At 57.6% G+C, this 54,096-nt stretch carries 59 protein-coding genes, 2 tRNA genes, 1 other RNA gene and 1 pseudogene (1 of these 63 only partly in view); 35 read left to right on the plus strand and 28 right to left on the minus strand.

Going from position 1 to position 54,096, the window contains the following annotated elements:
- Positions 1-924: hypothetical protein (locus Q0746_RS13850; RefSeq protein ID WP_298261295.1), on the minus strand; the 924-nt coding region annotated here is incomplete at its 3' end.
- Positions 924-1,991, minus strand: coding sequence for a DUF4123 domain-containing protein (locus Q0746_RS13855; RefSeq protein WP_298261297.1), 1,068 nt, complete (start codon positions 1,989-1,991; stop codon positions 924-926). The genes Q0746_RS13850 and Q0746_RS13855, both read right to left, overlap by 1 nt.
- 583 nt (positions 1,992-2,574) lie before the next feature.
- On the opposite strand from Q0746_RS13855, the gene Q0746_RS13860 reads away from it, so the two are divergent.
- The 3 genes and pseudogenes from Q0746_RS13860 to Q0746_RS13870 all read left to right on the plus strand — a co-directional run bounded on the left by Q0746_RS13860 (position 2,575) and on the right by Q0746_RS13870 (position 3,984).
- Positions 2,575-2,865, plus strand: coding sequence for a hypothetical protein (locus Q0746_RS13860; RefSeq protein ID WP_298261299.1), 291 nt, complete (start codon positions 2,575-2,577; stop codon positions 2,863-2,865).
- A gap of 69 nt (positions 2,866-2,934) precedes the next feature.
- Positions 2,935-3,379, plus strand: a pseudogene (locus Q0746_RS13865) (transposase); the annotation flags it as partial.
- A 146-nt stretch (positions 3,380-3,525) separates the two neighbouring features.
- Complete coding sequence (locus Q0746_RS13870) at positions 3,526-3,984, plus strand: hypothetical protein (RefSeq protein WP_298261301.1); 459 nt, start codon at positions 3,526-3,528, stop codon at positions 3,982-3,984.
- On the opposite strand, the gene Q0746_RS13875 is transcribed toward Q0746_RS13870, so the two are convergent.
- A tRNA-Thr gene (locus Q0746_RS13875) sits at positions 3,963-4,037 on the minus strand. The two genes, Q0746_RS13870 and Q0746_RS13875, sit on opposite strands and share 22 nt — an antisense overlap.
- Positions 4,038-4,132: 95 nt before the next feature.
- On the opposite strand from Q0746_RS13875, the gene Q0746_RS13880 reads away from it, so the two are divergent.
- From Q0746_RS13880 to Q0746_RS13930, 11 genes are all read left to right on the plus strand, one after another.
- On the plus strand, positions 4,133-4,303 hold the full coding sequence (locus Q0746_RS13880) for a hypothetical protein (RefSeq protein WP_298261303.1): 171 nt from the start codon (positions 4,133-4,135) through the stop codon (positions 4,301-4,303).
- A gap of 2 nt (positions 4,304-4,305) precedes the next feature.
- Positions 4,306-5,571 carry a UDP-N-acetylglucosamine 1-carboxyvinyltransferase gene (gene murA / locus Q0746_RS13885; protein ID WP_298261305.1) on the plus strand — a complete coding sequence of 422 codons (1,266 nt, stop codon included), beginning with the start codon at positions 4,306-4,308 and terminating at the stop codon, positions 5,569-5,571.
- Complete coding sequence (locus Q0746_RS13890) at positions 5,568-6,047, plus strand: DUF2948 family protein (protein ID WP_298261307.1); 480 nt, start codon at positions 5,568-5,570, stop codon at positions 6,045-6,047. The genes murA and Q0746_RS13890 overlap by 4 nt, the downstream gene beginning before the upstream one ends.
- A gap of 220 nt (positions 6,048-6,267) precedes the next feature.
- Positions 6,268-7,572 (plus strand): histidinol dehydrogenase, encoded by a 1,305-nt coding sequence (gene hisD / locus Q0746_RS13895; protein ID WP_298261309.1) that lies wholly within the window; start codon positions 6,268-6,270, stop codon positions 7,570-7,572.
- Entirely contained in the window at positions 7,569-8,039 is a 471-nt protein-coding gene (locus Q0746_RS13900; RefSeq protein WP_298261311.1) for a UPF0262 family protein, read from the plus strand. Before hisD ends, Q0746_RS13900 begins: the two co-directional genes overlap by 4 nt.
- 3 nt (positions 8,040-8,042) lie before the next feature.
- Complete coding sequence (locus Q0746_RS13905) at positions 8,043-8,501, plus strand: low molecular weight phosphatase family protein (protein ID WP_298261313.1); 459 nt, start codon at positions 8,043-8,045, stop codon at positions 8,499-8,501.
- A gap of 138 nt (positions 8,502-8,639) precedes the next feature.
- Positions 8,640-8,858: a translation initiation factor IF-1 gene (gene infA, locus Q0746_RS13910; RefSeq protein WP_008186030.1), complete on the plus strand. Its 219-nt coding sequence runs from the start codon at positions 8,640-8,642 to the stop codon at positions 8,856-8,858.
- A gap of 23 nt (positions 8,859-8,881) precedes the next feature.
- Positions 8,882-9,451: a Maf family protein gene (locus Q0746_RS13915; RefSeq protein WP_298261315.1), complete on the plus strand. Its 570-nt coding sequence runs from the start codon at positions 8,882-8,884 to the stop codon at positions 9,449-9,451.
- Positions 9,448-10,476, plus strand: a complete 1,029-nt coding sequence (locus Q0746_RS13920) for a ribonuclease E/G (RefSeq protein WP_298261317.1) — start codon at positions 9,448-9,450, stop codon at positions 10,474-10,476. Before Q0746_RS13915 ends, Q0746_RS13920 begins: the two co-directional genes overlap by 4 nt.
- Positions 10,473-10,691, plus strand: a complete 219-nt coding sequence (yacG, locus tag Q0746_RS13925; RefSeq protein WP_298261319.1) for a DNA gyrase inhibitor YacG — start codon at positions 10,473-10,475, stop codon at positions 10,689-10,691. The genes Q0746_RS13920 and yacG overlap by 4 nt, the downstream gene beginning before the upstream one ends.
- 112 nt (positions 10,692-10,803) lie before the next feature.
- Positions 10,804-10,878 (plus strand) — tRNA-Phe (locus Q0746_RS13930).
- Between the two features lie 29 nt (positions 10,879-10,907).
- Here the strand turns inward: Q0746_RS13930 and Q0746_RS13935 are convergent.
- Complete coding sequence (locus Q0746_RS13935) at positions 10,908-11,519, minus strand: hypothetical protein (protein WP_298261321.1); 612 nt, start codon at positions 11,517-11,519, stop codon at positions 10,908-10,910.
- 111 nt (positions 11,520-11,630) lie between these two features.
- A complete protein-coding gene (locus Q0746_RS13940) occupies positions 11,631-12,017 on the minus strand; it encodes a WYL domain-containing protein (protein WP_298261323.1) in 387 nt (128 codons plus the stop codon).
- Between the two features lie 209 nt (positions 12,018-12,226).
- Here Q0746_RS13940 and Q0746_RS13945 point away from each other — a divergent pair, with 209 nt between their 5' ends.
- Together Q0746_RS13945 and Q0746_RS13950 are read left to right on the plus strand one after the other, a co-directional pair.
- On the plus strand, positions 12,227-13,231 hold the full coding sequence (locus Q0746_RS13945; protein ID WP_298261325.1) for a TAXI family TRAP transporter solute-binding subunit: 1,005 nt from the start codon (positions 12,227-12,229) through the stop codon (positions 13,229-13,231).
- Positions 13,232-13,313: 82 nt separating this feature from the next.
- Complete coding sequence (locus tag Q0746_RS13950; protein WP_298261327.1) at positions 13,314-15,341, plus strand: TRAP transporter fused permease subunit; 2,028 nt, start codon at positions 13,314-13,316, stop codon at positions 15,339-15,341.
- Between the two features lie 57 nt (positions 15,342-15,398).
- Here Q0746_RS13950 and Q0746_RS13955 read toward each other — a convergent pair whose 3' ends face one another.
- Entirely contained in the window at positions 15,399-16,658 is a 1,260-nt protein-coding gene (locus Q0746_RS13955) for an Hsp70 family protein (protein WP_298261329.1), read from the minus strand.
- Positions 16,659-16,910: 252 nt separating this feature from the next.
- Here Q0746_RS13955 and Q0746_RS13960 point away from each other — a divergent pair, with 252 nt between their 5' ends.
- Both Q0746_RS13960 and Q0746_RS13965 read left to right on the plus strand, forming a co-directional pair.
- Positions 16,911-17,324, plus strand: coding sequence for an NUDIX hydrolase (locus Q0746_RS13960; RefSeq protein ID WP_298262141.1), 414 nt, complete (start codon positions 16,911-16,913; stop codon positions 17,322-17,324).
- Positions 17,325-17,420: 96 nt separating this feature from the next.
- Positions 17,421-18,908 carry an inorganic phosphate transporter gene (locus tag Q0746_RS13965; RefSeq protein ID WP_298261331.1) on the plus strand — a complete coding sequence of 496 codons (1,488 nt, stop codon included), beginning with the start codon at positions 17,421-17,423 and terminating at the stop codon, positions 18,906-18,908.
- Positions 18,909-18,966: 58 nt separating this feature from the next.
- Here Q0746_RS13965 and Q0746_RS13970 read toward each other — a convergent pair whose 3' ends face one another.
- From Q0746_RS13970 to Q0746_RS14025, 12 genes are all read right to left on the minus strand, one after another.
- Complete coding sequence (locus Q0746_RS13970) at positions 18,967-19,980, minus strand: biotin-dependent carboxyltransferase family protein (RefSeq protein ID WP_298261333.1); 1,014 nt, start codon at positions 19,978-19,980, stop codon at positions 18,967-18,969.
- Positions 19,977-20,636 (minus strand): allophanate hydrolase subunit 1, encoded by a 660-nt coding sequence (locus tag Q0746_RS13975; RefSeq protein ID WP_298261335.1) that lies wholly within the window; start codon positions 20,634-20,636, stop codon positions 19,977-19,979. The genes Q0746_RS13970 and Q0746_RS13975 overlap by 4 nt, the downstream gene beginning before the upstream one ends.
- Positions 20,636-21,403, minus strand: coding sequence for a 5-oxoprolinase subunit PxpA (locus Q0746_RS13980; protein WP_298261337.1), 768 nt, complete (start codon positions 21,401-21,403; stop codon positions 20,636-20,638). The genes Q0746_RS13975 and Q0746_RS13980 overlap by 1 nt, the downstream gene beginning before the upstream one ends.
- A 4-nt stretch (positions 21,404-21,407) precedes the next feature.
- Positions 21,408-23,060 (minus strand): AMP-binding protein, encoded by a 1,653-nt coding sequence (locus Q0746_RS13985; RefSeq protein ID WP_298261339.1) that lies wholly within the window; start codon positions 23,058-23,060, stop codon positions 21,408-21,410.
- Between the two features lie 55 nt (positions 23,061-23,115).
- Complete coding sequence (gene dtd / locus Q0746_RS13990; protein ID WP_298261341.1) at positions 23,116-23,559, minus strand: D-aminoacyl-tRNA deacylase; 444 nt, start codon at positions 23,557-23,559, stop codon at positions 23,116-23,118.
- The gene (locus Q0746_RS13995; protein WP_298262142.1) at positions 23,556-24,476 is read right to left on the minus strand and encodes a carbohydrate kinase; all 921 of its coding nucleotides are present in this window, start codon (positions 24,474-24,476) and stop codon (positions 23,556-23,558) included. Before Q0746_RS13995 ends, dtd begins: the two co-directional genes overlap by 4 nt.
- Positions 24,477-24,492: 16 nt before the next feature.
- A complete protein-coding gene (locus Q0746_RS14000) occupies positions 24,493-25,602 on the minus strand; it encodes a TFIIB-type zinc finger domain-containing protein (protein ID WP_298261344.1) in 1,110 nt (369 codons plus the stop codon).
- A gap of 73 nt (positions 25,603-25,675) precedes the next feature.
- The gene (locus Q0746_RS14005; protein ID WP_298261346.1) at positions 25,676-26,803 is read right to left on the minus strand and encodes an SPFH domain-containing protein; all 1,128 of its coding nucleotides are present in this window, start codon (positions 26,801-26,803) and stop codon (positions 25,676-25,678) included.
- Positions 26,804-26,829: 26 nt separating this feature from the next.
- Positions 26,830-27,780, minus strand: coding sequence for a DUF2927 domain-containing protein (locus Q0746_RS14010; protein ID WP_298261348.1), 951 nt, complete (start codon positions 27,778-27,780; stop codon positions 26,830-26,832).
- Positions 27,781-27,783: 3 nt separating this feature from the next.
- Positions 27,784-28,971 carry a toxic anion resistance protein gene (locus Q0746_RS14015; protein ID WP_298261350.1) on the minus strand — a complete coding sequence of 396 codons (1,188 nt, stop codon included), beginning with the start codon at positions 28,969-28,971 and terminating at the stop codon, positions 27,784-27,786.
- Positions 28,972-28,973: 2 nt separating this feature from the next.
- Entirely contained in the window at positions 28,974-29,867 is an 894-nt protein-coding gene (locus Q0746_RS14020) for a 5-bromo-4-chloroindolyl phosphate hydrolysis family protein (protein ID WP_298261352.1), read from the minus strand.
- A gap of 152 nt (positions 29,868-30,019) precedes the next feature.
- The gene (locus Q0746_RS14025; protein ID WP_298261354.1) at positions 30,020-30,844 is read right to left on the minus strand and encodes a TerC family protein; all 825 of its coding nucleotides are present in this window, start codon (positions 30,842-30,844) and stop codon (positions 30,020-30,022) included.
- 234 nt (positions 30,845-31,078) lie between these two features.
- Between Q0746_RS14025 and Q0746_RS14030 the strand changes: the two genes are divergently transcribed.
- Positions 31,079-31,678, plus strand: coding sequence for a ferric reductase-like transmembrane domain-containing protein (locus Q0746_RS14030; protein ID WP_298261355.1), 600 nt, complete (start codon positions 31,079-31,081; stop codon positions 31,676-31,678).
- Here the strand turns inward: Q0746_RS14030 and Q0746_RS14035 are convergent.
- The gene (locus tag Q0746_RS14035; RefSeq protein WP_298261357.1) at positions 31,675-32,463 is read right to left on the minus strand and encodes a pseudouridine synthase; all 789 of its coding nucleotides are present in this window, start codon (positions 32,461-32,463) and stop codon (positions 31,675-31,677) included. The genes Q0746_RS14030 and Q0746_RS14035 overlap by 4 nt on opposite strands.
- Positions 32,464-32,515: 52 nt before the next feature.
- Here Q0746_RS14035 and Q0746_RS14040 point away from each other — a divergent pair, with 52 nt between their 5' ends.
- The gene (locus Q0746_RS14040; RefSeq protein WP_298261359.1) at positions 32,516-32,965 is read left to right on the plus strand and encodes a nucleoside deaminase; all 450 of its coding nucleotides are present in this window, start codon (positions 32,516-32,518) and stop codon (positions 32,963-32,965) included.
- Between the two features lie 18 nt (positions 32,966-32,983).
- On the opposite strand, the gene Q0746_RS14045 is transcribed toward Q0746_RS14040, so the two are convergent.
- Positions 32,984-33,379: a GFA family protein gene (locus Q0746_RS14045; protein ID WP_298261361.1), complete on the minus strand. Its 396-nt coding sequence runs from the start codon at positions 33,377-33,379 to the stop codon at positions 32,984-32,986.
- A gap of 226 nt (positions 33,380-33,605) precedes the next feature.
- Here Q0746_RS14045 and gatC point away from each other — a divergent pair, with 226 nt between their 5' ends.
- The 5 genes from gatC to rnpB all read left to right on the plus strand — a co-directional run bounded on the left by gatC (position 33,606) and on the right by rnpB (position 37,198).
- Positions 33,606-33,893 carry an Asp-tRNA(Asn)/Glu-tRNA(Gln) amidotransferase subunit GatC gene (gatC, locus tag Q0746_RS14050; protein ID WP_298261363.1) on the plus strand — a complete coding sequence of 96 codons (288 nt, stop codon included), beginning with the start codon at positions 33,606-33,608 and terminating at the stop codon, positions 33,891-33,893.
- Positions 33,893-35,374, plus strand: coding sequence for an Asp-tRNA(Asn)/Glu-tRNA(Gln) amidotransferase subunit GatA (gene gatA, locus Q0746_RS14055; RefSeq protein ID WP_298261366.1), 1,482 nt, complete (start codon positions 33,893-33,895; stop codon positions 35,372-35,374). Before gatC ends, gatA begins: the two co-directional genes overlap by 1 nt.
- Positions 35,375-35,408: 34 nt before the next feature.
- Positions 35,409-36,116 carry a hypothetical protein gene (locus tag Q0746_RS14060; RefSeq protein ID WP_298261368.1) on the plus strand — a complete coding sequence of 236 codons (708 nt, stop codon included), beginning with the start codon at positions 35,409-35,411 and terminating at the stop codon, positions 36,114-36,116.
- A gap of 4 nt (positions 36,117-36,120) precedes the next feature.
- Positions 36,121-36,807: an N-acetylmuramoyl-L-alanine amidase gene (locus Q0746_RS14065; protein WP_298261370.1), complete on the plus strand. Its 687-nt coding sequence runs from the start codon at positions 36,121-36,123 to the stop codon at positions 36,805-36,807.
- A gap of 11 nt (positions 36,808-36,818) precedes the next feature.
- Positions 36,819-37,198: RNase P RNA component class A (gene rnpB / locus Q0746_RS14070), an RNA gene on the plus strand.
- 52 nt (positions 37,199-37,250) lie between these two features.
- On the opposite strand, the gene ggt is transcribed toward rnpB, so the two are convergent.
- Entirely contained in the window at positions 37,251-39,014 is a 1,764-nt protein-coding gene (ggt, locus tag Q0746_RS14075) for a gamma-glutamyltransferase (RefSeq protein ID WP_298261372.1), read from the minus strand.
- Positions 39,015-39,190: 176 nt separating this feature from the next.
- On the opposite strand from ggt, the gene rpmG reads away from it, so the two are divergent.
- Both rpmG and Q0746_RS14085 read left to right on the plus strand, forming a co-directional pair.
- Positions 39,191-39,358, plus strand: coding sequence for a 50S ribosomal protein L33 (gene rpmG / locus Q0746_RS14080; RefSeq protein ID WP_011454349.1), 168 nt, complete (start codon positions 39,191-39,193; stop codon positions 39,356-39,358).
- 197 nt (positions 39,359-39,555) lie between these two features.
- The gene (locus Q0746_RS14085) at positions 39,556-40,200 is read left to right on the plus strand and encodes a hypothetical protein (RefSeq protein WP_298261374.1); all 645 of its coding nucleotides are present in this window, start codon (positions 39,556-39,558) and stop codon (positions 40,198-40,200) included.
- Between the two features lie 75 nt (positions 40,201-40,275).
- Here the strand turns inward: Q0746_RS14085 and Q0746_RS14090 are convergent, their stop codons facing one another.
- On the minus strand, positions 40,276-40,998 hold the full coding sequence (locus tag Q0746_RS14090; RefSeq protein ID WP_298261376.1) for a Bax inhibitor-1/YccA family protein: 723 nt from the start codon (positions 40,996-40,998) through the stop codon (positions 40,276-40,278).
- Between the two features lie 134 nt (positions 40,999-41,132).
- The gene (locus tag Q0746_RS14095) at positions 41,133-41,594 is read right to left on the minus strand and encodes an Lrp/AsnC family transcriptional regulator (protein WP_298261377.1); all 462 of its coding nucleotides are present in this window, start codon (positions 41,592-41,594) and stop codon (positions 41,133-41,135) included.
- Positions 41,595-41,699: 105 nt separating this feature from the next.
- Here Q0746_RS14095 and Q0746_RS14100 point away from each other — a divergent pair, with 105 nt between their 5' ends.
- A complete protein-coding gene (locus tag Q0746_RS14100) occupies positions 41,700-41,936 on the plus strand; it encodes a DUF6356 family protein (protein WP_298261379.1) in 237 nt (78 codons plus the stop codon).
- A gap of 1 nt (position 41,937) precedes the next feature.
- A complete protein-coding gene (locus Q0746_RS14105; RefSeq protein WP_298261380.1) occupies positions 41,938-42,708 on the plus strand; it encodes a class II glutamine amidotransferase in 771 nt (256 codons plus the stop codon).
- A 3-nt stretch (positions 42,709-42,711) separates the two neighbouring features.
- Here the strand turns inward: Q0746_RS14105 and Q0746_RS14110 are convergent, their stop codons facing one another.
- Positions 42,712-42,918: a DUF1127 domain-containing protein gene (locus tag Q0746_RS14110; protein ID WP_298261382.1), complete on the minus strand. Its 207-nt coding sequence runs from the start codon at positions 42,916-42,918 to the stop codon at positions 42,712-42,714.
- Positions 42,919-43,041: 123 nt separating this feature from the next.
- Here Q0746_RS14110 and Q0746_RS14115 point away from each other — a divergent pair, with 123 nt between their 5' ends.
- Positions 43,042-43,926 carry a LysR family transcriptional regulator gene (locus tag Q0746_RS14115; RefSeq protein WP_298261384.1) on the plus strand — a complete coding sequence of 295 codons (885 nt, stop codon included), beginning with the start codon at positions 43,042-43,044 and terminating at the stop codon, positions 43,924-43,926.
- On the opposite strand, the gene Q0746_RS14120 is transcribed toward Q0746_RS14115, so the two are convergent.
- Positions 43,916-44,875: an NADPH:quinone oxidoreductase family protein gene (locus Q0746_RS14120; RefSeq protein WP_298261386.1), complete on the minus strand. Its 960-nt coding sequence runs from the start codon at positions 44,873-44,875 to the stop codon at positions 43,916-43,918. The two genes, Q0746_RS14115 and Q0746_RS14120, sit on opposite strands and share 11 nt — an antisense overlap.
- 151 nt (positions 44,876-45,026) lie before the next feature.
- Between Q0746_RS14120 and Q0746_RS14125 the strand changes: the two genes are divergently transcribed.
- The 4 genes from Q0746_RS14125 to Q0746_RS14140 are packed head-to-tail and all read left to right on the plus strand — an operon-like array spanning position 45,027 to position 48,074.
- Positions 45,027-45,383, plus strand: coding sequence for a helix-turn-helix transcriptional regulator (locus Q0746_RS14125; protein WP_298261388.1), 357 nt, complete (start codon positions 45,027-45,029; stop codon positions 45,381-45,383).
- Between the two features lie 57 nt (positions 45,384-45,440).
- On the plus strand, positions 45,441-46,238 hold the full coding sequence (gene hisN, locus Q0746_RS14130) for a histidinol-phosphatase (RefSeq protein WP_298261390.1): 798 nt from the start codon (positions 45,441-45,443) through the stop codon (positions 46,236-46,238).
- Positions 46,231-47,574 carry an 8-oxoguanine deaminase gene (locus tag Q0746_RS14135; protein ID WP_298261392.1) on the plus strand — a complete coding sequence of 448 codons (1,344 nt, stop codon included), beginning with the start codon at positions 46,231-46,233 and terminating at the stop codon, positions 47,572-47,574. Before hisN ends, Q0746_RS14135 begins: the two co-directional genes overlap by 8 nt.
- 17 nt (positions 47,575-47,591) lie before the next feature.
- Complete coding sequence (locus Q0746_RS14140) at positions 47,592-48,074, plus strand: CAP domain-containing protein (RefSeq protein ID WP_298261394.1); 483 nt, start codon at positions 47,592-47,594, stop codon at positions 48,072-48,074.
- A gap of 7 nt (positions 48,075-48,081) precedes the next feature.
- Here Q0746_RS14140 and guaD read toward each other — a convergent pair whose 3' ends face one another.
- Complete coding sequence (guaD, locus tag Q0746_RS14145) at positions 48,082-49,377, minus strand: guanine deaminase (protein ID WP_298261396.1); 1,296 nt, start codon at positions 49,375-49,377, stop codon at positions 48,082-48,084.
- Between the two features lie 118 nt (positions 49,378-49,495).
- Here guaD and mgtE point away from each other — a divergent pair, with 118 nt between their 5' ends.
- Positions 49,496-50,881 (plus strand): magnesium transporter, encoded by a 1,386-nt coding sequence (mgtE, locus tag Q0746_RS14150; RefSeq protein WP_298261398.1) that lies wholly within the window; start codon positions 49,496-49,498, stop codon positions 50,879-50,881.
- 9 nt (positions 50,882-50,890) lie between these two features.
- Here the strand turns inward: mgtE and Q0746_RS14155 are convergent, their stop codons facing one another.
- Positions 50,891-53,431 carry a hypothetical protein gene (locus Q0746_RS14155; RefSeq protein ID WP_298261400.1) on the minus strand — a complete coding sequence of 847 codons (2,541 nt, stop codon included), beginning with the start codon at positions 53,429-53,431 and terminating at the stop codon, positions 50,891-50,893.
- 131 nt (positions 53,432-53,562) lie between these two features.
- A protein-coding gene (locus Q0746_RS14160; protein WP_298261402.1) for an O-acetylhomoserine aminocarboxypropyltransferase/cysteine synthase family protein crosses the window boundary here: on the minus strand, positions 53,563-54,096 show its 3' end. The gene runs 759 nt beyond the window's last position; 534 of the gene's 1,293 nt are visible here — the last part of the coding sequence; the start codon falls outside the window, past its right edge; its stop codon occupies positions 53,563-53,565.

Genomic DNA, 54,096 nt, shown 5'->3' on the forward strand with positions numbered 1-54,096 from the left:
CTCGCTGGCGATGAGCACCATGCGCTCGATCCAGTCTTGGCCGTTGTCGATCAACTGCGCGAAGAGACTGCCCAAATCGCCTGGCAAGTCGCGCAAAGTGTCGAGCGCGGCCTCCATCAGGTCCACGGTGCCAGACGCCAGATTGCGCATCGCGGTCAATATGAGGTCGGTGTAGTTGGATAGATCGCCAATGCCGTCGATCAAGTCGACGACCGCCTCCGCAGCGGTTTCACCTACGGATGTGCCGTAAACGATAAGCGCCCCCACGGGCCCGCCCCATTTCAGCAGGCCTTGTTCAAGCGGAGATTGGTTCGCGACATAGGCGTCATGCCAGTTTTGCGCGCTTTGATAAGCGGAAATCGCCTTGTCGCTGACCCCGCCCCAAAAGCTGGCCTCGCCCTCGTACCAAGACGACAAGCCTTTGCCGATGCCGCGCAACCGTGCCTCTGGGATCGACAGAATGCCTTTGGCCTCCCATTCCACCACATAGGGTTGCAGCTTGCCTAACGCATCATCGCGGAAGCTCGTGAGAGCCGCGCCGAGGTCGACCATGCCGCTGTCGGCTTCGCCCCCACCTTGCGAAATAAGCGACACATCTGCGCCTCCATGCGCGACTTCAATCTCCGGCGTTGTACCAAGTGTCGCCAAAGGTGCCGTTGGGGCGTCTCCGTCTTGCTGACCATGCGCCGCCAATGGCTCAGTGCGGAGCGCGCCATCGACAACCACACCTGTAGAATCCTCAACCTTCACGCAGGCGTCTGTCAGGGGGGTGTTCCATGCGTCGATGTAGCAGGCCTCGACCTTGATCAGCCCTGAACATGGCAAACAACTGCGGTCCATCTCGCCTTGCGATGCAGGTGCCCCCGCCTGTGCTTGGGCTGCAACTGCACTTGGGCTGGGTGAGGCGGGGTTTCCATCAGCCATCAGAAAACGCCTTCACTGTGTAATACATCCATGCGCCGCTGCATCTGCATTAGCTTGGCGTCCTCGCTCAGAGCGGAACGGCAGATGTTATAAAGATCGCCCAATGGGTCACGCCGCTCGAACAGGTCTCCGTAGAACAATTGCCAGCTGGCCAACACATGAATGTTGCGAACTTTACGGATGCCATAAGCCCCCATGCGCAGGGCAACGCGGCCAATGGTTTCGATCAGGACGTCTTTCGGGATATCTTCAGTTTGGTCTGGAAAGCACCGCCGCAACGCCGTAGCGATATCAGCGCGCCGGCGTCGCTCTTCGCCTTGCGTTAAGGCGTTCCCTTGCGCGAGTGTCAGCTTGTAACCTGCCTCAGTGGGGTGTTGTTCACGTTCGGGCGCATAATGCACGGAAGACATATCTTGAGTGCTACAGCAAATAACGGCGTCAGCAATCTTTCCGTTATAGCCATGAAAGAAGGATGGGCTGCCGACGGCATCCGATCCATCCACTCCAAGATAAGTTTGCGCGACATGCGGCTCCCAAAACCGGAAATACACCGACGCGCCTTCATGGTTCTGCACCTTGGTGAACTTCCGAAAATGTTGCCACAGAGTCTCAAGGCTTTGAGACGAACGAAGGTAAATGCCCGCCTCATTGCCCCACAAGTGCCAAGGCGCATCCCCTTGGGTGAAGAGGTTTTTCGTCAGCCTACTTTCTTCCTCAAGGCGAACAATCCACGGGGCAACATCCCCAAGTTGGTCGAAGGTATCACCTTTGTAGAAACAACGGTGTTCTAGATCTGATGTGGCAAGAACTTCGGCAAGCCCTGCCACTTTGGCAGCATCTAGAATTGCATAGGTGTTAGAGGGTAGCGCCTCAGCGGTTGCGTAAAGCTGACCAAAGAGCGGTTCTTTAAGTGCATCAGGAACATAGGCGGTATGGTCTTGCCCGAACTGATCTCCAAGTGGTGTGACGTCAAACTGCTCAATGCGCCCAATTTCTGAGCGCGCACCCGCCTTCATGTCTGGTGCTTCAAGCCCAGCCGTCCACACATCAAAATCATCTATATGCACAAAAAATCGCCGGAAGGTACTATAATTGTTAACGGCAATATGCTCCTAAACAGCTACCCTCAACGGAGGAAAACCTTACCTAAAGTGCGATCTCGTTTGTGACCTAAGCGCTTATCATAGCTCTCGTTCAATATGCGGGGCCGATGAGGTAGGTGTTTTCAACTGCTCTAAATCTCGTCTTTGTCGAAGATACGAGCTTCTGGACTGTGGCTGATATTAATTATGATCCCTTGACGATTGCGGTCATCACAGGGCTGTGCGCAGAGTTGGAAAAAGCTATGGGTGAACGCTCTTGCTGATTATCACTTCAAAGCAGGCATGGCCGGTCTCATCGAGGCGAGTGCATAGGAAAATATACATCAGGGCCTCGTCTGGTTAATTCTACATGAGCTGCATCATTTTAGATGAAGCATTTTGTGTACGCTGGGCGGCGCTGTCTGACCGAGGCACACGCGCCTTCTTCGTTTAGGGATGTTTCAAGAGCGAAGTCACAACCCCGATCAGCACTGGCGAGGATCGACGCGGATGATCTGCCCAAGGTCGGACCTTGACTGGAGGTGCATGTGATTTTGGCGCCATTGAAATGTTGATTGATGCGTATTCGTCAGATGAATGGGAATACCTTCGGGTGCAGACAGCGGCTATCTCGGCAGTGATGATGTTAATCGAGCGCGAAGACGCCAAGAACAACTATGAGCATTTGTCGCATCCAAAGGCTGCAACGCGAATATTTCAACTGCTTGGTCATGTGATTGAGATGCCTATGATCCAAGCGAAAATCGCCCTGCAACATCCTGAATTGAATATTGCCCCCATCATCGGCTTTTGTTGCACAAATGGCATGAGAGTTCATCTCATGATTCCAGCATGGTAGCTGCCACTGATGAGCAGTTAGTCCCCTACGAAGTACAAGACCGGGAACTGGCCTTCGTACAACACGGCGCTGAATCAGCGCGGTTCGTTATCGATCTGGTTTGATCTCGAAATGTCGTGGCACGTGCCGCCGACAGGCAAGCGGGGGTATCAGCCTGAGTTTTGCGATGCGGCGATCCAAACTTGCCGGACAATGAAGGTACTGCTTGGTATGCCTCTTCGACTGACGACAGGCTTTTTCGAAAATCTGCTGCGGCAGGCAAGCCTTGACTGGAAGGTGCCAGACTTCAGTACCCTGTACCGCCGTCAGAAGACACTGAACGTCGCCATCCCTTATCGTGGCGGATCGCGGCCGCTCCATCTGCTGATTGATGCGATCGGGATCAAAGCGAAAGGCGTGGGGAAGTAGAAAGCACGGCGGGCCAAAGAGACGCCTGTGGTGCAAGCATGACCTTTGTTTGGATGAAGAAACACTGGAGATCCGCGCGGTAGGTGTCACGACACGCAACGTAGGTACCAACGCTATGCTTACTATCTGTGCCAATCCAAAGGATGCGATAGCTACGGCAAGTCGATTCCACGCGATAAGCTGGAGGGTGCATTTGGTGATATGGTCAAAACGCTAGAGCCATGCCCGAAGTTGTTTCTGTTGGCAAAGACCATGTTCAAGGATGCTTGGACAGCACCTCTGGGTCAGGCCAAGGACGTCACATGTTCGGTCAAACACCAAATAACCGAAGTTGAAAAGCAAATCGAAGGTTTGCTTGGGCGGATCATGCAGGCATCCAATGATGCTGTGATTGATGCGTATGAAGACAAGATCGGCGAACTTGAAAAGACCAAGGTTAGGCTAACGGATAGTTTGGCATATCAAGCCCCGCCACAGGGGAGGTTTGAAGAGATGCTAGAACTCTCCCTAAAATTCCTACCAAGCCCTTGGAAACTATGGGAAAGTGGTCAACCAGAATTGTGTCGAACACTGCTCAGATTGGCCTTCACAGAAGGATTTTCCTATCATCGAATTGAGGGTGCTATAACTCCAAAAATATCTATGCCATTCAAAGCTTTAGGTGTGCTTGGAGGGGGTGATTTTAGAGATGGTGCTGTGAGGGAGGATTGAACTCCCGACCTCACCCTTACCAAGGGTGTGCTCTACCACTGAGCTACCACAGCATTTTCACCAGCGTGTGGGCGGGGTATTAGGTCGAAAAACTCTTCGGCGCAAGCCTAATCTGGACCCTTTTGTCGCCCTGCGTTAAGACAGTCTCATGAGTGACCAAACATCCCCCAAAGGCACCCCAAAGCCGCAAAGCGCCGCAGCCATGCGCGAAGCGCGATTGAAGGCGGCATTGAAGGCAAATATGGGACGTCGCAAGCAACAGGCACGCGCCAGAAAAACACCCGAAGATACGGGCGAAAACGAGAATAAAGGGCAGTAAACATGGATAAAATCGTCGTCACGGGCAATGGCCCGCTGAACGGGGAGATCACGATCTCCGGGGCAAAGAACACCTGCCTGAAGCTAATGACCGCCGCACTTTTGAGCGACGAGCCGCTGACGCTGACGAATGTACCGCGCTTGTCGGACATCGGCACATTGTCGGAATTGCTGGAGTCCTTGGGCTGCGAAGTTGCCCTTTTGAATGGCGGCAACGTGATGGTTCTGTCTGCCGGAACAATCTCCAACCGCAAAGCGGAGTATGAAATGGTGCGCAAGCTGCGCGCGTCCTTCAATGTGCTTGGCCCATTGGTCGCGCGTGAAGGCGAGGCGACAGTGTCCTTGCCGGGCGGCTGTGCCATTGGCGCGCGCAAGGTGGATTTGCACTTGATGGCGCTCGAAAAGCTGGGGGCTACGATCACCTTGGATGAGGGATATGTGCATTGCGCAGCCCCGAATGGCCTCACTGGAGCAGTGATCGAATTCCCATTCGTCACTGTCGGGGGAACCGAAAACGCAATTACCGCCGCGACATTGGCCAAAGGCACGACCGTTATCAAAAACGCCGCCCGCGAGCCGGACACCGTCGATCTTTGCAAATGCCTCACGGCAATGGGTGCGAAAATTTCGGGTGCTGGAACTTCTGAAATCACCATTGAGGGCGTGGACCGGCTGCATGGTGCCACGCATGAGGTTATTGCTGACCGGATCGAGTTGGGCACCTTCATGATCGCCCCTGCAATTGCGGGTGGCACTGTCGAGCTGATCGGCGGGCGTCGTGATTTGGTCGATGTGTTTTGCAAGAAGTTGGAAGCCACAGGGGTCGTTATCACCGACACAGATCGTGGTCTGAAGGTCTCTCATACCGGCGATCGTTTGCAGGCCATCGACGTAGAAACCGAGCCCTTCCCAGGGTTCCCGACCGATTTGCAGGCGCAAATGATGGCGGCTCTTTGCACAGCCGAAGGCACGTCAAAACTGCATGAAACCATTTTCGAGAATCGCTTCATGCACGCGCCAGAGCTGATCCGTATGGGGGCCAAAATCGACGTCCAAGGCGGTCATGCCACGGTCACCGGTGTGCCAAAACTCAAGGGCGCGCCCGTTATGGCAACCGATTTGCGTGCGTCGGTGTCGTTGATCTTGGCCGGATTGACAGCCGAAGGTGAAACCACTGTCGGTCGCGTCTACCATCTTGATCGCGGCTATGAGCGGATCGAAGAAAAGCTAAGTGGCGTGGGTGCATTGATCAAGCGGGTGCCTGAATGAGCCAAGACGCCAGCTTTGAGGACGGCGAAGAGAAGCCGCTTCGTTTAAAGGGCGAGGCGGCGGAGGATGTCACGGTGATATCCTCACTCGCGCAAGACGCGGTGTTTCCGATGGCAGAGATGTCGTGGAAACCGGCGCAACGTCGTTTTGCCATGCTGTTGAACCGTTTCCGTTGGGAAGATTTGCCCGCAGCCGAGCGCCGCGGTCGGGACTTCGAGCGAGTGCGCGCAGTTTTGGCCTTTGATGATGTGACGAAGGTGTCTTCGAGTGGAATTGATCGCACTGACCCTGAAATGGTGCTGTCTTTGCTGGCTGTCACTTGGCACGCGGGTGAAGACGGGGCAGGGCGCTTTGAGCTGACCCTCGCGGGGGACGGCGCAATCGCGCTAGAGGCCGAATGCGTGAACATCACCTTCCAAGATGTAACGCGCCCCTATATTGCGCCGTCTCGCAAATCCCCAAACCATCCAGAGTGATATTTGGCTCAGGTGTGGGTGATCACGCCTCAGGGGACTGCAATTCGCGCGGGTGGCCGAATCGTCTGAGCAGCGGGCAATCCGCCTTTGCCTATGGATAGGATACGCCTCATGTGAGGGGGCAATTGACCTGATCCCCCATAAGGCAGCCGCAAGGATTTGTTGAGGATGCGGCCTTTGGATCGTTGAGCCTGCTGCATCTGCACTGTATGGAAACTGTATGACTATGTTTCTCAACAGCGCCGACGCTGACTTCGACACTCAATTTGCCCAGCTTTTGACCATGAAGCGTGAAGATAGCCCCGATGTGGATGCTGTCGTCGCGGGTATTATTGCCGATGTGCAAACGCGCGGCGATGAGGCGATTATTGAGCTGACCGCAAAATTTGACCGCATGGATCTGACCGCCGAAACGATGGCGTTTTCCAAAGCGGAAATGGATGCGGCTATCGCGCAGGTGCCAGCGGTTGAACGCGACGCGCTGGAACTTGCCGCAGAGCGCATCCGCGCCTACCACGACCGTCAACTCCCGCAAGATGAGACTTGGCAAGGCCCGCACGGCGAGATGCTTGGCTGGCGCTGGACGGCTGTCGAAGCTGCCGGACTATATGTGCCAGGCGGGTTGGCCAGCTATCCGTCGTCGGTGTTGATGAACGCTATCCCCGCCCAAGTGGCAGGGGTGGAACGCTTGGTGATCTGCGCCCCGACGCCGGATGGGGTGGCCAACCCGCTTGTGCTGCTGGCAGCGCGCTTGTCCGGTGTTGAAACCGTGTACCGCATTGGCGGTGCCCAAGCGATTGCGGCTTTGGCATTTGGCACTGACACGATTGCGCCGGTGGACAAGATCACCGGCCCCGGAAACGCCTTTGTCGCCGCAGCCAAGCGCCGCGTGTTCGGACGCGTGGGGATCGATATGATCGCAGGCCCGTCCGAAATTCTGGTGATCGCCGACAAAAACAATGATCCCGATTGGGTGGCCGTGGATTTGTTGTCGCAAGCAGAGCATGACGAAAGTGCGCAAAGCCTGCTGATCACAGATGATGCGGAGTTTGGTGCAGCGGTGGCGCAGGCCGTGGAGGACCGGTTGCAAACACTGGAGCGCCGCGACATTGCGCGGGCTAGCTGGCGCGATTTCGGCGCCGTGATTGTCGTGAAAAACATGGAAGAGGCGCTGATCTTGTCAGATAGGATAGCGCCTGAACATCTTGAAATTGCGTGTGAAAACGCCGACGATATAGCCGCGCGTGTCCGGCATGCGGGGGCCATATTTATCGGCGCCTACACGCCTGAAGCAATAGGGGACTACATCGGCGGGCCGAACCATGTGTTGCCGACCGCGCGCTCTGCTCGATTCTCGTCCGGACTGTCCGTTATGGATTTTGTAAAACGCACCACATTGGCGCGCATGACCCCTGAGGCGCTGAAAGCCATCGGCCCCGCGGCAGAGACATTGGCGAAAGCCGAGGGGCTTGAAGCTCATGGATTGTCTGTCCGCGCGCGATTGAATAGGTTGAACGAAGAATGAGTAAACTTTGCGAAGTCACCATCGACGACAGCGGCCTGCCGACCCCCACTCCGGAGATCGAGCAAGAGCGCAAAGTCGCAATCTTTGACCTGCTGGAAGACAACGAGTTTTCCTTGCCTCAAGCGAATGCGCCACAGGGGCCATATAAGCTGGATCTGTCCATTCGTGAGCGTCGGTTGGTCTTCGACCTTCATACCGAATCCGGCGACAAAGCTGCAGAATTTCACCTGTCTCTGGGGCCGTTTCGCCAGGTGGTAAAAGACTACTTCCAGATTTGCGAAAGCTACTTTGATGCGGTCAAAAAGCTGCCCCCCAGCCAGATAGAAACCATCGATATGGCGCGGCGCGGCATACACAACGAGGGCGCGCGCGTTCTCGAAGAACGGCTGGACGGAAAGGCAAACGTTGATACGGATACTGCCCGCCGCCTGTTCACCCTCATTTGTGTTTTGCACTTCGGAGGCTGAGAGATGAGCGCAGAGCAACCACAATCGGTCTTGTTTTGCTGCGATCACAACGCTGTGCGCTCTCCGATGGCCGAGGGGTTGATGAAGAAATTTTACGGCACAGACATCTATGTGCAGTCTGCTGGTGTGAAAAACGACCTTGATATCGACGGGTTCTCGGTCGCGGTATGTCAGGAGATGGAGGTGGAGCTGTCACGCCACCGCACGCGGTCTTTTGAAGAGATGCAGGAATGGGGGGATGACCTGTCAGGATTTGACCTGATCGTGGCGCTAAGCCCCGTGTCCCAGCGTCAAGCGCTTGAGTTAACACGGGTCTATCACCTGTCGGTCGAATACTGGCCCATCCTCGACCCCACCGGCTTGGGGGAAGGGCGCGAAGAGAAGCTCAATTCCTATCGCATGGCCCGTGATCAGATCAAAGACCGGATATTGAAACGCTTCGGTGCGCCAACAAACGACTAATTCGCCCTTCACCGGTGCCTTTCATCAACATTTGTGCCGCCTTGCTGCAGCAAATAGCACAATCCCCTTGAAAACCCTCCACTCTCGGCGCATCTAGTGCCACGCCTACATTTTGGTGGGCACAACAACGGAGTAAACATGGCCAAGGAAGAACTGCTCGAATTCCCCGGCGTCGTGAAGGAACTCCTGCCTAACGCGACATTCCTGGTCGAGCTGGAAAACGGCCATACGATCATCGCGCACACGGCAGGCAAGATGCGCAAGAACCGCATCCGTGTTCTGGCAGGCGACAAAGTGCAGGTCGAGATGACCCCCTATGATCTGACCAAGGGTCGGATCAACTACCGCTTCAAGTGACCGCTGCGACCCGGGGTGCCGGGTTGAAGCTGGTGCTCGGCTCCGGCTCGCCACGGCGGCTGGAGCTTTTGGCGACTCTGGGGATCATCCCCGACGCCATCCGCCCCCCCGATATTAACGAAGATCCGGTTGGCGCTGAAAAGCCGCGCGTGTATTGCCAACGCATTGCCCGCAGCAAGGCCGAGGCGTTGGCGTTGGCGGCGGATGAAGTTGCCCTTTGTGCAGATACGACGGTCGCCTTGGGACGCCGCATCATGGGCAAGCCCGCAGATGCGGATGAGGCGGCGAAGTTTCTTCAATCACTGTCGGGCCGCAGGCACCGTGTGATCACTGCTATGGCGGTGAAACGGGGCGACAAGATTTGGACCGCTGATGTGGTCACTACCGTGAAGATGAAATCCCTGTCGGATGAAGAATTGAACGCCTATCTGGCCACCAACGATTGGCAAGGCAAGGCGGGCGGTTACGCCATTCAAGGGCCTGCTGGGGCGTTCATCCCTTGGATACAAGGCTCCTATACAGGGGTAATGGGGTTGCCCGTCGCCGAAGCGTCGCAACTTTTGAAAACTGCTGGATATGAGGTTTCATCATGAAGGGCGCTTTGATCGTTTTAGGGGAGCTTGGCGGTGTTGAAGCTGTCGCCCGCATGGTGAATGGCGTTTTGGATGACCTGATGCTGGCCCCTGATGACAACGCTCCTCCGGCGCCCGGTGCGATTTATCGCGCGGTGGCGGACCGTCCTTTGAAGGGGCAGGGCGGCATGATGCTATCCCTGCCGGACGGGCAAACTGCGTTGTTTCGCGGCGCGAAAGGGTTGAAGCCGGGGACGCCACTGTTGGTGCAGGTGACCTCCTACGCCGAAGCGCATAAGGCCGTACCCGTCACCGACCGTTTGATTTTTAAGGGCCGCAGTGTGATCGTGACACCTGGGGCGAACGGCCTGAACGTCTCGCGTCAGGTGCGTGATGAAGACGACCGCGAAATGCTGCTGGAAGCATTGCACCGCTCCCGCGCACCCGATGCCGGCCACGGCGTTATCATTCGCACGGGGGCCGTCGGGCTTGATCCTGACGATATTGCCGAAGAGGCCGACAGCCTGCTGGATCTCGCGGATGCGGTGTTGGCCGATGTCGAAGGCCCGCCGGAGCTGCTGGTCGATGCCATCGGGCCGCATGATCTGGCGTTCCGTGATTGGCCGCATGCGGATAAAACCGTCGAGGGCTTTGAGGAACACGGCGTTTTGGATGCGCTCGCCGAGTTGGACCGCGCCGAAATCCCGCTGGGGCAAGGCTCTATGTTCATTGAGCCGACTCGCGCATTGGTGGCGGTTGACGTCAATACTGGCGGCGACTTTTCACCCGCAGCGGGATTAAAGGCAAATCTGGCAGTGGCGAAAGCGCTGCCGCGCATGTTGCGCCTGCGCGGGCTGGGGGGGCAGATAACTCTTGATTTGGCCCCAATGCCGAAGAAGGACCGCAAGCAGTTCGAAGTGGCGCTGCGTAGTGCCTTCCGCGTCGACCCCATCGAGACGTCACTTGTTGGCTGGACCCCGTTGGGACACTATGAATTGCAACGCAAGCGCGAGCGGATGCCCATCGCCCAAGGGTTGGCACAATGAGCTGCCCGATCTGCGATAAAGACAAGGTCGAGGAGTTTCGCCCGTTCTGCTCCAAACGCTGTGCAGACATAGATTTGGGCCGCTGGATGACAGGATCATACGCCATCGCCAGTCAAGACCCTGACGACGATGACGAATTGATGGAAGAGCTGGAGAAAAAGCTGGGAGAGATCGCGGCCGGCGGGCCTACAGGTGACGGTTCCAAGCCACACTGACAAGAAGGTGGTGAGGTTTTTAATTTTTCCTGCACAAGCCTCTGGACACCGCCAAATCGCTGGCCTAAGTAGTCCCACGTTCGCAGGTAAACACCCTATGCGAACACCCGGTGCCCGGGTAGCTCAGGGGTAGAGCAGTGGATTGAAAATCCTCGTGTCGGTGGTTCAAATCCGCCCCTGGGCACCACTTTTATTTCAATACCAGTTGCCCAAAGCTTACCGGTAGCGTGGGTTGGTATTTTGGAAAAAGTCTAAGGTTTGAAAACGAAAATCTTCTGCGTATTTCGACATGAAGAATGAAAGAAATGTGTTGAGGCTGGGTCGCACGCGCGGGTCGTCTATGACCTCTGGGCAGGTCTCATTGAGCGTATCCACCATCAGCTGAGACCACAGTGTGGCACCTGCGTCTGTCATCAATTGCATCGCGTTATGTGTATGGTGAAAATTCAGCCGGAACTCTGCACCATGATAGTAGGGACCTCCGCCCATCACATCGACCCACATGGATGCTTGGGTGTGAATGTGGTGATTGATGCCCCCGACACGCTCAAACACCGATGTGAACCAATCCTCTTGTTCGAATACTCTTTGGTAGAAGTCATGGACTATTCTCACGATCGGCTCTTGCCCAAGAACCGAGTATAATTGCCAAAACTGGATCGGCTTTGCTGGATCATCGGAGGCGGTCAGGGAGAGGATGTCCTCCCTCTCAAGCGCATCATCCGGGAGCACTCCCTTCGCGATCGCGGACGCGATGTAATCGGTACGAATTTTCTTTGTCATGTAGCCGTTTCGCGTCGAGAACTTTGGAAGGACCGCATGTTCCATGATGTGCACTCTCGAAGGTAATTTGCCTCTGGATCGTTTAGCTAAGCGCGCAGCCACAAGTTTCAAGACGCAGGGTACAGATAGAAAACCGGTGCCAAAGCAAAAAGCGCTTTATTCGCAGACGGTTTCTTTGATGAAACAGTTTGAACCGATACACCCGTCCCATCCTTCGGATTTGGCCGCTTGGGATTTTTCACCGAACGCGCCTTCGACAATTTTGGCGGACTGGATTTTGTCAAACCTGAATATCCGTTTGGAGGCATAGTCGCGCCCTTTGGTGCACCCTCGGCTTTGCCAACCGTGCATGTAGACCTTGCCATTGTTGCCAACTGCCACCTGATGAACGTCCACAATGCGTGGCTCGCAGCCCTTTGAGACGTCTTTGTCATAGACGATCTCAACTACACGGCCGGACTTTGCTGCCTCGCATAGCGGCCCTTCAAGGGCGGGCTGAGCGTGAGATGCAGACACCTGCGCAACGACTGCAATCAGTCCCATTTTTAGATGTTTAACTTCCACAAGTTGCCCTTTCAGGTGGTTGAAGTTCCATTTGATGTGGGCGCGAAGCGAAAGTCTAGAAAACTCTTGTGGGGTCCCTTCAAAATGCGTCTGGCAGTTTTGTTTATTCATTTAGCCAAGTCAAAAAACTTAGACTAAGCTCGATAAACGAATCAACAAAAATACCATCGCGTATTTGGGAGAATTACATGATCAAATCACTTAAATCTGCGGCGCTTGCAGCCGCAGCGACGCTTGCATTGGCCGTGCCAACGCAGGCTCAAGAGTTGAACTTCTTTACAATCGGAACCGGCGGCACAGCCTATACTTACTATCCGGTCGGTGGTGTTATTGCGAATGCGATTTCGCGTCCACCTGGGTCGCGTGAATGCGATGGTGGTGGGTCTTGTGGTGTTGAAGGTCTGATTGCATCCGCGGTGTCATCGCGCGGTTCCGTCGACAATGTGAACGCCATTTTGTCCGGTCTGCGGAACTCCGGCTTTGCGCAATCTGACGTGGCATATTGGGCCTATACCGGCACAGGCACCATGGAAGGCAAAGAGCCAGCAACGGACTTGCGCACCATCGCGGCGTTGTTCGAAGAGCACATCCACCTTGTTGCTATGGCCGACAGCGGTATCAATTCCGTAGCCGATCTTAAAGGCAAGCGCGTGTCCCTCGATGAGCCAGGTTCCGGCACATATGTGGATGCAAACCTGATCCTCGAGGCCAACGGTCTGTCCGTTGATATGGTCACCGCAGAGGCCCTCAAAGGGGGGGCTGCGTCCGAAGCTTTGCGCAATGGCAAGATCGACGCGTTCTTTGTGGTTGCGGGCTACCCAACAGGCTCCTTGGTGGAGCTGGCGTCTGCTGCTGACATCAAACTGGTGCCAATCAGCGGTGCCGGAGCGGATGCTCTTGTTGAAAAATACGGCTTCTTCGCGGCGTCTGACATCCCTGAGGGTGCATATGAAGGCGTTGGCACAACTGCGACAGTTGCCGTTGGCGCGCAGTGGTTCACCTCTGCCAAAGAAGATGATGAGTTGGTCTATAACATCACCAAAGCCCTGTGGAACGAACAGTCCCGCAAGCTGTTGGATGTTGGTCACGCCAAAGGCAAAACCATCACAGCTGAATCGGCGTTGAACGGCATTGGTGTGCCTTTGCACGCTGGCGCAGAGCGCTTCTACAAAGAAGCAGGCTTGCTGAAGTAAGCCCGCCAAATCATCACAACTGGCCCGAGCGTAAAAGTGACGCTCGGGCCTTTTCTATATCTACCAGATGGATACTGAACCGATGGTCACCGATACCCAACCCGAGTTAACCCCCGAACAACTGGCTGAAATCGAGCGCAAGTTTGATCCAGAAATGGCCTTCCGCGCGACCGGCAAGCAGTTCGGCTTCTTCATCGCGGCCGTCTTGGTCTGCATGTCGGTCTATCATTTCTATGCGTCTGGATTTGGTTTGATCCGCGAACTCTTGCACCGCGGAATTCACCTCTCCTTTGTCTTGGGTTTGGTGTTTCTTCTTTTTGGCTGGAAACGCGATGACAGCCTAACGCCCCGCACTGGCGGATTGCGCATCCAAGGTGTGCCGGTTCTCGATATCATTTTTTCCATTTTGGCCGTTGGGGCCGCAATTTATCTGCCTCTGCTGCCGCCCGAAGTGGTGGCCGAGCGCGTTGGCAACCCGTCGCAATCCGACGTGCTTATGGGCACGGCGCTTTTGGTGCTGACCTTAGAGGCGACGCGGCGCTCGGTTGGGCCGACTTTGCCGATTATCGGCATTTTGTTTTTGGTATTCGCCTACTTCGGCCCTTGGATGCCGGGTGCGTTGAAGCACGGAGGCGCAAGTTGGTTGGGTATTGTGAACCATCTTTATATGACCAATCAGGGGCTATACGGCGTCGCGATTGGGGTCATGGCGCAATATGTCTTCTTGTTCATTCTGTTTGGCGTTTTGGCCACACGTATCGGGCTTGGCCAATTGTTCATCGATCTCGCGATGGTGATCGCAGGCCGCTACTCTGGTGGCCCTGCTAAGGTGGCGATTTTTTCTTCGGCCTTTATGGGGACGATCTCTGGCTCTTCAATTGCCAATACTGTGACCACAGGGGCGCTGACCATCCCTGCGATGAAGCGTGTTGGCTACCCGCCGCATTTCGCGGCCGCCACCGAAGCCACGGCCTCCACAGGGGGGCAAATTACCCCACCGATCCTAGGGGCTGCGGCCTTTATCATGGTGGAATATCTGGAAATCCCGCTGCGTGATGTCCTCGCGGCGGCTCTTTTTCCGGCTTTGCTGCACTACTTCGGTATTTTCATAATGGTTCATCTGGAGGCCAAGAAACTGGGCCTGCGTGGCCTGCGCGCCGAAGAGTTGCCGAAGGTAGGGCTGGTCTTGAAGGATCACTGGCTGTCGATCATTCCATTGGGCATTCTTGTCTATCTAATCTTGTCGGGTCGAACACCTGACTTTGCCGCAGTTTATGGCATCATTGCCTGTGTGGTTGTCGGCTTCTTGAACCCAACCAACCGGCTGACCATCCCAGATTTGTGGAGTGTTCTGGCGTCAGGGGCGAAGAGCACCCTTGCGGTGGGCGCTGCTGCGGCGACGGTGGGTATCGTGGTGGGCGTGGTTACGCTCACAGGTGTGGGGTTCCGCCTTGGGTATGTCGTGGTGCAAACGGCCACTGACATCGGTGATGTTGTCGGCAGTATTTGGCCCTTGAGCTATTTCTCCGTTGCGCAATGGGCGTTGTTCTTCTCGCTGATTTTGATCGCGTTTGCTTGTATCATCATGGGGGCAGGGATCCCTACGACCGCGACCTACATCATCCTAGTGGCCGTGGCCGCACCGGCCTTGGCGCAACTGCAGGTGGAGCCGATCGTCTCCCACTTCTTCGTGTTCTACTACGGGGTGTTGGCGGATATTACCCCGCCTGTGGCGCTTGCTGCCTATGCGGCGGCGGGGATTGCAGGGTCGAACCCGTTCCAAACGGGCAACACGGCCTTCCGGCTGGGCATCGCCAAGGCACTGGTGCCCTTTGTCTTCGTCTATTCGCCAGCCTTGCTGTTGGTCGCAGACGGGTTCACTTGGTGGGCGTTCACCTACACGCTGGCAGGGGCAATGTTGGGCATTGCTTCGCTGGGGGTCGCCTTCTCTGGGTTCTTGGTTGCGCCGTTGAAGAACTGGGAACGCTGGTACGTCGGCTTGGTGGCATTCTTGTTTATCGCCCCGGGCGTGACGACCATGCTGATTGGGCTGGCAGCCCTTGCGCCGATAGTGGTTTTGCAACTCAGACGTAAGTCGGTTGCGGCCTAAGCCAAGAGGAGGGCGCGGGACTGGTCCTGCGCCCTCTTTTTGTGAAGGAATCAATGCTCACCGTGAGGCAGGGCGTTCCGATGCCAAGGCCAACCCGTCAGTAACCGCAGTGAACACCTCGCTAAAGGAATGCTGCGCGTTCGGGAACTTTGCCTTCATTGCGTCCGAAACCATCGACATTAAGCTAGAGCCGCCGACATAGATCACGCGTTCGACCTTTTCGGCCTCAGTTCCTGCCAGTCGTAGCGTTTCTTCCGCCCCAACTTGCAAGGCCATCGCGTGCGCAGCAAGAGTTTGGGCCAACACGTCAATCGGCAAAGAGGCCGCGAGGCCCCGTTCTATCTGTCCTAAATCGATCATCGAGTGCGCGGCGCCGGAATTGGCCGCGATTTTCCCACGCTCCACTGCGAAGGCCAACTCATGGCCCAATTCATCCTCTAGCACCGTCGCGAGGCGTGCCATTTTTTCCGGCGAATAGGACAGTTTGACCATCTCCTCGACCAAACGCCGGTTCTTGGCAGTGTAAAGAAACGGGATTTTTTCCCAAGTGGCGAGGTCGTTGAAGATCGCATTGGGGACCGGTGTCGCACCGGGACCGATAGTCTTGCGCAATTCAGTGCCCTTGCCCAATAGAGGCATCACGCGGTCGATGTTGATCGAGCGGTCGAAATCGGTGCCCCCGATGCGCACCCCATGATTGGCGAGGATTGTGACACCGCTGTTTCCAGAACGGAACAATGAGAAATCCGATGTCCCCCCGCCGATATCGACAATCAGGCCGATTTCTCCTGAATGCTCCAATGCTCCGCTGGCGATTGCGGCCGCTTCGGGTTCGGGTAAAAACTCCACCCCTTTGAAGCCTGCCGCAAGGTAGCAGGCGCGCAAGTCGGCCTCTGCCTGTGCTTCTCTGGGGTCGCCGGCACCGTGGAACACCACCGGACGCCCCGAAATAGCGTAGTCAAAGACTTGTCCGGACTCTGCTTCTGCGCGGGTTTTGATCTGGTTGAGAAAGCGCGCGATGATGTCGACGAATGTGACGCGTTCATTCAGGATCTGGCGACTTTCATGCATGAGGCTGGAGCCAAGCACGCGTTTTAGCGCGCGCATGAACCGTCCGTCCGCCCCATTTAGCAAAGCTTGGTTCGCAGGCTCTCCGATAAGGGTTTCGCGGGTGTCGAAGTCGAAGAAGAACGTCGTCGGCAAAGTCGTCTGGTTCGGCGCAACCTGCACCAAGCGGGGTTTGCCATCCAACATGTATCCAGCGGCAGAGTTGGAGGTGCCAAAATCTACGCCAAGTGTGCAACCTTGAGATGTCATATCCGATCCTCCAACAACCCTACGGAGGTGCGGTCTTTAGGGTTGGGGGCAGCGGTCGTCAAGCTGCGCCCGCCCAAGGATACGTTCCTTGTGCCGCCCTGTGCGGTATCCGGCATAGGCCACCAATAGCCGCGTAAATTTGCTTTTCATTAACTCGGCGCCTATATTGTTGAAAACAACAAAAAGAATACATTGAGCGGTTCATACATGTTTTTCCATATTCAAAGATTTTGGGATGAATTTTTGTCCCCCATGCTGCAGCGTCCGAAACGCTTGCAAGTGGCGGCCCTGTGCTACCGCGAATGCGATGACGGGCGCGAAGTGCTCTTGGTGACTAGTCGAGATAGCGGTCGCTGGATCCTCCCCAAAGGCTGGCCGATCCGTGGCCTCAGCTCGGCCCAAGCCGCAAAGCAGGAAGCGTGGGAAGAAGCCGGGGTGTCGAAAGGCGCATTGGCCGACACCGCGATTGGCAGCTACACCTACGACAAAACCCTGCGTGGCGGATTACCTGTCCCCGTTGAGACCCATGTTTACCCGCTGGAAGTCACAAACCTCAAAAAGGACTTCCCCGAAGCGCATCAACGCAAACGCAAGTGGGTCAGCACCGCCGACGCCGCTGGTTTAGTGGATGAGTCAGAGCTGAAATCCATTTTGCGCGATTGGTGACATTTTTATCCGATTTGTGGCCTTCGTCACCCAAAGGTTGATTTTTTCCGCCGTTAGGGTGACTACTCACCCCGATAATCTCGGGGGAATGAATCCATGTCTGACCAACCACAAGGTGACCCACGTCACTTAGAAACGCTGGATCGTGATTTAGCGCGATATTCTAACTTAGAAACAGCATCCAGCTATGTGTCGCGACCTTTGATCGGACCAAGCATTGCATTTGTGTTTATCGTTTTGGCCGGTTTGGCCGCTGCGTTGATTTTCGGGCAGGCGAATAACTCGCTCATCGTGATCATTGCGGCCTGTTTTGGTGCTTATATGGCGTTGAACATCGGGGCCAATGACGTCGCGAACAACATGGGGCCTGCGGTTGGCGCAAATGCGCTTTCCATGGGCGGTGCCATTGCAATTGCTGTCGTGTTCGAGAGTGCGGGCGCGTTAATTGCCGGCGGTGATGTGGTGTCGACCATTGCCAAGGGCATCATCGCACCTGAAAGCATGGGCAATGCGCAAACCTTCATGTGGGCGATGCTTGCGGCGCTGCTGTCGGCGGCACTTTGGGTCAATCTGGCCACTTGGGTAGGCGCACCTGTTTCCACCACGCACTCGGTTGTGGGTGGCGTTATGGGGGCGGGGATCGCCTCTGCGGGGCTTGCGGCGGTGAGCTGGTCCACAATGGGCAAAATCGCGGCCAGCTGGGTGATCTCGCCGGTGTTGGGGGGATTGATCGCTGCGGGGTTCTTGTGGTTGATCAAGTCACGCATCATCTATCAAGACGACAAAATCGCAGCCGCACGCAAATGGGTCCCAGTTTTGGTGGGCATCATGGCGGGGGCATTCGCGGCCTATCTGGCATTGAAGGGTCTTAAGAAGATCATCAAGATCGACATTACGACAGCCCTGCTGATCGGTGGTGCATTCGCAGTGGCCACTTGGGCGATCATGATCCCAACGATCCGCAAGCAGTCTGAGGGGCTGGAGAACCGCAACAAGTCGCTAAAGGTATTGTTTGGTATTCCGCTGGTTGTATCTGCGGCCCTGCTAAGCTTTGCCCATGGCGCCAATGACGTGGCCAATGCCGTTGGCCCCTTGGCCGCGATCGTTCAGGCGTCGCAGTCGGGTGACTTCACCGCGGCCATCAACATTCCAATCTGGGTGATGATCATCGGGGCGTTTGGGATTTCCTTCGGCTTGTTCCTGTTTGGGCCAAAGCTGATCCGCATGGTCGGTAGCCAGATCACCAAGCTGAACCCGATGCGGGCGTATTGTGTGGCGCTATCGGCGGCGATTACCGTGATCGTTGCAAGCTGGTTGGGCCTTCCGGTGAGCTCCACTCACATCGCGGTTGGCGGCGTCTTTGGGGTTGGGTTCTTTCGCGAATGGGACGCCGAGCGTCGCATCAAGAAAGCCCGTCTTGCGATGCCAGATCGCCCGAAGATGGCCAAGGAAGAGCGTCGCCGCCGTAAGTTGGTGCGCCGGTCTCACTTTATGACAATCATCGCGGCATGGATCATCACCGTTCCTGCGGCCGCGATTTTGTCGGGAATAATCTTTTTGGGTATCCATACAATTCTGGGCTAACGCCCTGCCAGACAAGGACATTGGGCGCGCGGCAGAAGCCTCGCGCCCTTTTTAGTGTCTAGCGATCAGTTGCGTTGATCACGCCACTGACAAGGTTTTCGCTCAACAGGCGTTCCGTCAGGCTTGTGCGCGGAAGGGATAACTCGTCCATATAGTCGCGCCGACGCGTGGCCTCCGCGCGGGTCAATTGAATGGCTTGCTCTGGGGTGACGGCCACGAATTTCACGCGATCCGAAGCGCGCATTTGGCAAAGGCGGTCCAAATCACACGACACCACAGTGGCAACTTTGGGATAGCCCCCCATGGTTTGGTGATCGGATAGCAAGATCGTCGGAGCCCCGTCACCGGACACTTGGACAGAGCCCCGCACAATGGGTTCCGACGGTATGGAAAGCGCCTCGGACAGTTCTAATATCGGGCCATCAAGGCGCAGGCCCATGCGGTCGAACTTATCGGTTAGCCGATAGGCCGTGTTTAGGAATGTCTCGATGGAGGCCTGCGGAAAATGCTGGTCTTGCGGCCCTACGACGACATGAACAGTCCCATCGGGATGTGCAAACGCGGGGCAGGGCAGATCACCCACCCGATCCGCAAGCACCTTTGCGTCCGTGATTTCAAGGGTCTGGCCGGACTGCAATAGCCCGCCGCCAAACTTGGTCATTGAATGCGTCGCTGTCGACCCCAGCCAATCTTGCGACGACAGGTTTCCGGCGAATGCGACATAGCACCAACTGCCCCAGCTGCCGCCGCGAATGGTGAGCTTTTGCCCTTCGTGAAGCGTGTGCACGCCCCAAGAGGCGGACGCCTTGCCGCCGCAGTTCACCGAGAACGCGCCACCTGCTATGGCGAAGGTAACAGCGCCTTCGCGGCACTCCAGCACTAGCCCGCCTAACGAGACCTCAATGGCTGTCGCGTCTTCTGGATACCCAAGGGCCGCATTGGCAATTGCATGCGCCGCGCGGTCCATCGGGCCGGAGGGCGACACCCCGTAGCGCAATTGGCGAAATCGACCTGCGTCTTGCACAGAGACCAAAGGGCCGGCGTGGGTCACACGAAGATGGGCGCTACTCATAGGGACTCGCGGCGGATGCGGTTAAAGGAAACACTATCCCCAACCTTGAACAAAAACGGCTGCTCGGGGTCTCCGGTGATGATCTTGGCCGAGGTGGCCCCAATGATCGACCACCCCGTTGGCATGATTAAGGTTGTGCATAAGCATTGGGGCCCTGCGATCATCACCCGACCTGCCGGAATGTCGCGCACTGGGGCCGTTTTGCGAGGAACTTGAATGGCTTCGGGAACGCCCGCCAGATAGGCATAACCTGGTGCAAAGCCGTACATTCCAACGCGGTATTGCGCCGCGCAATGCGCCGAGATGACCGCCTCCGTCGACAGGCCACTCGCCTTGGCGACAGCAGCCAAATCGGGGGCGAGTTCGCTATCGTAGCAAACATCAAGAACGTGATGACGAGAGGCGCTTTGCCCAGCTGATTTGATCGGAAGTAGGGCGCGGATTCTTGCCTCAACCTGTGCGTGATCCGTCGTAAGCGGGTCAAAAATCACCAAAAGATTGACCAAGGCAGGGACGACTTCTTGCAAGCCGTCGATCCGCGCCTCAATGATTGCCTTGTCCAAGGCAAGGACGGTGTGATTTGCCTCTTCGCTGATCTCGGTAGACACTTCAACCAAAAGGGAGTGATCCGCCACCGGTTTAAAACAAGGTTGCATCACGGGTCGCAAAAACCGGTGATCGAAACCCCTGCCGCCGAAAGTTTCTGGTGAATCATGCGGGCCATAGCTACGGCACCGTCGCTGTCTCCGTGAACGCAAATGGAATGCGCATCAAGCGGGATCGGGTCCCCGTCGATGACAGGCATGAGCCCCGTTTCTAGAAACTTTAGCAGCCGGTCCGAGGCCTCGTCAGGATCGTGGATCATCGCCCCGTCTTGCCCGCGGGGAACCAATTGGCCGCTAGACAGATAACCGCGATCCGCAAAGATTTCGGAAAACACCGGCAAGCCTGCGTCCCGCGCGGATTGCTCCAGTTGCATGCCAGAGATGGCAAGGACCTTTAACGCGGGATCAACGGTCGCGACCGCCGAGATGATCGCATCTGCGACGTCTCGGTCGACGGAGGCGAGATTGGCCAAGGCGCCATGTGGCTTCACATAGCTCACCTGAGTGCCCGCCATTTTGGACAAAGCCTGAAGCGCGCCGATCTGGGCTGCGACCATGCGGCCAACGTCCTGCGTGGGCATGGGGATGACCCTGCGCCCAAAGCCTTCGCGGTCGTTATATCCCGGATGCGCGCCAATTGTGACGCCGTTCTCATGAGCGAGCTGAAGCGTTTTAAACATGGTTTCAGGGTCGCTGGCATGACCGCCACAAGCGATATTCGCGCTGGAGACAATTGACAGCATTGTTGCGTCATCTCCCATGGACCAAGGCCCAAAGCTTTCCCCTAGGTCGGAGTTCAAATCTATTCGGCGTGTCATAAAACTACCCTTGAGTGCTATCATCCGCGCGCCCAAGATCGGCAAGCATGGCGTCGCGCATGACGAATTTTTGCGGCTTTCCGGTTACCGTCATTGGCAACTCATCCTTAAAGCGAACATGCAGCGGAAGCTTGTAATGTGCAATCTGACCTTTGCAAAAACTGCGAATGTCTTCGTCGGTCAGGCTGCGGCCCTCGTTCAACACCAGCCACGCGCATACAACCTCCCCGTAAGTGGTGTCAGGGATGCCGAAGACCTGCGCCTGCGCCACATCTGGGTGGGTGAACAAGAACTCCTCGATTTCGCGCGGATAGATGTTTTCCCCCCCGCGGCAAATCATGTCCTTTACCCGTCCGGTTATCTTTACGTAGCCCTCATTGTCCATGGTGGCCAAGTCACCGGTGTGCATCCAGCCATCACGGATGGCCTCGGAGGTTTGTGCGTCTTCGCCCCAATACCCCTGCATGACGGAATACCCGCGGGTTAGAAGCTCGCCCTGCGTGCCCACAGGGACCGTCGCGCCATCTTCGGCCACGATCTTCACTTCAACATGCGGGTGAATGCGCCCCACGGTGCCGACCCGTTTGTCCAAGGGATCATCAAGGCCCGATTGGAAGGACACAGGCGAGGTTTCGGTCATGCCATAGGCGATGGTCACGCCCTTCATGTTCATGTCGCGTTGGACCTGAACCATGACTTCTCGCGGGCAGGGGGCGCCCGCCATTATGCCTGTGCGCAGATGAGACAAATCGAAGCTGTCAAACTCGGGCACCGCCAGTTCGGTGATGAACATGGTCGGAACCCCGTAGAGGGCGGTACATTTTTCGTCATGGACCGCTTGCAATGTATCAAGCGGCTCAAATCCCTCGCCTGCAACCACCATCGTCGCCCCATGCGCGACGCAACCCAATGTCCCCATGACCATGCCGAAGCAGTGGTAGAAGGGGACGGGGATGCAAAGGCGATCGGCCTGCGAAAACCCCATGGTCGCGGTGGTGAAATAGGCGTTGTTGACGATATTGCGATGCGTGAGGCAGGTGCCTTTCGGGTGACCTGTGGTGCCGGAGGTATATTGGATGTTTATGACATCATCCGGTTGCAAGGTCGCCGTGATGGCATCCAAGGGGCCAGTGTCATCCGAGAAAATGCCGTCAAAGGACAAAAAGCCCTCGGGCGCGTCGCCCATGGCGATGAGGTGGCGCAAGGGGGCAGGCTTGGGGTCCAAGGCGCGGATCATCGCGACGTAATCCGAGGACTTGAACTTTTGGGCGGTGACCAAGGCAGTGCACCCGACTTTGTCCAAGGCGTAGGCCAGTTCCGATTGGCGATAGGCGGGGTTGATGCAAACCAAAACAGCCCCGATCCGAGCGGTGGCAAACTGCGTCAGAACCCATTCAACGCGGTTGGGAGACCAAATCCCGACGCGGTCCCCTTTGGTAATGCCAAGCTTGAGAAAACCAGCCGCAAGCCGGTCAACCTGCTTGGCAAACTCCGCATAGGTCCACCGGATGTTTTGCTTGGTGAAAACGCAGGCTTCGTGATCTGGCAGTCGCTGTGCCGTTTGATCCAGTAAAGCTGGGATCGTCAGGTCTAGAAGGGGCGTATCTGTTGCCCCTTGAACGTGCGAAAATCCGTCGGCGGGGCGTCTGTTGTTCATGGTGATGTTCTCCCTAAGCGCGAACTTACTCGCTGGAAAAACCGTCGCCAAGGGGCTATTTCGCGTCGTCCAGCCAGATCGTAACGGGGCCGTCATTCGTCAGGTTGACCGCCATATCGGCTCCGAACTCGCCGGTTTCGACGGGAACGCCAAGATCGGCCAAATCCGCGGCGAATTTTTCATATAATGCACGGCCTTCTTCAGGTCTTGCAGCGGTCGAGAAGCCAGGCCTGTTGCCGCTGCGGGTGTCCGCCGCCAAGGTGAACTGGCTGACCACCAGCGCCGCGCCGCCAATATCCACAAGCGAGCGGTTCATCCTTCCAGCGTCATCCTTGAATATCCGCAGCTTCGAAATCTTCGACGCCATTTTCGCCGTTTGCTCTGGCGTGTCGCCGGCCATGGCGCAAACGAGTATGAGCAAGCCCGCGTCGCATTTTCCAATTTGCGCTCCATCCACCGAAACCGAGGCTTGGGACACCCTTTGAACAAGCGTCCTCATACCTCATGCGCCCATGGCGGGTTGGCCCCCGCGCGTGACACGGTGATTGCAGCGCATGTGCTGCCCATGACCAATGCGTCGCGCAAAACATCTGCGGGCAAAGTCCCGAGGGTGGATTTACGCAAGGCTTCCGCCCGTTGCAGGCCAGCAAGAAAACCCGCGTTGAACGTATCGCCCGCCCCAACCGTGTCGACCACTTCGACAGTGCGTGCGGGAACATGGACACGGTGTTGGGCTGTGTACCCGATGGAGCCGTCTGCGCCTTGGGTGATCAGCACAACCTTGGTGCCGCGTGCGATAATATCCTGCGCAAGACGTTCCAAGTCACCTTCGCCCTCCAGCCAGTGCAGGTCTTCGTCGCTTAGCTTTACCACATCTGCCATGGACATCATGGATTTGATCCGCGTGACGTATGTGTCGCGGTCGGTGATAAAGGAAGGCCGGATATTCGGGTCAATCATGGTGACGCGCGCAGAAGCCTCGCGGGTCATCAAAGCTTCATAGGCAGTGCCGCAAGGCTCTCCGGCCAAGGAAATACCGCCAAAGAACAATGCTGAAACGGTGTCGGGCAAACTTGGCAAATCGTCGGTCGTCATGACTTGCAAGGCGCTGTTCTCATCGTAGAACGTGTAGGTGGCATGGCCATCGTTCAAACGCACAAAGGCCAATGTGGTGGGGTGCGAGGACCGAAAGGCCAGATCGGATGACACACCTGCCTCGACCAGCTTGCGGTCCAGCATTTCCCCAAACAAGTCAGTGGACAGGCCGCAGAAAAAACCAGGAGCCGCGCTCAGGCGGCCCAAGGCGATGGCGGTGTTAAACACCGCGCCACCGGCATAGGGTGCGAAGGCCTGTTCGCCCTCTTGGGAGGTGCGGGGCAACATGTCGATAAGCGCTTCACCGCAACATAAGATCATCATTGCCCCCTTTTTTCTATTGGTTTAGCGCCATTGCATAGCCAACTGCCAAGGCGATGATCAAGCCAATGATAACTGCAACCGCGATTTTGAAGGAAGAGTATGGGCGTTCGCCCTTAACTGTACCAGTTTGCCCGTTCACCACAAAGCGGTAGGTCTTGCCGCGGTATTTGTAGGCGGCCATCCAGACCGGCAGCAAAATATGCTTGAAGGTGACATCCTTTACGGTGGTGTTGGCAGAGGTAATGCGCTGTTTGTCGCCGCCAATGTCAAAACGAATGTCGCGGGTGATCATCGCGTCCATTTTGGCGCGGGCCTCTACAAAGCCCTGTTCCAGACCAATTGTGTAGCCTTCTGCGCGAAACCCCGCGAGATATTCGGGCGTATAGGGGGCCAGTTGCGACAGGGTCCAAGGGGCAAGCGCGTCGGTGTAACTTTTCGGCAGCGACGTTGACCCAAGGACCAGCACATCGTCGAAAAACCGCGCCACACGCCCACCAACCGCCGACCAATGGGTTTTGGCAACGCGTTGTTGGTGACGCTTGCCGTCACGCATCACGGTGCGGGTTTCATAGTAAATTTTGCCACGCTGGCCTGTGTAGCTGGTCTTTGTGTCGGCGTCATAGGTCCAAAACGGAACATAAATGCCCTCAAGTTTCCGGCCCTTCTTGGCGTATTCTTGCAATCCGTTCGGTGCAAACCAGCGCTTGCCCAACCAATCTACCATCGCCTTTTGCGCGTCGCGTTCGGCCACTTCAAAGGGCAATACGGCGCGCGGTTTTATGTGGCGGTGCGTGCCTGTGTCAGTGACAACAGGCGTGGCGCAGAACGGGCATTCGGCGGAGTGGCTGACCGGATCGAACTCCACTTGCGCACCGCAGTTGGGGCATTGTGAGACGCGGGTCTCTTCCATGTCCTGTTCGCGCAAATCCCCCTTCACAGCAGTGTTGAAGTCCAATTCGTTGATGGTGCTATGCACCGCTTCCAACATCGGCTCCACATTGCCGCAGTGATCGCATTTCAACGCGTTATCGGCTGGGTCGAACCGCAGGTCAGAGCCACAGGTATCGCAAGGAAAGCGGTGCTCGGAGTCGGGACCGGTTTTGTCGAGGGGGTTGTCGTTCATTGCGTGGGTATTTCCGCGTGGTCGCGTTGCAGGGTGTTGAAAAGGCGGGAGTTAGCCCCCCGCCCAAGTTACGTTACGCCATCGGGGGCGGCGGTGGCAGAATGGTGAACAACTGCGCCAGCTCGCGCACGTCGTCTGCTGTTTTCCAGCCGTCTTGGCCTGCGGTCCAAACCATTGTTTCGCGGGTCAATGTGCCCTCGGATGCCATGCGCCCCATCGCGGCCTTGGAGAAGGGGCCCTTCGTCTCGCCAGCTTCGGCAATGTGCCAAACATGCTCCACCGGAGGCGGCGGTGGAGGAGGGGCTGCAGGTGCCGCGGCAGGTTGCGGCGCTTGGCCCCAAGGGCCCGCGGCCCCCATCTGTCCGGCCATTGCCATGCCCAGACCTGCTCCGATCCCTGCACCCATGCCCCCGCCAGCAGCACCGGAATTGGAGGCGGCAGCGGTCATCGCTTCGGCGGCAGAATATTGGGTGAATTTGCCCAAATCACCCGCGATCCCCACAGAGGTGCGCTTGTCCAACGCGGCCTCAACAGCGGGGGGCAGGGATATGTTTTCAATGTAGAATTCCGGTATCGTCAGGCCATAATTCGCGACAATCGGGGAAATGGCGGTGGCGATCAACTTGCCCAAGTCGCCGGTGTTTGCAGCCATATCCAGCGCCGGAATGCCCGACGAGGCAATGGCTCGGGTGAACTCTTGCACGATGATGTTTCGGATTTGGTAGCTGATCTCGTCCATGGTGAATTCGCCATCCGTGCCGACGATTTCGCGCAAGAACAAGGCCGGATCGGTGACGCGCACCGAATAGGTGCCGAACGCCCGAATGCGCAGCGGGCCAAACTCTGGGTCACGCAGCATGATGGGGTTCTTGGTGCCCCATTTCAGGTCGTTGAACCGCGTGGTGTTGACGAAGTAGATTTCCGATTTGAAGGGCGATTTGAAACCGTGATCCCAATGGTTCAGGGTCGTCATAATCGGCATGTTGTTCGTCTCAAGCATGTACAGGCCCGGCGTGAACACATCCGCCAATTGACCTTCATGCACGAACACAGCGGACTGCCCTTCGCGGACCGTCAGTTTGGCGCCGTATTTGATTTCATGGCCTTCACGCTCGAAGCGGGAAACCATGGTGTCGCGGGTGTCATCCGTCCAATGGATGACGTCGATGAACTCGCCGGTTAGAAAATCAAAAATACCCATGTGGTCCTCACTGAATGGTGTTCGGGTTAACTTTCGCCGCCCAGCAATTCCGCTGCAATCACTTCAATGATCGGGCGGGCTTGGGCAGGAGTTGAGCCGAGCGGCAGGCGCTCGTCATACAAGATTTGCAAGAGAAGCTCGTCGTGGCGTGTCAGCAGCGCGAATTCGTCGTCGTCATTAAAGATCGAAGGACGAGCGGCGGGGCTATCGTTGCTGAGACCAAGACCTTGCGCGATCTCTTCATGGTAGCAGCTTTTGCGAAGAAGATCGGGGTGCTCCGCGCGCACAATAGCGACTGCCGAATGGAAACTGTCAGGGGTATCGGCGTCCGAGAATGCGTAAACGGTGCAATATATGGGCCTTGCCATGGTGGTGATCTGCGAGGCCAAACTCGCGTCCAATCCGGGGATCAGTTTCATCAACTCTGGGCCGAAGCTTTCTATTTCGTCAACCGACAGTACTGCTACGTGAAAGTTGCCCGCCCCACGGGTCAGCCCAACCGGAGCTTTGGCAACCCGAGAAAGCCGCTGCGCATACCCCGCGACTGTCTTTTTGTCTTGAGAACGGATGGCTGCGGAAACCGAAGGGCCAAATTGCATAGAGATGTTGACGGGTTTTTCCCATCGTTGTACGCGGCCCTCGGAGGGCGCGTTGGTGAATACGCCATTGACTAAGGTGAATTCGTTGAAAACTCCGATCCGAACGAAGTTGTCCACCAATTGCCGCTTGGAGTAGGGCGTGTCGATCCCGCCGCCGTCCGTCCGCAAAAGCCCTTGCGTCAGCAAACTACGCTGAACTTGGGCGTAGTAAGCGGATAGCTCCGTTGAGCGCGCCGATGGCGTCACAATTTTCGGTGTAGGGGGCGGCGGTGCTGGAACCACGCGTTGCGCGGGGCGGGGGCTGGTCAAAGGCTCGTCGCAGGCCGACAGCGTTACCGCCATCAGCCCAGCAAGAGCAATATGAAGCGCCCCTCGCATCACTCAACCAGCAGAGGAGCCGATATTGTGACCTGAAGCAGAGCCGCGCGCAGTGGCGGAGGCAAGCGTATCGCGCAGCTCGCCTTCCATGGCTTTAAGCTCAACCTCAGCTTCAGCACGCTTGCGCTTGCCCTCATCAGCGATGGCCAAGCTTTCTTCGATGGTGCCGATAAGATCCGCGTTGGCTTGCTTGACGGCTTCGATGTCGAAAACACCGCGCTCCATTTCTTCGCGAACAGCTTTGTTGGCCGTGCGCAGGTTTTCAGCATTGGCCGTCAGAAGCTCGTTGGTCAGGTCATTCGCGTCGCGTACAGCAGCCGCTGCTTCGGAAGAGCGCTGGATCGTCAGCGCTTGTGCCAGTTGGGTTTCCCACAAAGGTACGGTGTTCACGAGGGTCGAGTTGATCTTGGTGACCAAGGATTTGTCGTTTTCCTGCACCAAACGAATGGAGGGCAGGGACTGCATGGTCACCTGACGCGTCAACTTCAGATCATGCACGCGGCGCTCCAGATCATCGCGGGCAGCGCGCATGTCGCGCAGTTCTTGGGCGACCATGACTTGCGCATTCTCGTCGGCGGCTCTGACTTCGGCCTCTTTCGCAGGGATATCGTTGGCATCAAGTTCAGCGATCTTTTCCTCACCTGCGGTGATATAGAGCGCCAGTTCGTCGTAGAAATCCAGCGTCCGGTCATACAAGACGTCCAACGACTTAATGTCCTTCAACAGGGTATGTTCATGCGACAGCAGGTTGTCGGTGATCATGTCAATCTGGCCTTGGACGCCTTCATAGCGTGCCATGAATTTCGCAGCAGGCGCTGCGCGGCCCAGCAGTTTCTCCCACCACGACCGCTCGCGGCGCATATCCATTTCGGAAATTGAGAACCCACGAATGGTGGTCACGATATCGCGCAAGCTACCGCCTGCGGGGCCCACGTCCTTGTTCTTCACGTCGGCCAGCATCGATTGGCTGATCTCTTGCAGGCCGGCTTGCGCGCCAGAGCCGAAAGACACGATCGAATTGGTGTCGCTCATGTCGATCTCGTCCATGCGGCGTCGAATTTCGGCGGCCACAGGCGCATCGGCTTCGGCCAGCACAACCAACTCGGTTGAAGGCTCCTTTAAGACAACCGCTGCTAATTCTTCCAACGCTTGCGTGGATTCTTGGGCTTTCTGGCGGACTGTATCGGACATGGTTATTCCCCTTCGTTCAGGCGGATGCCTTCGCGCTGCAAACGGTCGCGCAGCACATCAATTTCAATATCTAGATCGGTGCGGTTATCGGACAGAAGTGCCTGATTTTTCGCGGTGAAATTTGCCTCCAGATCGTCAAGAAGCGAGGTGTAATCAGCCTTGGCCGAGGGATCCCGACCTTGGGCATAAAGTTTGGAAAACTTGATTGTCGCGTCCTTGGCCCCCAGCAAGTAGACGCCCAGATAGCGGCGCGCGCTGGTCAGGTCACGCGGATCATTCTCCACCGTGCGAAAGAAGCTGCGCGCGGTGGCTTGGAATTGCTCGACACGGGTGGTCACGTCTCGGTCGCTTGTGGTGGCGATGGCGTCGGACATGGCCCTCAGATGGCGCTCTGCTTCGTCGACGGCGCGGGCGACACGGTCTGCTTGGAAGGTGTCGACGCCCTCCACAGATTTGTCGCGCATCGGGTCAAGGCCAAAGGCGATAAGATGCAGCACGCTGGCGATGACGCCATAGAGAACCCCGTCCATCACACTTGTGTCGAAGGTGGCGGTCGCCACGCCCAAGCCAAGGGCGATGGCGCCGAAAATTTTGCGCGGTATCGCAGGACGGCGTGCGACCGTGCGTGCTTCATAGGCGTTTTGCGCGTCGATGCCTTCTCTGGTCAGCCATGCGCCTAGGGCGATGAACGCAAAGGCACCAAGGGCCACGGCCATATCGGTCGCGCCGTCGCCAATAGATGCAAACAACAAAGGGGCCCCTGCAAGAAACAGAAAGTTTGCGCGGGTACGCCCGATAGCTGGCTTCTTACCGGCAAAACGGGGGGCTTTGGGCTTGTTTAAGGGCGCGCGGCCGTTGCCTTCTGGGCTGAACTGCCCACCATATTTTTGGGCCATCAGAGTATGCCCGCACTTGCCATGGCAACCAGCACCAAGAGCAGCACATAAGAGATCTTTTGAAATGCGTTGGCAGACATACCACCCCCGATGGTCGTTTTGAAGTATCTTGCACGGCGAACATAGGCATTCGCCGTGCAACTTACCAGAAGTCAGTGGTTTCCGGTTTGTGTGCTGTTGCGCTCGGCCGCCAGTTTCTTGGCATAGCCGGACTGGATGAACTCCACCGCAAAGAGAACCACGACAGAGAAGTAGAATGTTGATTTCGACATCGGGATCACCGGATAGTCAAAGATCTTCAATGCCAGCGTTTCGTCATGCATCGCGTGAGACGCAGCAACGCCGGCTTCCCCAAGCAATACAACCCCAACTATAAGCAAGATGAACAGCCCCAGAACCTCATACATGCGGTTCTTTTGCAAAAACTCGGTCACCCCGTCTGCAAGCACCAGCATCGCAAGTCCCGACAGCAGGATCGCTGCGGCCAAAACGGGGAACACGTCGGTGATCGCAATGGCAGACAGCACGGAGTCGAAACTAAAGATAAGGTTCATGAAAACGATAAGTGCGACCACCTTTGCCGCGGATTTACCCGATTTGCCTTCGACGTCGTGATCCAGATGCTCCACCGACAACATGTGGCTGATTTCTTTCACCGCCGTATACATGATGAAGATGCCGCCAAAGACAAACACGCAGGTGGCAAAGTTGACACCGCCCGTCAGCACGCCTTCCCAATTGAAGATGTAGAATGGCTCGGTCAGGGAACCCAACAGCTCCACCATCAAGAACAACAAGATGACGCGCAGGGCGACGGCGATGATGATGCCCCAAAAGCGCACGGCCTTTTGTTGCGCAACCGGTGCGCGTTGGCTTTCGATGGAGATGTAGAGCAGGTTGTCGAAGCCTAGCACCGCTTGCAAAAAGCAAAGCATGAGCAGGTTGCCGATGTTTTCGGCGGTAATAAGATCGGCCATTGGGAGCCTCCGTTAATTCGCGTTACCAATAGGCATACAGAACATGGTGGCAGGAGCAAGGTTACAGGTTTGCGTGATGTCACCTTGATCGAAAACTGTGGCTTGGATTGGCCTGTTTTTGTCGGTGCGGCGCAGGGGGGTGATCACGATGGCTTGTGTTTGATGTGACGCCTCTGGTCTTCGGGCAAAGGATCGCGTTTTCTTTGGCGGGTGTTCCAACGAAACAAATGTGCCATGACGCGAATCCTCCATTCCATCCCAATGCTGTATCTGGTGATGTTGATCCCTGGGCGTTTCACGATTTGGGGGCTGTTTGACCACAGTTGGTATTACGCCCAGATGATGAACGACACCGGCGTCTTGTCGGTGCAGCTGCTGGCGCTGACGCTCATGGTGACGCCCGCCTTGCTGGTGATAAATGTCTTGGGCTGCGGGCAGGCCTTTGGGCGTTGGCTGCGCGGACGTCGCAAGCATTTCGGGCTTGGTAGCTTTATCTATGCGGTGCTTCACGTCGTTCACTACGCAATCGAAATCGGCAGCTTCGACGAGATTATCTTCGAGGCCAGCTACCTCGACCTTGCGGCGGGGTGGGTGGCCTTCGCGGTGTTTGCCCTTTTGGCGGCCACATCCAATCAAGGGGCGATCCGTCATTTGGGGCGCAGGTGGAAGCCGCTGCACCAATGGGTGTATCCGGCAGCGGGCCTTACTTTTCTACATTGGTACCTGATCGACCATAACACGCAGCGGGTGCTGTTCTGGATGATGGTGTTTTTCGTGGCCAAGCTGGTTCATCTTGGGCTGAGACGAACCAGACGCCACCGCACCGCTGCTTAGTTGCGGCGGCGTTTCGGGGCAGGCTTCTTCTTCAGCATCGGCTTTTCGTTGTCTTTGCGCGTGCCAAGTTGTTCGCGCAACACGCGTCCTTTGACCTCTTCAAATTCACCAGGGCGCAAATCATTCAGGCGGAACGGGCCGTAGCTGATGCGGATCAAACGGTTCACCTTCAGGCCAACTTCCCCCATGGCGCGGCGGATTTCGCGGTTCTTCCCTTCGCGCAGCCCGACGGTTAGCCAAGCATTGGCGCCTTGTTGGCGGTCAAATTCAACCTCCATGGGTTGAAACTTCTCGCCCTCGGAGATGACGCCGCGGCGCAGTGGCTCCAACGTGTGATCTTCTGGTGTGCCATTCACGCGGACGCGGTACTTGCGCAGCCAGCCGGTTGAAGGCAGCTCTAACTGGCGTTTCAAGGCACCATCATTGGTCAGAAGCAGCAACCCCTCAGAGTTGATGTCCAAACGGCCCACGCTCACCACACGAGGGAGCTTGCCCCGCAAAGAGTCGAAGACCGTCTCGCGGCCCTTTTCATCAGATTCGGATGTCACCAAATCCAGCGGCTTATGGTATCTCCACAGGCGCGTGGGTTCCGGTTCGGCCAGAGGTTTGCCATCGACCACGATCTCGTCGTCACTGGTTACATTAAGGGCAGGCGACAGGATTTGCTTGCCGTTCACAGTTACGCGTCCAGCTTCAATCATCGCCTCGGAGCCGCGGCGCGAGGCGACGCCGGCGCGGGCCAGAACTTTGGCGATACGGTCGCCTTTGGGTGTGTCATTGCTCATATAGGTGGGCCTACGCCCTTGGCGTGGCGTTGTGAAGGGGGTATCCGAAGTCATGGTGTTTACCTCACATATGGAATTGGCGCTGAAAGAAGCGCGACTGGCTGCGGATCGCGGCGAAGTTCCTGTGGGCGCGGTGCTGGTGTCGCCCCACGGGGACGTGCTGGCCTCGGCGGGAAACCGGACGCGGGAATTGAACGACCCTTCAGCACATGCAGAGATGTTGGTCGTGCGCGCCGCCTGTGCGGCGCTGGGTGCGGAGCGGCTGATCGGCTGCGACCTATATGTGACGCTCGAGCCATGCGCCATGTGCGCGGGGGTGATTGCGGCTGCACGCGTGGCACGGGTGTATTACGGCGCGTCAGATCCCAAGTCCGGCGGCACTGCGCATGGGGCGCGCGTGTTTTCGCACGCTCAATCGCACCACACCCCAGAAGTGTACGACGGAATAGACGCAAAGACTTGCGAAGCGCTGCTGACCGAATTTTTCGCGGCGCGGCGTTAGGCCATAATCTACTTTTCGCTACACAGGCGGGTGACCAATGTTTTGAGGCGCATCGTCACAAATCTCATACCACGAAGGCTTTTCGCCAACGAACTCGTGAAACTGGGTCTTCCAATTGACGTCACTATCAATAGTATTCGCCGCAATGGGGAAGCTGTCTTCAGAGGACAGAATTTCACCCAAAGAGGAACCACATAATTTGCAAAAACAGCGCGTGTAAATATAGGGTGAAGCCGGTTCAAAGGTTTGCACCTGATCGCGCCCTTGCACCCACCGAAGGTCGCCCTGCTTGATGAAGGCGATGGTGCTGGCCCCCAGTTTCCGACATCTGGAGCAATGGCAGGTTCCAATCATCGACGGGGGGGAAAGCAACTCGAATTTGATTGCTCCGCAGCAGCAACTTCCCTCAATCATGGCTAAGTCCTTTGTGGCTAATTTGACGTGAACATAAAGTGAACATTGATGTGATGGCAATGAAAAAACGACAGGCTTCGGGCGGTCCGTTTGGACATTCGCGATGGGCTCTGCTTCCTGCGCCTCAAGGCGATTGCGCTGGTCAAATTGTGGCCCCGCCATTGAGACGCTTGAAGCCCGCCAAGCGCAGCGCTAAACGGGGGGCAAGTTTGGCAAGGAGAGTTTCATGTCCATCGATACCGCAACCGCCGCCCGTGTGGCAAAGCTGGCCCGCATCAACGTGCCTGAAGAAGACCTGCCAAAGCTCAAAGATGAGCTGAACGGGATTATCTCCTTCATGGAACAGCTCAATGAGGTAGATGTTGACGGTGTTGAGCCGATGACGTCCGTCACCCCGCAGCGCCTGAAGCGCCGCGAAGATGTGGTGACCGATGGATCGCAGCCCGAAGCTGTGATGAAGAATGCGCCTGATGCGCGTGAAGGCTTTTTTGCCGTGCCAAAGGTGGTTGAATAATGTCTGATCTGAACAAACTCGGCATCGCCGAAGCCCGCGATGCAATGCGCAAAGGGGATGTCACCTCTGTTGAGCTGACGAATGCTTGCCTTGACGCGATTGAAGGCGCTGGCGCGTTGAATGCCTTCGTACATAATACCGCTGATATCGCCCGCTCTCAGGCCACGGCAGCTGATGCCCGCATCAAGGCAGGGGACGCGCCGGATATGTGCGGAATTCCTTTGGGTATCAAGGATTTGTTCTGCATTAAAGGTGTCGACAGCCAAGCGGGTTCGCGCATCTTGGAAGGTTTCAAGCCGGAATATGAAAGCACCATCACGCAGCAGTTGTGGGATGCGGGCTCGGTCATGTTGGGCAAGCTGAACATGGATGAATTCGCCATGGGCTCATCCAATGAAACCTCCGTATACGGCGACGTGGTGAACCCTTGGAAGGTCGATGACCGTAACCTGACGCCGGGCGGATCTTCGGGCGGCTCTGCATCCGCTGTTGCGGCTGACCTGTGCATGGCGGCCACTGGGACGGACACGGGCGGCTCGATCCGCCAACCGGCAGCCTTTACCGGGATCACAGGCCTGAAGCCGACTTATGGTCGGTGCTCGCGCTGGGGTGTTGTGGCTTTCGCGTCGTCGCTGGATCAAGCGGGCCCGATGACCAAATCTGTGCGCGACGCGGCGATCATGCTGGGCGCAATGGCGGGGCATGACGTGAAGGATTCGACCAGCGCCGAGCTGGCGGTGCCAGATTTTGAGGCCGCTTTGACGGGTGACATTCGCGGCAAGAAAATCGGTATTCCCAAAGAATATCGCATGGAAGGCATGCCCGCCGAGATCGAGCAGCTATGGGCCGATGGCACCACCATGTTGAAAGACGCAGGCGCCGAGATCGTCGACATCACCTTGCCGCACACCAAATACGCGCTGCCTGCCTACTATGTGGTGGCACCGGCCGAGGCCTCGTCCAACCTTGCGCGCTATGACGGGGTGCGCTTTGGCCACCGCGCCAAGATTGGCCAAGGCGACGGCATCACCGAGATGTATGAGAAAACCCGCGCCGAAGGCTTCGGCCCAGAGGTGCAGCGCCGCATTATGATCGGCACATATGTGCTAAGCGCGGGCTTCTATGACGCCTATTACAACCGCGCGCGGAAAGTGCGCACCTTGATCAAGAAGGACTTTGAGGACGTGTTCGCCGCAGGTGTCGATGCGATCTTGACGCCCGCCACCCCGTCGGCGGCTTTTGGCCTAGGCGAGATGAAAGACGCAGATCCGGTGCAGATGTACCTTAACGATGTCTTTACGGTCACAGTCAATCTGGCGGGCTTGCCGGGCATTTCGGTGCCCGCAGGGCTAGATAAACAAGGGCTTCCGCTTGGATTGCAGCTGATTGGGCGCCCTTGGGAAGAGGGCGATTTGCTCAACACCGCCTATGCGTTGGAGCAGGCCGCCGGTTTTGTGGCGAAGCCCGAAAAATGGTGGTAATCTTCCACGCAAGTTAGAAAAGGTGAGGCGTAAGATGCGTAGTTTGTTTGCAGTTTTGATCGCAGCCGGCGTGGCAGCATGTGCGGCTCCCGTGCCTGACAGCGGTGCTGGGGTCGGGTTTGATGACTACGACACCTATCTGTCGCAAAAGCAGGCCCGCGACGCGGAGCTGCGTGCACAGCGTTCGGGGCAGACCACTGTGGCCCCTCCGGCTGAGGCGACGCCAGCACAGCAAACCGCAAGTGACGCTGTTGCGGCGGTGCGCGGGACATCCGCGCAGCCAGCGCGCGGGGAATCTGTGCCCGCAGGCATTCAAAACACCTCTCCGAACGCCCCAACCACCGACAACCCCACAATCTCTGACGAGCAGGATTTCCAAGCTGTGTCTGGGCGTCAAAGCATCGAAAGCGATGCCGAACGTCGCCGTGCGCAAAGTGCGCAGTATCAGGTGATTGCGCCGAAGGCTGTTCCGTCGCGCCCAGGTGGCGGCGCACAAACTCCCATTGAGTTCGCGCTGAAAACTAGCCATCCGGTCGGGCAAAAGCAGTATCGCCGCTCGGTGTTTTCTTCCAATAAGGCGGCCAAAGCCTGTGGCGCATATCGCTCCGCAGAGCTTGCGCAGGACGCCTTTTTGAAGGCAGGTGGCCCTAAGAAAGACAAGCTGGGCGTCGACCCAGACGGGGATGGTTACGCCTGTGGTTGGAACCCTGCGGTCTACCGCAACGTGGCCAACAGGGGCTAAGAAGGTGACGCCGGAATGGCGTCCCTCTGCGAACTTCGGAGAGCGCAAGAACGGCGCGCGCCCCACATTGGTCGTGCTGCATTACACCGCCATGGAAAGCTGCGAGGCGGCCTGCCGGACGCTGTGCAACCCCGACAATGAGGTGTCAGCCCATTATCTTATCCGCAAGGATGGCCATGTCATTCAGATGGTGGATGAGGAAAAACGGGCATGGCATGCGGGCGCAGGCACGTGGCGCGGGCAGGGGGATGTCAATTCGCGCTCTATCGGAATTGAGATGTCGAATACCGGATTTGTGCCGTTTTCAGCGCCTTTGATGGATAGTTTGGAAGTTCTGCTGCGCGGGATCATGGCGCGGTGGGAAATTCCGGCGTCCCATGTGATCGCGCATTCGGATTTCGCGCCAGAGCGCAAGATTGACCCAGGAGTGAAGTTTGATTGGCGTCGCTTGGCCCGCCAAGGTTTGGCGATTTGGCCACAAGAAGGTGATGCGCCTGCGGATATGCGCCACTTTGTGAAGGCCGCCACCGATTTTGGTTATCCCGAAGATGTGGCGCCGCAGACCGTTTTGGCCAGTTTCAGGTCGCGATTTAACCCGACCGCTGTGGGGCCGGTAAGCGCCCGCGACGTGTCCATGGCGCAAAGCTTGGCGCGTGACTTCGGGATTGACCAAACCCGCAACGGCGCGTAGGCGGAACCTGCGCGGAGGGCCGGATGACCGCGGACCGTTTGGTTCGAGGAAAGTCCGGACTCCACAAGGCAACGGTGCCGGGTAACGCCCGGGCGGAGCAATCCGACGGATAGCGCCACAGAGAAGAGACTGCCCTCGTATATCGGGGGTAAGGGTGAAACGGTGGGGTAAGAGCCCACCGCGCCGCTGGCAACAGGGGCGGCAAGGCAAGCCCCACCGGGAGCAATGCCAAATAGGAACCGCGTGAAGGCTTCGGTCTTCGGGGATGCTTTGTCCCCAGCAGGTTCGGGTTGGCAGCTAGAGGGCCACGGGTAACTGTGGCTTTAGATGAATGGTCATCCAGAGGGGGCAACCCCTTGGACAAAATCCGGCTTATAGGCCCTCCGCGCATATCTCACAGGCCCCAAACGGAGCCGCTTTCGCGGCCCCTCTTGATGCGGTGGTTACTCGCCGAGGGCAATGCCTTCGCGTCGCGGATCCGCCCCGCCCAACAATCCGGCTTCACTGACCGCAATCGCATGAATGCCGGAGTTAAGCCCGCGAACGTTCGTCTCGAACCCCAATTCGATCAACGGTTCGGATAGTTGAACCGCATCGGTGCCTTCCTCCAGATCATAGGTGCCAAAGCGGTTTACCAAATGGGGCAAGGAAACTGCGGCTTGCGGGTCAAGGCCCCAGTCCAGATGGGCGATGATGGTCTTGGCCACATAGCCGATGATGCGCGATCCTCCCGGGGACCCGACAATAAGAACAGGTTTGTCGTCCTTCAGCACAATCGTCGGTGACATGGAGGACCGTGGGCGCTTGCCCGGTTCGATCCGGTTGGCAATCGGGATGCCGTCTTTGTGGGTTCTAAAGGAGAAATCGGTCAGCTCGTTGTTCAACAAAAAACCTCCCGGTGCCATTAGGCGCGACCCGAAACCATTCTCGATGGTTGTGGTCATGCTCAGGGCGTTGCCGAACTGGTCGACGATGGAGATATGAGAGGTGGACGGCAGCTCAATGCTCTCGTCATCCGCCCGAAGCCCCGCGTGATCAAAGGGGGGCGCGCCTGCGGATACCTCGGTTAGGGCTGTGTCGCGGGCAAGCAATGCCGCGCGCGAGGCAAGGTAGTCGGGATCAACCAAACCCTTGGTCGGCATTGGCACAAAGTCGCTATCCGCCATGTAGCGCCCGCGGTCCGCGAAAGCGAGTCGCGACGCATCACCGATCAATCGCCAGCTTTCGGGGCTGTCTTTGCCCAAAGCCGCAAGGTCGTGATGCTCCAGCATGCCAAGGATTTGCCCGACCGTCAGGGCACCCGATGAGGGTGGCCCCATGCCGCAAATGTCATGCGCGCGGTAGGTGGCGCACACTGGGGCACGTTCCTTGACCGCATAAATCGACATATCCGTCATCGACAACACGCCGGGGTTGCCTTGGGCGTTGTCGACTGTGTCAACGATACCTTGGGCGATTTCGCCGGTGTAGAAGGCCTTGGCGCCCCCGCTCGCGAGTGCGCGCAAGGTCTTGGCGTAGGCGGCGTTGGTCAGGGTGCTGCCTTGTTCAATGGCGACCCCTTCGGGCGCGAAATAGGCTGCGGTGCGCGGGAAGCGGCTCAGGCGCTCTTTGTCAGAGGCCACGAGGGCTGCCAGACGCGGAGAGACCTCAAACCCGCCTTCCGCCAACGCGATGGCGTCGGTAAACAGGGTCGGCCAATCCGCCCGCCCCCAATTTGCATGGGCCTTTTCCATCAAAGCAGGGGTTCCGGGGGTTCCAACAGACAAGCCGCCGACCACTGCGTCGAAAAATTTCAAAGGTTCGCCGGCCTCATCTTGAAACATGCGCGGTGTGGCTGCCAAAGGGGCCGTTTCGCGGCCGTCCAGCGTGGTCATCTCGCCGGTTGCCCCATCATACCACACAAGGAACGCCCCACCTCCCAAGCCGGAGCTTTGAGGCTCCACCAATCCCAGCACCGTTTGCACCGCCACCATGGCATCAGCCGCCGTGCCTCCGTCCGAAAGAACACGTGCTCCTGCGCGCACAGCCAATGGGTTTGCCGCCGAGATCATCCACTTGGAGGCCGCGACCGGATCACCGCTGCGTTTTGTCAGCTGCGCGGTGGCTATTTCCGGAACATAGGCATCAGCGGCCTCCTGCGCGGCAAGCGGCAAAGTGCTGACGGGCAGGGCGGCAAGGACCACTGGGAAGATGGGCAAAAGGCGCATGGGTAATTTCCTTCTTGGGTATAGCTTATATTCATCACTTTACGCCCCTGTATTGCAAGTGTGTAAGTAGGATCCCGCTTTCGCGGTTGACTCGGCTCGCCAAGGGGGTAAAAGGCGGTTCAACAGAATTTCCGAGCGCCCAATTCAGGTGCGTTCGCCCCCAGAGGAGAAGTGAGATGGCGAAGCCAACCACGATCAAAATCCGCCTGAACTCGTCCGCTGGCACGGGCCACTTTTATGTGACCAAAAAGAATGCCCGCACCATGACTGAGAAGATGGTCGTGCGCAAATACGATCCCGTAGCGCGCAAGCACGTTGAATATAAAGAAGGTAAGATCAAGTAAGATCGCCTCCTTTAAAGAGACAGCACAAGCCGCGCCTTCGAGCGCGGCTTTTTGCTTTCGGCGGCCGGCTGAATGGCTGCTGTCTTGATTGCTCAGGTTTCCCGCCAATTGAAAGAGCTGCCATTTTTACGGGATTTTCCCTTGATGGACTCAGTCGAGGACACTACCGTGCCCACTACATATTGGGGATGTTTGATGTGAAAAAACTATTACTACTGTCAGTTTTGGGTCTTGCTGCCTGCACAGAAACCCGCGGCGTTCACGGCGATTGGGTTCAGGGGGCGCGGTTCGCTCCGAATGATGTGGTCGAATATCGCGCACGGGCAAAACGCGGGGAACCGGGCGTATTTCCGGCACCAAGCGGCTACTCCGTCTACACAAGACAACAACGTATTGCCGCAGGCGCGGCCTCCGCAGACGGGGTCATCCGCAAAGGAACCGCCTCGTCGCGGACTGGCGTCTATTCCGGCCCTGGGCACAATGCCCGTGGCGAACCTGTGGGCCACAACGGGCAAGGGGCACAAGCCAGCACCACCGCTGGCAACAGCCCTCACCGCAGCAACGCGCTGGTCGCTGCGAAGTCGACCACCACAGGTGGTCAATCCGTGAATATTGGCAATGAAACTTTGAAGGTTTACCACATCGACGTGGGCGACACGTCCTATGCGGTGTTCCGCAAGCCAAGCTTTACCGGACCCGCGACAATTGACCGTGCTCAAGAGGGCAACCTGCAAGCCGCTCTGCCGTCGCTTACCGGCTGCTCTAGCGTTGCGGGGCCTTTCATGTTCGGGCCTTACGGCAAGTCGAACACGCATATGGTATACGCGTTGAACTGCGGTTAACTTACTTCACGACACATGCAAAAAGGGCCAGCGATTTGCTGGCCCTTTTCGTTTGTTTGATCTGTAGAGAGGCGCTTATTCGCGGCCGCCCATGAACTGCAACAAGAACATGAACATGTTCAGGAAGTTCAGATACAGGCTCAACGCGCCCATGATGGCGGATTTGGCAAGCCATTCGGTTTCGCCGTAGTTGGCCATCTGGATGTACTCGTTCTTCAGGCGCTGCGTGTCATAGGCGGTAAGGCCCGCGAAGATCAGCACACCAAGGGCAGAGATCGCGAATTGTACGGCAGAAGACGCCAAGAAGATGTTCACGATAGAGGCCAAGATCAGGCCGATCACGCCCATAATCAGGAAAGAGCCCCAGCCGGAGATATCTTTCTTCGTGGTGTAGCCGTAGAGGCTAAGACCGGCGAAGGCGATAGCGGTGACCATGAAGGTCTGCGCGATGGAAATGCCGGTGTAGACCGCGAAGATGTAGCTGATCGACAGGCCCATCAGCGCAGAGAAGCCCAAAAAGACCAATTGTGCCGCGCCAGCGGACAGACGGTTGATCATCGCGCCCATGCCGAACACAACGACCAATGGTGCAAACATCACAACCCAACGTAGTGGGGTGCCGAAGATTGCGGCCAACATGGCCTCATTGGTGCCGACGAAAAAGGCAACACCACCGGTAATCAGCATCGCGATCGACATTAGGCCGTAGATTTTGCTCATATGGGCCTTAAGGCCCGCATCAATGACGCTGGAGCGGCGACCAGCGCCTACCGAGCCCATTGTGTCAAATTCAGCCATGGAAAAGTCTCCCTATTTGGCGAGTTGATAAAGAACTGGGCACATCCCAGCGTTGTATGGGCTTAAAGTGGGGCAGCTGGCCGCCATTTTCAAGCTATTCTGCAGTATTTTGGGAACAAATCGCGCGGGTTTGATTAAACTGACACGACAGTGGAGTCCTTTATGTTCTCCATAACGAAGCTGGCCGAGATATCGCGTACTGGCACCATCGATATCAGTTTTTTGTAGAACCGGTCGTAATCCGCTACGTCGGCGACCTGCACGCGCAATACATAGTCCAAATCGCCACTCATGCGGTGGGCGCCGGTGATCTCAGGTAAAACATGTACCGCTCGCTCAAACGCCTTGAGCCATTCGGGCGTGTGATCGGCGGCGCGCATCAAGATGAACACAAGTTGGCCTTTGCCCAGCATCGCGGCGTCCACCAAGGCCACTCGCGCGCGTATTGCACCGGTTTCCTCTAGACGTTTGACGCGCCTCCAGCAGGCATTTCGGGACAAATGGACCGTGTTTGCAAGTGAATCGATGCTCAAAGTGGCATCTTCTTGTAGGAGTTTCAGGATTTGGCGGTCTGTTTGGTCTAATAAGTTGCTCATTCTTGAGATTGTATCCCATATTTGGCCGAAGTGGCAGTGATATTTGAGATGATTGTGCCTTGGGTCAAATGGCACAGTGCCCTTGAACAATTCAGGAGCGCGACAATGTCTGACAACAGCCAAACCCCAAGCCGTCCAAACTTCCTTGCGGCCATGCGCAGTCACCCTGCCTCGGTGGGCGAGACCTACTTCGGCCACATGCGATTTGCGCTGCGGTTCTCCGGCTTGTTGTTTGCAGCAGCTGGGGCCGCCTTGGTTCACGCAATCCTGCCCGCATTGTTTGAAACGACCGCAAGTCAGATGATCCGGCGCATGTATGCGATGATCGAGGGCCGTCACTAACATGTGCAGGCTGGCCGCGTGGATCGGAGAACCCGCCCCGATTGAGCAAGTGGTGATTGCGCCTGCGCATTCGCTTTTGACCCAAAGTCAGGATGCAACCGAGGCAAAACTGGCGGTGAACGGTGATGGATTCGGGCTGGCTTGGTATCAAGACGAAGACCCGCGTCCGGGGCAATACAGGGATGTGCAGCCCGCGTGGTCGGACGGGAATCTTCCCAACTTGTGCCGGATGATACGGTCGCATGTGTTCTTGGCGCATGTGCGGGCCTCGACGGGGACGGAAACCTCGCGCTTGAACTGTCACCCCTTCACCTATGGGCGTTGGTCGTTCATGCACAATGGTCAAATTGGGGGCTACGCGCGGTTGCGCCGCAGGTTTGAGGCGGGATTGCCTGATGCGCTATATGAGCTCAGGCGCGGCAGCACGGATTCGGAGTTGCTGTTCTTGATGATGCTCGACGCGGGGCTTGAGACCGACCCAGAAGGCGCGGTGGCGCGTGTTGCGGCACGGATCAGGGCTGCGCGGGTGCCACAAGACAAGCCGGATCGGATCACTTGTGTCATGTCAGATGGTGCGAATATTTATGCGCTTCGGCTGGCCAGTGACCAGCTTGCCCCAACACTATATCATCGTACCGATGCCCAAGGGACCCTTGTCGCCTCCGAACCTTTGGAGGCGGGGCAGGCAGGGTGGCAGGCATTTAAACGCGACGGGTTGGCCATCGTGTCGGCAAAAGGCGTGCAGTACCAAGATCTGCACGCCTGTGCCTAATGCCTACTTCCAATAGCTCGGCGCATCCCAAACAGGGCGTGCGGCTTCGGCCTCTGCTTCTGCGCGGTTCAGGCCGATATCGGCCAGCCGAGTATCATCAAGGGCCGCCAATGCGCGGCGTTGACGGTAGAGATCGATGTAGCCCATGACGCCTGTTCTGCGCGATGTGGCGCGGGAAAGCGGGATCGTAGAGGAGATGAAGTTAGTCATTGGTCTATCCTTCGTGATTTGTGATGTTAATATGATTTTGAATCATTTATGTTGATGTGTATGCCACCTTGTGGCTCATATGGAAAATGAATGGTTTTGAGATAATACATCACAGGAATTGATATGGCCCGAAATCTGGACATCACATCGCTTCGCTCTTTTATCGCCGTCGCCGATAGCGGAGGGGTCACCAAAGCGGCAGGCTACCTACATTTGACGCAATCAGCGGTCTCGATGCAGCTTAAGCGTTTGGAAGAAACATTGGATGTGTCCCTTTTGGACCGGTCAAATCGTTCTGTGTCCCTAACCGCAGAGGGGGAGCAGCTTCTCAGTTATGCGCGACGCATGTTGGCGCTCAATGATGAGGCCTATACCCGTCTCACCGCCAAGGAATTTGAGGGGGAAATCACCCTCGGCGTGCCACATGACATTATATATCCCTATATTCCCCCGATCCTGCGGGCTTTTGCGGCGGATTTTCCTCGGGTGCAAATCCGTTTGGTGTCGGCGCCCACCACGCGGTTGCGCGACATGTTCGGGCGGGGTGAATGTGATGTCATTCTCACCACCGAAGAACAGGCCGGTCCAGGGGGTGAGGCTTTGGTGACCCTGCCTTTGATTTGGATCGGTGCGTTGGACGGAACCGCATGGAAGCAAGACCCGCTACCGGTCGCCTTTTGTCAGAACTGCATTTTCCGCTCTGGCGTGTTGAAACGTTTGGACGAGGCAGATCTTGATTGGGACATGGTGGTCGATTCGGATTTGGATAACGCCGTCGAAGCCGTGGTGAGCGCCGATCTGGCGGTTCACGCGGCCATCACTGGCGTTTACCCGCGCCAGACCGGCCCTGTCGCGCATGGCGGCAGGCTGCCCGACCCGGGGCAGACCCGCATCGTTTTATACCTGCAGGCCAAAGAGGACCCGATGCTGGTCGCATTGCGTGATATGATCCGTGACGCCTATTTGTCAGAGTGGACGCCAAGAGAGGCATCGCAACTTACGGCGTGATGACGACCTTGCCGGTGGAGCGGCGCGACCGCAGCAGCTCCAGCCCGTCGCTGGCTTTGTCCAGCGGCAGGCTATGGCTGATATGCGGGTGCAATTTGCCCTCGGCGTACCATTGCGACAATTGCTTTAGGCTGTCGGTCAGAACTTCGGGCTTAAAGCGCAAATAGCCGCCCCAGTAGAAGCCGATGACGTTGATATTCTTAACCAGCAGGTGGTTGGCGGCGATTTGAGGCACCGTTCCGGAGGCAAAGCCGATGGTCAGCACGCGCGCTTCGGGTTTGCAGGCACGCAGGGCGGCGGTGAACAAATCGCCTCCTACGGGGTCATAGACCACATCTGCCCCACCAAGCGATTTCACCACGTCGCGCAAGTCGTCGGTGCTGGTGTCGATCACATGGTCCGCACCGGCGTTGCGGCATATCTCCAACTTGTCCTTGCCTCTTGCCGCGGCGATGACCGTAGCCCCCATCAGTTTGCCCAGCTCCACTGCGGTCAAGCCAACGCCGCCGGCAGCCCCCAGAACCAACAATGTGTCGCCTGCTTTCAGTTGCGCACGGTAGTTCAGGGCGACATGCGAGGTCGAATAAGCCACTTGAAATGCGGCGGCGTCCTCAAATCCCATGGTATCGGGCAAAGGCACGCAAAGCGCCGCGTCAAACACACCGTAGTCCGCCAATCCGCCGTAGCCGCCAAATACCGCAATGCGGGTGCCGACTGCGGGGGTTGTCACCCCTTGGCCAAGGGCGGTGACAACTCCTGCGACCTCCATTCCCAAGGTGAAGGGCAGCGCAGGGCGTTCCTGATAAGTGCCTTTGATCATGAGTAAATCGCCGAAATTCAACCCGCAGGCCTCTATTTTCACCAAAACCTCGCCTTGGGCTGGGGCGGGGGTGGCAATGTCTTGCACCAAGGGGGGGGTGTCGTATTCGGTTACCTGAACTGCGCGCATCGGGTGGGCTCCTCGTGATCGATTTGCGCGAACTTATATCCGCTGACCAGCGCTGGCCATGGTGAAATCGGCAGCGCTTTGGCGGGAGGGTTAACCGTTTCTTTGCATTCTGCTGCACAAACTGACCGCGACACATCAGGAGAGAGGCTGCATGGCGCATAGGGTGGACATACACGTTGGCAAGCGCCTGCGGCATCGCCGTTGGATGGTCGGTATGACGCAGGGCGAACTGGCGGACACGCTGGGAATCAGGTTTCAGCAAATCCAAAAATACGAATCCGGCACCAATCGGGTGTCCGCCTCGCGGTTATGGGACATAGCACAGGCCTTAGACGTGCCGATTGCCTACTTCTTTCAAGGGTTGGACCCAAGGGAATCCGAACTTGAGGACGAAACGCAAGAAGCAGTCGGTTTGCTTCGCTTCTACCGGTCGATGCCAGATAAAGAGCGACAGCGTTTGCGCGAAATGGCGTTGCAGCTAACGGAGCCGGAAGTCGTCTCCTCTTGATCCTGCGGCGCGTCCACGCGACAAGGGGCTGAACGACTAACGCTGCGCGAGGCCCGAATGAACCAAGAGCTACAGGCCGAACTGGTCTCTTTGACGCATGAACTGGCGGATGCGGCGCGTGTGGAGACGCTTAAGCACTTTCGCGGCGGCGGGTTGCAGACAGCCAGCAAATTGACAGGTGGGTTTGATCCGGTGACCGTGGCCGACCGCGCCGCCGAACAAGTGATGCGCAACCTGATCGAAGCCGCCCGTCCCGATGACGGGATTTTGGGCGAAGAATTTGGCAACAAAGCCGGTGTTTCGGGGCTGACATGGGTGCTGGACCCGATTGATGGGACGCGCGGCTATATCTCTGGCACGCCGACGTGGGGCACCTTGATCGGGCTGCATGACGGAACCTCCGTGATTATGGGGCTCATTGATCAACCCTACATCGGGGAACGCTTCTTTGGCGGGTTTGGGAAAACCTCGTTCGCCGGCCCGCTTGGTGCCGGACATCTCACCACCTCCCAGCAGCAGGACTTGTCACAAGCCATTATCTTTTCGACCTTCCCAGAAGTCGGCAGCGCGGCCGAGGCGCAGGCCTTTAACGCGGTGGCGCAGCAGTGCAAGTTGACCCGCTTTGGGATGGATTGTTACGCATATGGCCTGTTGGCTGCGGGGCAGATTGACCTGATCATTGAGGCAGGCCTGCACCCTTACGACATTCAAGGCCCAATCGGCGTGATCGAAGCCGCTGGGGGTATCGTGACCAATTGGACCGGCGGCCCAGCCGATCAAGGCGGGCAGGTGGTTGCTGCGGCGACGCCGGAGCTGCACGCTGCGGCATTGGCAATCCTTGCGGCTCATGTCTGAACTGCTGATCAAAAACGCGCAGACCGTCCTGACCATGGACACCGCGCGCCGAGAGTTGCACGGCGCAGACATTTTAATCCGCGATGGCGAGATCATCGACCTCGGGGTCGGGCTGTCAACCACGGGACGCGTTGTTGACGCGGCGGGCTGCGTTGTGACGCCGGGTTTGGTGAACACGCATCACCATTTGTATCAATCGCTGACCCGCGCCGTGCCGGGGGGGCAGGACGCGCTTTTGTTTGGCTGGCTGAAAACCCTCTACCCGATTTGGTCGCGGTTCGGGCCTGAGGAGATGTTCATCTCGGCCAAGACAGGTTTGGCAGAGCTTGCGCTATCGGGGTGCACGATGACGTCTGACCATCTGTATTTGTTCCCCAACGGCGCAAGGCTAGATGACACGATTGCGGCGGCACAAGAGGTTGGGCTGCGGTTTCACCCGACGCGCGGTGCCATGAGCATTGGGGAAAGTGACGGCGGGTTGCCCCCCGATTCATTGGTCGAGGCGGAACGGGCGATTCTGGAAAATAGCATTCGCGTGGTTGATCAGTTTCATGATGCCAGCGCCAATGCCATGCTGCGTGTCGGGATTGCGCCGTGCTCTCCTTTTTCGGTCAGCCGCGAGTTGATGCGTGATGCAGCGATTCTGGCCCGTGACAAAGGGGTGATGTTGCACACGCATCTGGCAGAAAACGACGAGGATATCGCCTATAGTCTGGAGAAATTCGGCTGTCGCCCGGGGCAATATGCACAGGATTTGGGCTGGGTCGGGGATGACGTATGGCATGCGCATTGCGTGAAACTTGACGGTGCAGAAATCGACCTGTTTGCCGCGACGCGCACGGGGGTCGCGCATTGCCCCTGTTCGAACTGTCGTCTTGGATCGGGCATTGCCCCCATTCGCGCGATGCGTGACGCCAAGGTGCCTGTTGGCTTAGGCGTTGATGGCTCTGCGTCAAATGATGCGGGAAACTTGATCGGTGAAGCCCGACAGGCGATGTTGTTGCAACGCGTCGCAGGCGGAGCGGACGCGATGTCCGCACGTGAGGCGTTGGAAATAGCCACACGTGGCGGGGCGCAAGTCCTCGGACGCGGGGATGAGTGCGGGCAATTGCGCAAGGGCTTTCGCGCAGATATCGCCATCTGGGACGTGAGCGGCATCGAAAGCGCAGGGTCTTGGGATCCGGCAGCCTTGCTATTGGCTGGCCCCACGCGGGTGCGCGATTTGTTCGTTGAGGGTCAGGATGTTGTGCGAGACGGACATTTCGCCAAGTTTGATCTTGCGGCGACAGTTGAAAAACAAAATTCATTGGCCCGCAAGCTGGCCGACGACCTTTAGAAATGATGGGAGAGGGCATGACGTTAAAAATCTGGATGACTTTGATTGTAACAGGGCTGATGGCCGGCTGCACACCAGAGGAGCCAGCGAAAGTCGCTCCGCCCGCCCACGTAAGCGCTTCGGCAGTGTCACAGGACGAGGTCGGATCCTTGCTGAATACCGAGCGGGCCAAGCAAGGTCTGCACGCTTTAACCATGAACCCCAAGCTTGCGGCCGCCGCACGTGTTCATGCGCAAGATATGGCGCGGGCCGGCTTCTTTAGTCACACCGGCTCTGACGGCTCCATGCCTGCGGATCGGGTACGTGCTCAGGGATATGGTTTCTGCTTTGTGGCCGAAAACATCGCGCAAGGACAGCCCACTGCGGGGCAAGTAATGCAGGCTTGGATGGACAGCCAAGGCCACCGCAGAAACAACTTGTCATCTGCCGCGCGCGACTATGGTGCCGCCAACGCGCAGGGGGATTACTGGGTGCTGGTCTTCGGGGCCTCTGGCTGCTGAAACCGGCCTAGTTTTGCACGGGCTTTCCCCCGACCCAGACAGCCTTGGTGGCGCGATCATCGCCCATCATAATCGTCGGAAATACCGCTTCCCAAAAGTCGTTGGCACGGGTGCTGCGCTGGGAAATTGCAGGGGTCGAGGCAAGATCAAGCACCAGCAAATCCGCCTCCATACCGGCAGCAAGATTGCCGATTTTGTCATCCATATGCAGCACTTGCGCAGAGCCGCATGTCGCCAACCAAATCAGTTGCGCTGGGTGCAGGGGCGTGCCCCGCAACTGGCTCAACTCATAGGCGGCGGCCATGGTGCGCAGCATGGAAAACGAGGAGCCGCCTCCGGTGTCCGTCGCCAGCCCCACCCGTTGGCCTTGGGCTTTCATACGTGCGGTTTCGAAAATACCCGACCCGATAAAGGTGTTTGACGTAGGGCAATGCACCATTCCTGCGCCGACCTCCTTCAGGCGGGCCTCTTCGCGCTCGGTTAGGTGGATGGCATGCCCGAAGACCGCGCGCTCCCCCAGCAACCCGTGGGTCTCATAGGTATCAAGATAGTCGCGAGATTGCGGGAACAACTCTTGCACCCATTCGATTTCTTCATGCTGCTCGGAGATATGGGTCTGCATCAGACACTCGGGGTGTTCCGCCCATAAGGCGCCCAGAGCGGCAAGTTGATCAGGCGTAGACGTTGGCGAAAACCTTGGGGTGATGACATATTCCAGCCGGTCACGCCCGTGCCATTTTTCCAGCAAGGCTTTGCTGTCGTCATAAGCGCTTTGGGCTGTGTCCCGCAGGGTGTCGGGGGCGTTGCGGTCCATGCAGGTTTTGCCGGTGAAGGCACGCAGTCCGCGCGACTGGGCCTCGCGGAAGTAGGCGTCCACGCTGGCAGGGTGGCTTGTGGCGAAGCTAACAGAGGTGGTCGTGCCGTTGGACAAGGCGATGTCGAAGTAGCGCTTGGCGATGTCGCGGGCATATTCGGGATCGGCCAGTCGGGCCTCTTCTGGAAAGGTGTAGCTGTTCAGCCAGTCGATCAATCGCTTGCCCCAGCTTGCAATCATCGCGGTTTGCGGGAAATGCAGATGCGCATCAATGAACCCAGCCATGATCAGAGCATTGCCATAGTCTGTCACGATTGCCCCTTGCGGGACATCAATGCTGTCGGCGGCACCAACCGCCAGTATTTTACCATCTGCAATGGCCACGGCGCCGCGACGCTCTACTTGGGCGGCCGTGTCAAAGGGTGTGGAAAACGGGTCAGCGGCAAAGCGAAGCGTTTGCCCGAGCAAGATATGTGTCGCTGTGTTCATGCGAACGGTGGTAACGCGCCGGAATGCGGATGTGAATTGCAGAATGCGACTGTTGCTTGCCTCTGGCCTTCGCTATGACAAGGTAAGTTGCACCTTTAGCCGCAGGAGCTCTCCCTTCATGGCCGATGATCTGACGGAACAGCCTGATGCAGGTGATGACGATTACACCTTGGAACGCTCCTTAACCTCCGCTGTGCGCGCCGCCTTGGAGGGGATGGATGCAATCGCCATTGACGCCGCCCTAGACCCGCTGCACCCCGCCGACGTCGCCGACTTAATGGAGCAAATTAGCCCCAATGAGCGCCGCGCGCTGCTGGGTTTGTGGTCTATGGGGATCGACGGCGAAGTTCTGTCCGAGTTGGACGAAAACCTGCGCGAAGAAGTCATCAGCTATCTGCCCAAAGGCGTTCTGTCTGAAGCTGTACGCGAGATGGATTCAGACGATGTGGTCGATCTGGTTGAGGATTTGGAAGACGACCAGCAAGAGATGATCCTTGGCGCGTTGAAAGACGTGGACAGGGTCGCAGTAGAGCAGGCACTTGCCTATCCGGAGCACTCGGCAGGCCGCCTGATGCAACGCGAACTGGTGGTGGCGCCAGAGGATTGGAGCGTCGGGCAGGCGATTGACTTTTTGCGGCGCGACGACAATCTGCCGGAGCAGTTTTATCACGTCATCTTGGTGGACCCCGCCTATCATCCAACGGGATATGTCACCTTGGGCAAGCTGCTGGGCAGCCCACGCGTGACCAAATTATCCAAGATTATGGAAGAAAGCTTTCGCACCATACCAGTCACCCAGCCCGAAGAAGACGTGGCCTATGCGTTCAATCAGTATCACCTGATTTCCGCCCCAGTGGTTGACGAAGACGACCGGCTGGTCGGGGTGATAACCATTGATGACGCGATGGTGGTTCTGGATGATGAGGCCGAGGAAGACATTCTGCGCCTTGCGGGGGTCAGCGGCGAGGAAAGCCTGTCTGACCGAACGCTCGACACCGTGCGCCAGCGCCTCCCCTGGTTGGGGGTGAACTTGCTCACGGCGATTTTGGCCAGTGTGGTGATTGCTCAATTCGAAGCCTTGCTGGCGCAAATAGTGGCTCTGGCTGTGCTAATGCCGATCGTCGCGTCGATGGGCGGCAATGCTGGCACCCAATCACTGACCGTGGCAGTGCGCGCTATTGCGACGAAGGACCTTACGGGGTCCAACCTGTGGCGCGTTGTGCGGCGTGAGGCGCTGGCGGGGTTGCTGAACGGGTTTATCTTCGCGGTGGTTATGGGGGCTGTGGGACTGCTTTGGTTTGGCACCCCTATGCTGGCGATCGTGATCGCGGTGGCCATGGTGGTCAACATGGTGGTCGCGGCCTTAGCGGGCATTTTGATCCCGATCGGACTTGAAAAGCTGGGTGTTGACCCCGCGTTGGCCTCAGGGGCCTTCGTGACAACGGTGACGGATGTCGTGGGGTTCTTCGCCTTCTTGGGCTTGGCGGCGATAATGCTGATCTAAATTTGACGCCTAGCCTTTGGGCATTTGCAGGGTCAAGGTGCGCCCGCCTTTGGTGTATTTCAGCTGGCTTTCGCTAATGGCTGCAACCCGTCCGCCATCAACGCGGTCGCCGACGCCGACCTTTTTGAAGCGACCATTGGGCATCCGCACCAAAGCGCGGCGGCTGGAAGATTTCCCGAAAATGCCCACAAGTGCGACCTTGCCTAGGGCAATCGCATTGTTGTCCGTCGCGGCGCGCGCCACGGTAGCGCGGGTCGTGCCTGTGGGGGCGGCACGGCTGCTGCGGACAACTGCGGGGCCTGTGCTGCGACCGACTGCGGCCGTGGAGGCGGCGGCGGCGGGAGTTGCGGCTTTTTCTTTTGGGGCTTTGCGAGCACGAGCAACCACACGGGCAAAGTTGCGCGGGCGGCTGTCGGGGCGTTGAGAACGTGCAACGGCTTGGGCGGTCGGCTTGTCTTGCTCGGCCTGAGCGGCGGCCACAGCGGCTTCGGCATCGGCTTGCGCGGCTGCGATGGCCTCTTCTTCAAGCTTTTCGGCTTCGGCCTGTGCCAAAGCGCGGGCGATGGCTTCTTCGCGGGCCTTGGCCTGCGCGTCGGCTGGGCGAATGGTGGGGCGAATTTTCGCGAGCTCGGCATTCGTGCGCCCGCCTTGAGTGGCCCGCTCAAATTGTTCTTGAAGGTTGCTAGGGCGCGGTGTGGGTTTGAACCCCGCCAAACGGGCGTCGGCCACAGGCGCGGCGTCTTCCTCGACGGGCAGCTCCTCTGTTGACTGCGCGGTTTCAGGCACAAGGCCCTCTGGGCGGCGTTGGGGCACTACCGGAGGTTTCCCCGCGAACACCATAATTCCGTCAGGATTTTCAGCCCCTTCTGCGGTTGGCTTCACAAGGCCACGGGCATCAAGGCTGCGCAAAATGGTGGCCGCTGGCGGTCGTGCGGGAATTTGAAACTCCAGAGATTTTGCCGCCGTGTCAAAACCGGCCAATGCTGGCGCATCTTCAAATGCCAAGTCCGGATCTAGAGAGGCTCTATACAGGTCGTCCAAGCCCTGCGTCGCGACATCAAGCTGCAAGTCAGGGGCCAATTGCCACACGCCGGACACCGCATAAGCGGTTTCCGCCTCTGTCTGCGTCATCGGTGGAACGGGGGATAGATCGGGCTCGGGAAGCTCCGCCTCGGCGATCTCTTCGGGCGATGGGGCCGTGAAGGGCGTGTCGCTGTCTTGTTGGGGCAGGGCGGCCAGACGCTCGCTGTCCTCAAGCGTCGTGTCGGGGATAGGGAGCTCACCGGTTTGGGCCGTCTCAGTGGCGGGGGAGCTTCTGCCAAACAGCCGCGTGACGGCATTATCAGGCAGCAGGTAGGAGGAAAGGGCCGCGAACAACAACAGGGCCACAATCAGCAAGCCGGTTAGGATAAGCCCCAAGAACCGAGGTTTCCCAGTGGCCTGACGGGCGGCGAGATCGGCAATCGGGTCAGACTTGGCTGTCGAAGCCGCGCTTGGTGACGCGGATTTTGCCTTGCTTGGGGCGGTTTTGGTCCGTTGCGCTGTGGCGCGCAGGGCCGCGATCCCTTTGCTCATTCGGGATGGGCTGGAGGGCGCTGGCTGGACGGCCGGTTTCTGTGTGGCGGCTGACGGTGGAACAACAGGGGGCGTTGTTTTCGCCTTTGTCGTGCCGCCTGATTTTACCCGAGGTTCTGCCCGTGGCGCTTTCTTTTTGCTGGATTTTCCGGCGCTGTCACCATTGGGGATGCCAATGCGCGGGGCGCGGGAGGTGAGCGTTTCACCCGCGTCATCCCTTGCTGGCCCGACAGTGGGCTTACGGCGCGAGGAAAATGCGGCGGGGGGTGTGACGGGAAGGTCCGGCTCCTGCTCCGACACGGGGGTGTCCTCGGGGAGCGGGTCAATCGGTTCAGACGGCTCGATTGTGTCTTCGGGGTGATCCTCTTCCTGCGCCGCCTCAACGCTTGGGGCGGGCGGGACATCTTCAGGGACATCTTCAGCGTTATCCGCGTCAAGCTCAGCCACTTGGGCTGCGGTAAGAACCGAAAATACTTCGTCATCAACCACCCCTTGGCCGCCAACAGAAGGCAACGGTCCAAGATTAGGCGAGCCGGTAAAGTGATACGGATCGGGAAGGGCGGTAAATCCGACAGGGTTGAAGCCATAGGGGCCTAAGAAGGCCTCGGCCTCCAGCAGGGTCTCGCGGGCGACGGCCACAACTTGCACCTCAGGCGGCTCTCCTGAAACATCATAAACCAGCTGGGCGGCGGTGTAGGGGGTGCGTTCTTCTAGGGCGTGATCAATGTCGGCTTTGACGTCGCCGGTGATGGCGATCGTCGCATAAAGCAACTGCGACGGCGGCAGGATCAGCTTTGTTGTAAAGTCGGGTCCGCCGATGTCTTCCGCAGTGTTGCGAAGATCAGCAAGGGCCGCGCCAAGGTCTTCACTGTCCAACGCAGCCTCGGCGACTTCCACCCAACCCGCACCCGACGGATGGCGATGGAGAAGGACGATGCCTTCTTCAGAAAGGTTGAGGGCAAAATTTGGTGTCATTCGAGGCGCGCCATCTCGTAGGTTGTCGTAGAACTTCAGTGGCAAAGCCCCTGATAGCGCAAGGATATATTACATTCGCGCCATAAGGAAGTTAAACCGCCCCCGACAGCTAAGCCGAGGGCGGAATGCAGTTAAGCTGTGGCTTTTGACAACGCCTGATCCAAATCAGCGATCAGATCTTCAACGTTTTCAGTACCAATGGAGACGCGCACCATGTTGGCACCGGCACCGGCGGCCTCTTGCTGCTCTGGGGTCAATTGACGGTGCGTGGTCGATGCCGAGTGAATAATCAGCGACCGCGTGTCGCCCAGATTGGCCACATGAGAGAAAATCTCAAGGTTGTCGACCAGCTTGACGCAGGCGTCATATCCGCCCTTCACCGCGAAGGTGAACAGGCCGCTGGCCCCCTTCGGGCAGACCTTTTGTGCAACGTCATAGTAAGGCGATGATTTCAGACCCGCATAGGTAACCGCGTCAATACGTGGGTCATTTTCCAGCCACTCCGCGACTTTTTCGGCGTTGTAGACATGGCGCTCCATGCGCAATGACAGGGTTTCGACCCCCATCAACGTGTAATGCGCCGCCTGTGGGTTCATCGTCATGCCAAGATCACGCAATCCGATTGCGATACCGTGGAATGTGAAGGCGAGGGGGCCGAATGTCTC

Origin of the sequence: uncultured Litoreibacter sp., assembly GCF_947487515.1 — a bacterium.
In the GTDB taxonomy this organism is placed as follows: domain Bacteria; phylum Pseudomonadota; class Alphaproteobacteria; order Rhodobacterales; family Rhodobacteraceae; genus Litoreibacter.

What these genes read in the sequence shown, in the direction of transcription:
- Q0746_RS13860 (WP_298261299.1), top strand. Translation starts at nt 2,575, where the DNA reads ATGTTGATTGATGCGTATTCGTCAGATGAATGGGAATACCTTCGGGTG.
- Q0746_RS13870 (WP_298261301.1), top strand. Translation starts at nt 3,526, where the DNA reads ATGTTCAAGGATGCTTGGACAGCACCTCTGGGTCAGGCCAAGGACGTC.
- Q0746_RS13880 (WP_298261303.1), top strand. Translation starts at nt 4,133, where the DNA reads ATGAGTGACCAAACATCCCCCAAAGGCACCCCAAAGCCGCAAAGCGCC.
- murA (WP_298261305.1), top strand. Translation starts at nt 4,306, where the DNA reads ATGGATAAAATCGTCGTCACGGGCAATGGCCCGCTGAACGGGGAGATC.
- Q0746_RS13890 (WP_298261307.1), top strand. Translation starts at nt 5,568, where the DNA reads ATGAGCCAAGACGCCAGCTTTGAGGACGGCGAAGAGAAGCCGCTTCGT.
- hisD (WP_298261309.1), top strand. Translation starts at nt 6,268, where the DNA reads ATGACTATGTTTCTCAACAGCGCCGACGCTGACTTCGACACTCAATTT.
- Q0746_RS13900 (WP_298261311.1), top strand. Translation starts at nt 7,569, where the DNA reads ATGAGTAAACTTTGCGAAGTCACCATCGACGACAGCGGCCTGCCGACC.
- Q0746_RS13905 (WP_298261313.1), top strand. Translation starts at nt 8,043, where the DNA reads ATGAGCGCAGAGCAACCACAATCGGTCTTGTTTTGCTGCGATCACAAC.
- infA (WP_008186030.1), top strand. Translation starts at nt 8,640, where the DNA reads ATGGCCAAGGAAGAACTGCTCGAATTCCCCGGCGTCGTGAAGGAACTC.
- Q0746_RS13920 (WP_298261317.1), top strand. Translation starts at nt 9,448, where the DNA reads ATGAAGGGCGCTTTGATCGTTTTAGGGGAGCTTGGCGGTGTTGAAGCT.
- yacG (WP_298261319.1), top strand. Translation starts at nt 10,473, where the DNA reads ATGAGCTGCCCGATCTGCGATAAAGACAAGGTCGAGGAGTTTCGCCCG.
- Q0746_RS13935 (WP_298261321.1), bottom strand. Translation starts at nt 11,519, where the DNA reads ATGGAACATGCGGTCCTTCCAAAGTTCTCGACGCGAAACGGCTACATG.
- Q0746_RS13940 (WP_298261323.1), bottom strand. Translation starts at nt 12,017, where the DNA reads ATGGGACTGATTGCAGTCGTTGCGCAGGTGTCTGCATCTCACGCTCAG.
- Q0746_RS13945 (WP_298261325.1), top strand. Translation starts at nt 12,227, where the DNA reads ATGATCAAATCACTTAAATCTGCGGCGCTTGCAGCCGCAGCGACGCTT.
- Q0746_RS13950 (WP_298261327.1), top strand. Translation starts at nt 13,314, where the DNA reads ATGGTCACCGATACCCAACCCGAGTTAACCCCCGAACAACTGGCTGAA.
- Q0746_RS13955 (WP_298261329.1), bottom strand. Translation starts at nt 16,658, where the DNA reads ATGACATCTCAAGGTTGCACACTTGGCGTAGATTTTGGCACCTCCAAC.
- Q0746_RS13960 (WP_298262141.1), top strand. Translation starts at nt 16,911, where the DNA reads ATGCTGCAGCGTCCGAAACGCTTGCAAGTGGCGGCCCTGTGCTACCGC.
- Q0746_RS13965 (WP_298261331.1), top strand. Translation starts at nt 17,421, where the DNA reads ATGTCTGACCAACCACAAGGTGACCCACGTCACTTAGAAACGCTGGAT.
- Q0746_RS13970 (WP_298261333.1), bottom strand. Translation starts at nt 19,980, where the DNA reads ATGAGTAGCGCCCATCTTCGTGTGACCCACGCCGGCCCTTTGGTCTCT.
- Q0746_RS13975 (WP_298261335.1), bottom strand. Translation starts at nt 20,636, where the DNA reads ATGCAACCTTGTTTTAAACCGGTGGCGGATCACTCCCTTTTGGTTGAA.
- Q0746_RS13980 (WP_298261337.1), bottom strand. Translation starts at nt 21,403, where the DNA reads ATGACACGCCGAATAGATTTGAACTCCGACCTAGGGGAAAGCTTTGGG.
- Q0746_RS13985 (WP_298261339.1), bottom strand. Translation starts at nt 23,060, where the DNA reads ATGAACAACAGACGCCCCGCCGACGGATTTTCGCACGTTCAAGGGGCA.
- dtd (WP_298261341.1), bottom strand. Translation starts at nt 23,559, where the DNA reads ATGAGGACGCTTGTTCAAAGGGTGTCCCAAGCCTCGGTTTCGGTGGAT.
- Q0746_RS13995 (WP_298262142.1), bottom strand. Translation starts at nt 24,476, where the DNA reads ATGATCTTATGTTGCGGTGAAGCGCTTATCGACATGTTGCCCCGCACC.
- Q0746_RS14000 (WP_298261344.1), bottom strand. Translation starts at nt 25,602, where the DNA reads ATGAACGACAACCCCCTCGACAAAACCGGTCCCGACTCCGAGCACCGC.
- Q0746_RS14005 (WP_298261346.1), bottom strand. Translation starts at nt 26,803, where the DNA reads ATGGGTATTTTTGATTTTCTAACCGGCGAGTTCATCGACGTCATCCAT.
- Q0746_RS14010 (WP_298261348.1), bottom strand. Translation starts at nt 27,780, where the DNA reads ATGCGAGGGGCGCTTCATATTGCTCTTGCTGGGCTGATGGCGGTAACG.
- Q0746_RS14015 (WP_298261350.1), bottom strand. Translation starts at nt 28,971, where the DNA reads ATGTCCGATACAGTCCGCCAGAAAGCCCAAGAATCCACGCAAGCGTTG.
- Q0746_RS14020 (WP_298261352.1), bottom strand. Translation starts at nt 29,867, where the DNA reads ATGGCCCAAAAATATGGTGGGCAGTTCAGCCCAGAAGGCAACGGCCGC.
- Q0746_RS14025 (WP_298261354.1), bottom strand. Translation starts at nt 30,844, where the DNA reads ATGGCCGATCTTATTACCGCCGAAAACATCGGCAACCTGCTCATGCTT.
- Q0746_RS14030 (WP_298261355.1), top strand. Translation starts at nt 31,079, where the DNA reads ATGACGCGAATCCTCCATTCCATCCCAATGCTGTATCTGGTGATGTTG.
- Q0746_RS14035 (WP_298261357.1), bottom strand. Translation starts at nt 32,463, where the DNA reads ATGAGCAATGACACACCCAAAGGCGACCGTATCGCCAAAGTTCTGGCC.
- Q0746_RS14040 (WP_298261359.1), top strand. Translation starts at nt 32,516, where the DNA reads ATGGTGTTTACCTCACATATGGAATTGGCGCTGAAAGAAGCGCGACTG.
- Q0746_RS14045 (WP_298261361.1), bottom strand. Translation starts at nt 33,379, where the DNA reads ATGATTGAGGGAAGTTGCTGCTGCGGAGCAATCAAATTCGAGTTGCTT.
- gatC (WP_298261363.1), top strand. Translation starts at nt 33,606, where the DNA reads ATGTCCATCGATACCGCAACCGCCGCCCGTGTGGCAAAGCTGGCCCGC.
- gatA (WP_298261366.1), top strand. Translation starts at nt 33,893, where the DNA reads ATGTCTGATCTGAACAAACTCGGCATCGCCGAAGCCCGCGATGCAATG.
- Q0746_RS14060 (WP_298261368.1), top strand. Translation starts at nt 35,409, where the DNA reads ATGCGTAGTTTGTTTGCAGTTTTGATCGCAGCCGGCGTGGCAGCATGT.
- ggt (WP_298261372.1), bottom strand. Translation starts at nt 39,014, where the DNA reads ATGCGCCTTTTGCCCATCTTCCCAGTGGTCCTTGCCGCCCTGCCCGTC.
- rpmG (WP_011454349.1), top strand. Translation starts at nt 39,191, where the DNA reads ATGGCGAAGCCAACCACGATCAAAATCCGCCTGAACTCGTCCGCTGGC.
- Q0746_RS14090 (WP_298261376.1), bottom strand. Translation starts at nt 40,998, where the DNA reads ATGGCTGAATTTGACACAATGGGCTCGGTAGGCGCTGGTCGCCGCTCC.
- Q0746_RS14095 (WP_298261377.1), bottom strand. Translation starts at nt 41,594, where the DNA reads ATGAGCAACTTATTAGACCAAACAGACCGCCAAATCCTGAAACTCCTA.
- Q0746_RS14100 (WP_298261379.1), top strand. Translation starts at nt 41,700, where the DNA reads ATGTCTGACAACAGCCAAACCCCAAGCCGTCCAAACTTCCTTGCGGCC.
- Q0746_RS14105 (WP_298261380.1), top strand. Translation starts at nt 41,938, where the DNA reads ATGTGCAGGCTGGCCGCGTGGATCGGAGAACCCGCCCCGATTGAGCAA.
- Q0746_RS14110 (WP_298261382.1), bottom strand. Translation starts at nt 42,918, where the DNA reads ATGACTAACTTCATCTCCTCTACGATCCCGCTTTCCCGCGCCACATCG.
- Q0746_RS14115 (WP_298261384.1), top strand. Translation starts at nt 43,042, where the DNA reads ATGGCCCGAAATCTGGACATCACATCGCTTCGCTCTTTTATCGCCGTC.
- Q0746_RS14120 (WP_298261386.1), bottom strand. Translation starts at nt 44,875, where the DNA reads ATGCGCGCAGTTCAGGTAACCGAATACGACACCCCCCCCTTGGTGCAA.
- Q0746_RS14125 (WP_298261388.1), top strand. Translation starts at nt 45,027, where the DNA reads ATGGCGCATAGGGTGGACATACACGTTGGCAAGCGCCTGCGGCATCGC.
- hisN (WP_298261390.1), top strand. Translation starts at nt 45,441, where the DNA reads ATGAACCAAGAGCTACAGGCCGAACTGGTCTCTTTGACGCATGAACTG.
- Q0746_RS14135 (WP_298261392.1), top strand. Translation starts at nt 46,231, where the DNA reads ATGTCTGAACTGCTGATCAAAAACGCGCAGACCGTCCTGACCATGGAC.
- Q0746_RS14140 (WP_298261394.1), top strand. Translation starts at nt 47,592, where the DNA reads ATGACGTTAAAAATCTGGATGACTTTGATTGTAACAGGGCTGATGGCC.
- guaD (WP_298261396.1), bottom strand. Translation starts at nt 49,377, where the DNA reads ATGAACACAGCGACACATATCTTGCTCGGGCAAACGCTTCGCTTTGCC.
- mgtE (WP_298261398.1), top strand. Translation starts at nt 49,496, where the DNA reads ATGGCCGATGATCTGACGGAACAGCCTGATGCAGGTGATGACGATTAC.
- Q0746_RS14155 (WP_298261400.1), bottom strand. Translation starts at nt 53,431, where the DNA reads ATGACACCAAATTTTGCCCTCAACCTTTCTGAAGAAGGCATCGTCCTT.